Annotated in this window: 42 protein-coding genes, 1 tRNA gene and 2 pseudogenes; 16 read left to right on the top strand and 29 right to left on the bottom strand. The window is 71.0% G+C overall.

What is annotated here, in order from left to right; all coding sequences use genetic code 11:
• Positions 1-165 precede the first annotated feature (165 nt).
• A complete protein-coding gene (locus ABZ406_RS29190; protein ID WP_357768470.1) occupies positions 166-774 on the bottom strand; it encodes a VTT domain-containing protein in 609 nt (202 codons plus the stop codon).
• A gap of 100 nt (positions 775-874) precedes the next feature.
• The gene (locus ABZ406_RS29195; protein WP_357768472.1) at positions 875-1,558 is read right to left on the bottom strand and encodes a 50S ribosomal protein L11 methyltransferase; all 684 of its coding nucleotides are present in this window, start codon (positions 1,556-1,558) and stop codon (positions 875-877) included.
• Between the two features lie 193 nt (positions 1,559-1,751).
• Between ABZ406_RS29195 and ABZ406_RS29200 the strand changes: the two genes are divergently transcribed.
• Entirely contained in the window at positions 1,752-1,955 is a 204-nt protein-coding gene (locus ABZ406_RS29200; RefSeq protein ID WP_007462771.1) for a cold-shock protein, read from the top strand.
• Between the two features lie 49 nt (positions 1,956-2,004).
• Here the strand turns inward: ABZ406_RS29200 and ABZ406_RS29205 are convergent, their stop codons facing one another.
• The 5 genes from ABZ406_RS29205 to ABZ406_RS29225 form a co-directional block, all read right to left on the bottom strand.
• The gene (locus ABZ406_RS29205; RefSeq protein ID WP_357768474.1) at positions 2,005-3,285 is read right to left on the bottom strand and encodes an MFS transporter; all 1,281 of its coding nucleotides are present in this window, start codon (positions 3,283-3,285) and stop codon (positions 2,005-2,007) included.
• Entirely contained in the window at positions 3,282-3,857 is a 576-nt protein-coding gene (locus ABZ406_RS29210; protein WP_357768476.1) for a helix-turn-helix domain-containing protein, read from the bottom strand. Before ABZ406_RS29210 ends, ABZ406_RS29205 begins: the two co-directional genes overlap by 4 nt.
• 107 nt (positions 3,858-3,964) lie before the next feature.
• Positions 3,965-4,840 carry a hypothetical protein gene (locus ABZ406_RS29215; RefSeq protein WP_357768478.1) on the bottom strand — a complete coding sequence of 292 codons (876 nt, stop codon included), beginning with the start codon at positions 4,838-4,840 and terminating at the stop codon, positions 3,965-3,967.
• A gap of 158 nt (positions 4,841-4,998) precedes the next feature.
• Entirely contained in the window at positions 4,999-6,678 is a 1,680-nt protein-coding gene (locus ABZ406_RS29220) for a CocE/NonD family hydrolase (protein WP_357768480.1), read from the bottom strand.
• Between the two features lie 3 nt (positions 6,679-6,681).
• Positions 6,682-7,197, bottom strand: coding sequence for a MarR family transcriptional regulator (locus ABZ406_RS29225; RefSeq protein WP_357768482.1), 516 nt, complete (start codon positions 7,195-7,197; stop codon positions 6,682-6,684).
• 123 nt (positions 7,198-7,320) lie between these two features.
• Here ABZ406_RS29225 and ABZ406_RS29230 point away from each other — a divergent pair, with 123 nt between their 5' ends.
• Entirely contained in the window at positions 7,321-9,447 is a 2,127-nt protein-coding gene (locus tag ABZ406_RS29230; protein WP_357768484.1) for an efflux RND transporter permease subunit, read from the top strand.
• 45 nt (positions 9,448-9,492) lie between these two features.
• Here ABZ406_RS29230 and ABZ406_RS29235 read toward each other — a convergent pair whose 3' ends face one another.
• Positions 9,493-10,368, bottom strand: a complete 876-nt coding sequence (locus ABZ406_RS29235; RefSeq protein ID WP_357768486.1) for a transglycosylase SLT domain-containing protein — start codon at positions 10,366-10,368, stop codon at positions 9,493-9,495.
• A gap of 35 nt (positions 10,369-10,403) precedes the next feature.
• Positions 10,404-11,825, bottom strand: coding sequence for a DedA family protein (locus ABZ406_RS29240; protein WP_357768488.1), 1,422 nt, complete (start codon positions 11,823-11,825; stop codon positions 10,404-10,406).
• A gap of 133 nt (positions 11,826-11,958) precedes the next feature.
• Here ABZ406_RS29240 and typA point away from each other — a divergent pair, with 133 nt between their 5' ends.
• From typA to ABZ406_RS29255, 3 genes are all read left to right on the top strand, one after another.
• Positions 11,959-13,827 (top strand): translational GTPase TypA, encoded by a 1,869-nt coding sequence (typA, locus tag ABZ406_RS29245; protein ID WP_357768491.1) that lies wholly within the window; start codon positions 11,959-11,961, stop codon positions 13,825-13,827.
• 114 nt (positions 13,828-13,941) lie between these two features.
• The gene (locus tag ABZ406_RS29250) at positions 13,942-14,793 is read left to right on the top strand and encodes a serine hydrolase (protein WP_357768493.1); all 852 of its coding nucleotides are present in this window, start codon (positions 13,942-13,944) and stop codon (positions 14,791-14,793) included.
• 77 nt (positions 14,794-14,870) lie between these two features.
• Entirely contained in the window at positions 14,871-15,572 is a 702-nt protein-coding gene (locus ABZ406_RS29255; protein ID WP_357768495.1) for a lysoplasmalogenase, read from the top strand.
• On the opposite strand, the gene ABZ406_RS29260 is transcribed toward ABZ406_RS29255, so the two are convergent.
• A complete protein-coding gene (locus ABZ406_RS29260; RefSeq protein ID WP_357768497.1) occupies positions 15,541-16,338 on the bottom strand; it encodes a tyrosine-protein phosphatase in 798 nt (265 codons plus the stop codon). The two genes, ABZ406_RS29255 and ABZ406_RS29260, sit on opposite strands and share 32 nt — an antisense overlap.
• Positions 16,339-16,382: 44 nt before the next feature.
• Between ABZ406_RS29260 and ABZ406_RS29265 the strand changes: the two genes are divergently transcribed.
• Both ABZ406_RS29265 and ABZ406_RS29270 read left to right on the top strand, forming a co-directional pair.
• Positions 16,383-17,480, top strand: coding sequence for a dipeptide epimerase (locus ABZ406_RS29265; protein WP_357768499.1), 1,098 nt, complete (start codon positions 16,383-16,385; stop codon positions 17,478-17,480).
• A complete protein-coding gene (locus tag ABZ406_RS29270) occupies positions 17,480-18,496 on the top strand; it encodes an NlpC/P60 family protein (RefSeq protein ID WP_357768501.1) in 1,017 nt (338 codons plus the stop codon). The genes ABZ406_RS29265 and ABZ406_RS29270 overlap by 1 nt, the downstream gene beginning before the upstream one ends.
• 4 nt (positions 18,497-18,500) lie before the next feature.
• Here the strand turns inward: ABZ406_RS29270 and ABZ406_RS29275 are convergent, their stop codons facing one another.
• The 3 genes from ABZ406_RS29275 to pnuC all read right to left on the bottom strand — a co-directional run bounded on the left by ABZ406_RS29275 (position 18,501) and on the right by pnuC (position 21,587).
• Positions 18,501-19,499, bottom strand: a complete 999-nt coding sequence (locus tag ABZ406_RS29275; protein WP_357768503.1) for a TerC family protein — start codon at positions 19,497-19,499, stop codon at positions 18,501-18,503.
• Between the two features lie 307 nt (positions 19,500-19,806).
• Positions 19,807-20,934 carry an AAA family ATPase gene (locus ABZ406_RS29280; protein WP_357768505.1) on the bottom strand — a complete coding sequence of 376 codons (1,128 nt, stop codon included), beginning with the start codon at positions 20,932-20,934 and terminating at the stop codon, positions 19,807-19,809.
• On the bottom strand, positions 20,931-21,587 hold the full coding sequence (pnuC, locus tag ABZ406_RS29285) for a nicotinamide riboside transporter PnuC (RefSeq protein WP_357768507.1): 657 nt from the start codon (positions 21,585-21,587) through the stop codon (positions 20,931-20,933). The genes ABZ406_RS29280 and pnuC overlap by 4 nt, the downstream gene beginning before the upstream one ends.
• Before the next feature lie 81 nt (positions 21,588-21,668).
• On the opposite strand from pnuC, the gene ABZ406_RS29290 reads away from it, so the two are divergent.
• On the top strand, positions 21,669-21,962 hold the full coding sequence (locus ABZ406_RS29290) for an antibiotic biosynthesis monooxygenase family protein (protein ID WP_357768509.1): 294 nt from the start codon (positions 21,669-21,671) through the stop codon (positions 21,960-21,962).
• A gap of 122 nt (positions 21,963-22,084) precedes the next feature.
• Here ABZ406_RS29290 and ABZ406_RS29295 read toward each other — a convergent pair whose 3' ends face one another.
• The 4 genes from ABZ406_RS29295 to uvrB all read right to left on the bottom strand — a co-directional run bounded on the left by ABZ406_RS29295 (position 22,085) and on the right by uvrB (position 26,623).
• Entirely contained in the window at positions 22,085-22,942 is an 858-nt protein-coding gene (locus ABZ406_RS29295) for a helix-turn-helix transcriptional regulator (RefSeq protein ID WP_357768511.1), read from the bottom strand.
• 196 nt (positions 22,943-23,138) lie between these two features.
• Entirely contained in the window at positions 23,139-23,507 is a 369-nt protein-coding gene (locus tag ABZ406_RS29300; RefSeq protein ID WP_357768513.1) for a VOC family protein, read from the bottom strand.
• 115 nt (positions 23,508-23,622) lie between these two features.
• The gene (locus tag ABZ406_RS29305; RefSeq protein WP_357768515.1) at positions 23,623-24,432 is read right to left on the bottom strand and encodes an AraC family transcriptional regulator; all 810 of its coding nucleotides are present in this window, start codon (positions 24,430-24,432) and stop codon (positions 23,623-23,625) included.
• Between the two features lie 82 nt (positions 24,433-24,514).
• Positions 24,515-26,623 carry an excinuclease ABC subunit UvrB gene (gene uvrB / locus ABZ406_RS29310; RefSeq protein ID WP_357768518.1) on the bottom strand — a complete coding sequence of 703 codons (2,109 nt, stop codon included), beginning with the start codon at positions 26,621-26,623 and terminating at the stop codon, positions 24,515-24,517.
• A 299-nt stretch (positions 26,624-26,922) separates the two neighbouring features.
• On the opposite strand from uvrB, the gene ABZ406_RS29315 reads away from it, so the two are divergent.
• On the top strand, positions 26,923-28,548 hold the full coding sequence (locus ABZ406_RS29315; protein WP_357768520.1) for a hypothetical protein: 1,626 nt from the start codon (positions 26,923-26,925) through the stop codon (positions 28,546-28,548).
• A gap of 2 nt (positions 28,549-28,550) precedes the next feature.
• On the opposite strand, the gene coaE is transcribed toward ABZ406_RS29315, so the two are convergent.
• Both coaE and rpsA read right to left on the bottom strand, forming a co-directional pair.
• Positions 28,551-29,732 carry a dephospho-CoA kinase gene (coaE, locus tag ABZ406_RS29320; RefSeq protein WP_357768522.1) on the bottom strand — a complete coding sequence of 394 codons (1,182 nt, stop codon included), beginning with the start codon at positions 29,730-29,732 and terminating at the stop codon, positions 28,551-28,553.
• A gap of 173 nt (positions 29,733-29,905) precedes the next feature.
• Positions 29,906-31,417: a 30S ribosomal protein S1 gene (gene rpsA, locus ABZ406_RS29325; RefSeq protein ID WP_357768524.1), complete on the bottom strand. Its 1,512-nt coding sequence runs from the start codon at positions 31,415-31,417 to the stop codon at positions 29,906-29,908.
• Positions 31,418-31,912: 495 nt separating this feature from the next.
• Between rpsA and ABZ406_RS29330 the strand changes: the two genes are divergently transcribed.
• The 3 genes from ABZ406_RS29330 to ABZ406_RS29340 all read left to right on the top strand — a co-directional run bounded on the left by ABZ406_RS29330 (position 31,913) and on the right by ABZ406_RS29340 (position 33,342).
• A complete protein-coding gene (locus ABZ406_RS29330; RefSeq protein ID WP_357768526.1) occupies positions 31,913-32,719 on the top strand; it encodes a class I SAM-dependent methyltransferase in 807 nt (268 codons plus the stop codon).
• A gap of 70 nt (positions 32,720-32,789) precedes the next feature.
• On the top strand, positions 32,790-33,008 hold the full coding sequence (locus ABZ406_RS29335) for a DUF2945 domain-containing protein (protein ID WP_357768528.1): 219 nt from the start codon (positions 32,790-32,792) through the stop codon (positions 33,006-33,008).
• Positions 32,995-33,342, top strand: coding sequence for a DUF3140 domain-containing protein (locus tag ABZ406_RS29340; RefSeq protein WP_357768530.1), 348 nt, complete (start codon positions 32,995-32,997; stop codon positions 33,340-33,342). The genes ABZ406_RS29335 and ABZ406_RS29340 overlap by 14 nt, the downstream gene beginning before the upstream one ends.
• Before the next feature lie 686 nt (positions 33,343-34,028).
• Here ABZ406_RS29340 and polA read toward each other — a convergent pair.
• The 8 genes from polA to ABZ406_RS29380 all read right to left on the bottom strand — a co-directional run bounded on the left by polA (position 34,029) and on the right by ABZ406_RS29380 (position 44,089).
• Positions 34,029-36,728, bottom strand: coding sequence for a DNA polymerase I (gene polA / locus ABZ406_RS29345; protein ID WP_357768532.1), 2,700 nt, complete (start codon positions 36,726-36,728; stop codon positions 34,029-34,031).
• A 127-nt stretch (positions 36,729-36,855) separates the two neighbouring features.
• Positions 36,856-37,569, bottom strand: coding sequence for an ABC transporter ATP-binding protein (locus ABZ406_RS29350; protein ID WP_357768534.1), 714 nt, complete (start codon positions 37,567-37,569; stop codon positions 36,856-36,858).
• Entirely contained in the window at positions 37,556-38,497 is a 942-nt protein-coding gene (locus ABZ406_RS29355; RefSeq protein WP_357768536.1) for an ABC transporter ATP-binding protein, read from the bottom strand. The genes ABZ406_RS29350 and ABZ406_RS29355 overlap by 14 nt, the downstream gene beginning before the upstream one ends.
• Entirely contained in the window at positions 38,490-39,647 is a 1,158-nt protein-coding gene (locus ABZ406_RS29360) for a branched-chain amino acid ABC transporter permease (protein WP_357768538.1), read from the bottom strand. The genes ABZ406_RS29355 and ABZ406_RS29360 overlap by 8 nt, the downstream gene beginning before the upstream one ends.
• Positions 39,644-40,627 carry a branched-chain amino acid ABC transporter permease gene (locus ABZ406_RS29365; RefSeq protein ID WP_357768540.1) on the bottom strand — a complete coding sequence of 328 codons (984 nt, stop codon included), beginning with the start codon at positions 40,625-40,627 and terminating at the stop codon, positions 39,644-39,646. Before ABZ406_RS29365 ends, ABZ406_RS29360 begins: the two co-directional genes overlap by 4 nt.
• 66 nt (positions 40,628-40,693) lie before the next feature.
• Entirely contained in the window at positions 40,694-41,845 is a 1,152-nt protein-coding gene (locus tag ABZ406_RS29370) for a branched-chain amino acid ABC transporter substrate-binding protein (protein WP_357768542.1), read from the bottom strand.
• A 366-nt stretch (positions 41,846-42,211) separates the two neighbouring features.
• Positions 42,212-43,399, bottom strand: coding sequence for a hypothetical protein (locus ABZ406_RS29375; protein ID WP_357768544.1), 1,188 nt, complete (start codon positions 43,397-43,399; stop codon positions 42,212-42,214).
• Positions 43,400-43,465: 66 nt separating this feature from the next.
• Positions 43,466-44,089 (bottom strand): response regulator, encoded by a 624-nt coding sequence (locus tag ABZ406_RS29380; RefSeq protein WP_130402813.1) that lies wholly within the window; start codon positions 44,087-44,089, stop codon positions 43,466-43,468.
• Between the two features lie 83 nt (positions 44,090-44,172).
• Here ABZ406_RS29380 and ABZ406_RS29385 point away from each other — a divergent pair.
• Together ABZ406_RS29385 and ABZ406_RS29390 are read left to right on the top strand one after the other, a co-directional pair.
• A tRNA-Leu gene (locus ABZ406_RS29385) sits at positions 44,173-44,255 on the top strand.
• Between the two features lie 358 nt (positions 44,256-44,613).
• Positions 44,614-45,036, top strand: coding sequence for a hypothetical protein (locus tag ABZ406_RS29390; protein ID WP_357768546.1), 423 nt, complete (start codon positions 44,614-44,616; stop codon positions 45,034-45,036).
• A gap of 8 nt (positions 45,037-45,044) precedes the next feature.
• Here ABZ406_RS29390 and ABZ406_RS29395 read toward each other — a convergent pair whose 3' ends face one another.
• A complete protein-coding gene (locus tag ABZ406_RS29395; protein ID WP_357768550.1) occupies positions 45,045-45,263 on the bottom strand; it encodes an alpha/beta hydrolase in 219 nt (72 codons plus the stop codon).
• A pseudogene (locus ABZ406_RS29400) lies at positions 45,223-45,810 on the bottom strand (alpha/beta fold hydrolase); the annotation flags it as partial. The pseudogene ABZ406_RS29400 and the gene ABZ406_RS29395, both read right to left, overlap by 41 nt.
• 69 nt (positions 45,811-45,879) lie before the next feature.
• Between ABZ406_RS29400 and ABZ406_RS29405 the strand changes: the two are divergent.
• Together ABZ406_RS29405 and ABZ406_RS29410 are read left to right on the top strand one after the other, a co-directional pair.
• Entirely contained in the window at positions 45,880-46,530 is a 651-nt protein-coding gene (locus ABZ406_RS29405) for an NAD-dependent epimerase/dehydratase family protein (RefSeq protein WP_357768548.1), read from the top strand.
• 16 nt (positions 46,531-46,546) lie between these two features.
• Positions 46,547-46,657, top strand: a pseudogene (locus ABZ406_RS29410) (Lrp/AsnC ligand binding domain-containing protein); the annotation flags it as partial.

The raw sequence follows: 46,657 nt of genomic DNA on the forward strand, positions 1-46,657 counted from the left end.
CCCGCCGTGCCCGGCGCAGGGATCAAGCTTGACCGCCCGGAGCCGGGCACGGCGGGCCCCCGCCCCACCACCGCAACCCCCGCTCAACCATGACCGCCCGGAGCCGGGCACGGCGGGCCCCCACCCGCCGCAACCCGGCCCCAGCGTCCCCCCGGAGAGAAAAGCTCAGCCGACGACGGTAAACAACCGCCGCCGTGCCCCCAGCAACGCGACGGAAGCCAGCACCAGCCCGACCCCCATCGTGACCACGAGTGGGCTGGGGTCGCCCGGCAGCAGCCCGGCCACCGACCGTGACGCGGTGCCCAGGGCGAGGTAGAGACCGGCCCAGGCGGCCGCGCCGATCGTCGCGCAGCCGAGGAATCGGCGGTACGACATCCGCAGCCCACCGGCGGCCAGTGGCAGCAACGCGTTGAAGACCGGCAGGAACGGCGCGACGACGATCATCCGGCCGCCACCGCGGCGCAGGATGCCCTCCGCCGCCGCCCAGCGGGTCTCGCCGATCCACCCTCCGACGCGGCTGTGGCGCAGTCGGTCGGAGTAGCGACGGCCGATCAGGAAGCTCATCGACCAGCCGGCCAGGCAGCCGACGAGCACGGCGGTGAAGGTGGCCAGCCCGGTGCTCGGGCGGCCGACGCCGACGGCGGCGAGGATCGCGACGTCGCCGGGGATGAGAACACCCAACAGGGGTACGGCGTCGAAGAGCATGACGAGCCCGAGCGCACCCATCAGCAGCAGAACCGGTAGTTCTCCGATCTGGGCCAGCCATTGCGTCATGCGTCGACGCTATGGCCGACACGCCGGTGGGGACATCGGGTCGTGACCCCCAGTGACCCCTGGTATCCGCCTCGGGGTCGCCCCTGAGTCGGGTGTCGGCTCAGGCGGGACGCAGCACCTGCACGCGGCGGAGCGACGAGTCGACAGACGGTTCGGTGGTGGGCACCGGGTAGTCGGCCAGCACGCTCAGGCGGTCCGTCGGTAGGTGACCGCGGCCGGGGTCGCCGACGAGCACGTCGGCACCCGAGGCGGCGGCCCGCTGGAGGAAGGGCAGCATCCGGTCGGCCATCGTGCGGTCGTAGAAGACGTCCCCGGCGACCACCAGGTCGACCTTCGCGTCTGCGCTGTCGAGCAGGTCGTCCCCGGTGGCGTCGACGGCGACATCGTTGGCGCGGGCGTTGAGGGCGACGGCGGCGACGGCGTACGGGTCGATGTCGTTGGCGATGACCTCGGCGGCGCCGGCGAGCGCTGCGGCGATGGCCACCAGCCCGGATCCGGCGGCGAGGTCGAGCACCCGGCGGCCGGCGGCCAGCTCCGGGTGGTCCAGGAGGTGGCGGGCCAGGGCCTGCCCGCCGGCCCAGGCGGACGCCCAGTAGGGCGCCGGCAGCGCGTGCCCGGCGGCGGCTTCCATCCGGGCCCACCAGACGATCGCGTCCTCGGCCAGGTACAGCCGCACCTCGGGGACGAACGGGGTGGGCATCAACCGAAGCCGGTCCAGACCGGCGCCGGGTGCGTTAATCTCGCGTTCCAGCTCGGTCAGTGCGTCGGCTGCGGCATCCCTCATCGGCGCAAGCATGCCCCAGCGGCGGTTGATCGGGGCGGGTTTCACATGCCGCCGCGCAGAGTTCACCCGAGTTCAGTAAAAGACCTACGGCACTTCGGCCAGCGGATCGGGGTTTTGCCCGTTACTGTCGAACAGGTACGGGCGATCATCGGCCAGAGGCCGAGGGTCAGCCGCTTTGAACAGGGAGAGACGCATGGCAACCGGCACGGTTAAGTGGTTCAACTCGGAAAAGGGCTTCGGCTTCATCGAGCAGGACGGTGGAGGGCCGGACGTGTTCGTCCACTACTCCGCCATCGCCTCGAGCGGCTACCGGGAGCTCAACGAGGGCCAGAAGGTCGAGTTCGAGGTGACCCAGGGGCAGAAGGGTCCGCAGGCGGACAACGTCCGCCCGATGTAGCTCCGTGCCGGTGACGGCGGTCGGTTCTCCGGCCGCCGTCGCAGCGCACTCAAGACGCCACCGGGGCGGCGGGCAGGTCCCGCCGCCTCCGGATTGGCCCAACGAACAAAATCAACGGGGTGAGCGCCAGCCAGGCGGTCATCCCGATGATTGCCGTTCCGACTCCGTAGCGTGCGCCGATCGCTCCGGCCAGCACGGCGGCCAGCGGGATCGTGCCGTAGTTGAGCAAATGCATGCTCACCGTCACCCGGCCCAGCAGGTGGTGCGGCGTGTAGGTCTGCCGGAAGGCACCCTTGACCACGTTGCCGATGGCCACCCCCAGGCCGATCAGCAGACCGCCGAGGGCCGGCCAGGCCAGCCCGACGCCGGGTGCGGCGAGGGGGATGAGCAGCGCGGGCGGGCCGGTGAGCGCCCCCGCGACGAGCAGTGCCCGTGCGGTGCCGCAGCGCCGGGCCACAGTGGTGGCCAGCAGCGCTCCGATGATCCCACCGGCGCTCATCACGCCGACGAGCCCGCCCACCAGGCCCGGTTCGAGACGCAGGTCACGCACCAGGAAGACCACCAGGACGGCCTGGTAGCCGGTCAACCCGATGTTGCTGGCCGCGCCGAAGACGGTGAGCACCCGCAGGTACGGGTCCCGGACGACGAAGCGCAGCCCCTCGGTGATGTCCCGGCGCAGCGATCGGGACGGCTCCGAGCGGCGTACGCGTGGTTCGCGGGTGCGGATGCGCAGCAGCAGCACCGCGGAGACCAGGAACGTGAGCGCGTCCAGGAGCAGCGCGGCGACGGCACCGGTGAGCTGGGCGATCAGACCGGCGAGGCCGGGGCCGACGACGTAGCTCACGGTCTGGGTCGCCTGGAGTTTGGCGTTGCCCTCGGGCAGTTGCCCCGGGCGCAGCAGGACCGGCAGGTAGACCTGGTCGGCGGTTTCGAAGAAGACCCGCGCGGCCCCGGCGCTGAGGGCGACCAGCAGCAGTTGCGCGACGGTGAGGCGGCCCAGCAGGGCAACCAGCGGCACGCTGAGGAAGGCCACCGCGCAGAGCAGGTCGCAGAGCACCATCACCGGTCGGCGGGGTAGGCGGTCGACCCACGCGCCGGCCGGCAGACCGATCAGCAACCAGGGCAGCCAGGCGGCGGCGGTGAGGACCGCCACCTGGAAGGTGCCGGCGTCGAGAACGGCGACCGCGACCAGGGGCAGCGCGACGGTGGTGACGTTGCTGCCGACGCTGCTGACCGCCTGGCCTGCCCAGAGCAGTCGGAAGTCGCGGTGGCGCAGCAGCCCGCCGGTCGGCCGGACGTCGGTGGGATCGTCGCGGGTGACGCTGGTCACGGTCGGGCCGGTACGCCGTGCACGAACACGAAGACCGGCCTGCGCTCGGCGTCGTCGTCGGGTGACTCCCGGTCGGCCCAGCGCGCGAGAAGGTCGATCATCTCGTGGCTCAGCTCGGCCAGTTCCTCGGGTGTGAGGCGAAGCCAGTGGTCGGTGGAGAACGGCGCGTCGTTCCAGGTGGCCTGGGTGCTCTCGTCGGCGGCGTGCCAGGCCCGGGCGAGGGAGACGTGCCGGTCGAGGTTGAGCGAGGTGGCGGCGTCGGCGACCGCCCGGGAGGCCGGGTCGGCGTCGAAGTCGGTGTTGGACCAGCGCAGCCCTCGGGTGACCAGGCGCCACCACCGCTCGCGCCGGTCCCGGGCCAGTTCGGGCGCCTCGGTGACCAGGTCCGCGGCGGCGAGGACCTTGAGGTGGTGGCTGACGTTCGCGGGGGCCTGGTCGGTGCGCTCGGCGAGCATGCCGACGGTGGAGGGCCCGTGGACCTTGAACACGTCCATCAGCCGCCGGCGCAGGGGGTGGGACATGGCGGCCAGCACTCGGGAGTCGGTGACCTGGCGTACGTCGGGGCTGTCCATTCCGACAGCCTGACATCCGCAACAACTGTTGCGCAACACTTGTTGCCCAACAGTCGTTGCGGATTGCGTCAAGAGGGGCGGCCCGGCGGCTGAGAGCCGCCCCTCGCTCAGGCGACGAGCCGGCGGGCCAACTCGTCGGCCACCTGCTTGGCGATCGTGGGCGGGATCGCGGCCGCGATCTCCTCCGGCGTCAGCCCGGCCAGCACGCCCTGGATGATCGCCTCCTCGTCGGTGAAGTCCCGCTTGGACAACTCGGTCAGCGCGGCCTGCAGGGCGGTCACCTGCAGGGCGAGCGACCTGAGGGTCGGGTGGGCCGGCTTGTAGTTCGGCACCGTGGCGTCCTCACCCATCGCCATCCGGGTGTAGATCTGCCCGACCGGGTTGCGACCGTCCAGCACGGTCAGGTTCTTGTGGACGGTGGCGAGCCAGTTGTGCTCTTCGGGGGTCATGTCGTCGTCCTCCAGGAGTCCGATGGAGCTGAGGTAGCGGCGGAACAGGGGCCGCTGGTCGCGACCCGCCTTCGTGGCGTCGCGGAAGAAGCTGAAGTGGGTGTGCCAGCGGTGTGAGCTGTCACCAGTGGTGCGCTTGCCGAGACGGTCCCACCGCTTCACGGTGGTGCCGTCGGGGCTGTAGATGATCTCCCGGATGTCCCGGGTGTCGGCCGCGTTGGCCGCGCACTGCGCGACACACCAGACCGAGAAGCTGGCCAGGGTGTTGGTACGGCCGCCGGATCGGACCTCGAACCCACCGACGTCCAGCGCCGCCGCGTCCAGGGTCAGCCCGGCCCGGTCCCTGGGCGACTCGACCACCGAGTAGTCGTTGACGACCACCCGGTCTGATCCACAGTGGTAGCCGCCCCGGTGGGCCGAGTCGCCGACGATGCCGACCTCGCCCGGGTCCAGGTCGTCCGGGCCGGGGGCGTTGTCGAGGTGGGTGAGGAGCAGATTTCGGACGGCCAGAAGATTGGCCGGGGCCCGGGTCATGGGGTCCCCCTTTCGGAGAGGTGGGGACCGGGCACGACGTCACACCGCGTACGCGGTGCTGGGCTTTGGGCGGGCCCGGTCTACTGGTGCACGGCGCCGGGCGTTGACTCCACCATAGCCCGCGTTTTGGACAAACGCCCAGCTCAGGATGGGTTTGTTCAGATTGGAGGTTGCGCCGGGGCAGAGTGGACGATCGGCAGCAGCAGCGCCGAGGGGTGGGCCGGGTCGTGCAGGACCTGCCGCCAACCAGCACGCAGCGTCACCGCCGCGCCGAGAGGTTCACCGGTGCCGGGGTTGCGGGCCCACCGCGGATGGGCGCCACCGGAGACCTGCACCCGCAGGCGGTGCCCGGCGGCGAACCGGTACGCGGTCGGCCAGAGCGGCACCGGAATCCGCAGCGCCCCGGTTGGATCGGCCGGGAAGCGTTCGGGGGTGACCCGCACCAGGCCGTCGCACACGTTCCACGAGCGACCCCGGCGGTCCACGTCGCACAGTCGAACGAAGACGTCCAGGTACGCCAGCTCGCTGCGGACGTGGATCTCGGCGCGGACCGGACCGATCACCTCGACCGGCCCGGTCAGCGGCGCACTGGTGTAGGTGAGCACGTCGGAGCGGGCCTCGACGCTCCGGTTGTCCACCGGGCCGGCCCGCTTTGCGACGAGCAGTGGCCCACCCAGTGACGGGGTCGGGTCGACGGGGTCGTAGCGGAACTCGTCCGGCGGTGCCGCGACAGGTGGGCGGGCCGCCAGGCCACCACCTGATTGCAGGTGCCAGGCGGTCTCGACCGCCGGTGGGGGCCAGTCCGGCAGGTCCCGCCAGCCCTCGCCGGCACCGCTGACGTACAGGCGGACGGGCGACGCGGCGGACCGTGCCCGTTGACGCGGTCGAGGCGCGGCCGGCAGGTGTTCGTCGAGCCAGGCCAGCCCCTCGCGCAGCGCGGCGGCGAACAGTCCCGGGCTGCCGTGCGTCCAGGGGCCGATCACCAGGCGCGACGGTGTGCCGGCGGCGCGCAGCACGGCGTGGTCGTCGAGCTGGGCGGGCAGGAAGATGTCGTGCCAACCGGTAACCATGACCACCGGCGCCCGCACCTGGGCGACCCGGTCGGCGAAGACCCGGGTCCGCCAGTACGCGGCCTGCGGGGTGTGGTGGCGCAGCCACTCCTGGAAGAACGGGATGGTCACCCCGGTGGCCACCCGGTCGGCGTCGGCCAGTGGGAGGTGCCCCAGCGCGGCGGACAGCCGAGGCTGGCCACGTTTGAGTTCCCACTGCCGGGCCAGCCACGGCACGGTCTGCGCGTGCAGCAGCTCTGCCCAGGTCAGCACGGTGTCCAGGGCGAACGACTCCCCCGCGTACGTCGAGTCCCGGGTGGCCGACGCGGTCACCACCGCGACCATCGCCCGCAGCTCGTCACCGGCGTCGGCGGCCAGCGCCCACTGCGCGAAGCCCTGGTAGCTGACCCCGAACATGCCCAGTTCCCCGGACCACCACTGTTGGCGACGCAGCCAGTCCAGGGTGTCCACGCCGTCGTCCCGCTCGTGCACCAGCGGGGCGAAGGTCCCACCGGAGCCGCCGGTGCCCCGGCACGACTGGATCACCGCGTGCCGACCCCGGGCGGCGAGCAACCGGCCGAGCAGCCGCAGCGGCCCACCGCGCCCGTAGGGGGTGCGGATCAATACGGTCGGCGCGCCTTCGGCGGCGGGGGCGTAGTGGTCGGTGCGCAGCACCACGCCGTCCCGGGCCCGTACCGCCAGTTCACGGGTGACCCGTACCGGGCCGGGGCGGGTCGGTGGCAGGCGCAGCGCGGCGCCGGCGAGGCGGGACACGAGTCGGTCCGGCACCGTTCAGCCCGTCGGTCGGCGGGGTGACTCCGGCCGGGCGGCGCGCACCACGTCGCGGTGCCCCCGCAGCGACTCGCTCATCTCCGCCATGAACCGGTGCACCACCTCCAGCTCGTCCTCGCCGAAGCGGGCCATCACCGCGTCGGTGCGGGCGCCCAGCGGTTGGAAGAACTCCATCGCCAGGGCGGCACCCTGGTCGGCGTAGTGCAGCAGCACCTTGCGGCGGTCGGCGGTGTCCCGGTCACGGCGGATGTGCCCGGCGCGTTCCAGCCTGTCGATCAGGGCCGTGACCGAGCCGGAGGAGAGGTGGAGCTGTTCGCCGAGGCGGCCGGGAGTGATCGGGTCACCGAGGAGTTCGGCGTCCATCACCGCGATCAACGCCTGCAGGTCGGTCGGGTTGAGGCCGTGCTGGCTGGCGAAGGCGTGGCCGACCTGCTGGGCGTCCGACGCATACCGCCGGAGGTTGTTGGTGATCTCCGCGACCAGCTGCTCGCGGCGCGTGTCGCGCCGTCGGTACATGCCGTGAGTCGCCACCTCGCGCCGCTCTTCCCGTCGTCGGTTCCTCGGGTTGCAGCATAGAGCAGCGCTGGATAATCTCGGCCATCAAGATACTCGGCTTCCGAAAGACCTTGGGGTCATCTGATGTCTGTGTTCACCAGAGTCGCCCGTGGCCGCCTGGCCGCCTGGCTCACCGTGGCCGCCGCGATCGTCGTGGGCGCCGCCGTCTTCGGAACGCCCCAGCCGGACAACCCGGCGCCGGTCTCCGCCACCGGCCTGTCCGTGCAGTGGCAGTCGACCCAGGTGCAGCGTCTCCAGGACCAACTGCCGTCGCGCGACGTGCAGCCGGCCATCGTGGTGGTCACCCGGGGCGACGGCGGCGCGCTGAGCGAAGCCGACCGGGCCACCGTCGGCGCTCGCGCCGCCGACCTGCGCCGCTTCGCGGTGGGCGAGCAGGTCAGCCCCGCCCAGGTCTCCCCGGACGGCACTGTGGCCCTCGTCGCCGTGCCGCTGGACACCGCCGGCGGGCAGGAGGTCGTCACCGACAGGGTGACCGAGCTGCGCGCCGCCCTGGCGGACCTGCCCGACGGGCTGACCGCCGAGGTGACCGGCGCCCCGGCCTTCACCGCCGACCTCTCGTCGGTGTTCGACGGCGCCGACGTCACACTGCTCGCGGTGACGGCCGCCGTGGTCGCGCTGCTCCTGCTGATCACCTACCGCAGCCCGTTCCTGTGGATCGTGCCGCTGGTCGTGGTCGCCGCCACCGAGCAGCTCACCCTGCGCGCGGTGGACGTCATCGTGCCGGGCGTCGGAATCAACCTCCAGCAGGGTCAGGTCACCGGCATCGCCAGCGTGCTCGTCTTCGGCGCCGCCACCGACTACGCACTGCTGCTCATCGCCCGCTACCGGGAGGAGTTGCGCCGCGAGGAGGACCGGTTCGCGGCGATGCGCGCCGCGCTGCGCCGCACCGCGGAGCCCATCCTGGCCAGCGGCGGCACCGTCGTGCTCGGCGTCCTCACCCTGCTGCTCAGCGAGCAGGAAACCAACCGCGCGCTGGCCGTGGCCTGCGCCACGGGCGTGGTCTTCGCCATGCTCTCGGCCCTGTTCGTGCTCCCCGCAGTGCTCGTGCTCTTCGGTCGCGGCCTGTTCTGGCCATTCGTACCGCGCGTGGGTGGGCCGGTCCGCGAGGGTCGCCTCTGGGGTCGACTCGGCGCGGCCGTACAACGACGCCCGGTGGTGGTCGCCACGCTGGCCACCCTGCTGCTCGGCGGCCTGGCACTGGGTGGGCTGGGCATCCGCACCGGCCTGTCCGAAACCGAACAGTTCCGGGCCCAGCCCGAGGCGGTCACCGGGGCACAGACCCTGGCGCGGGCCTTCCCGGCCGGCAGCACCCAACCCGTCGCCGTGATCACCACCCCGGCGGCGGTACGGGCCGTCACCGACGCCGCCACCGCGGTACCCGGTGTCGCCTCGGCGCGCCCCGGCGACGCCGGCACGACCGTCGCCCAGATCGACGTGGTCCTCGACGCCGAACCCGGCACCACCGCCTCGGATCGGGCGATCGAGGCGCTGCGGGCGGCCGTCGCCGCCGTGCCCGACTCCGCGCCGCCGGCCACCGCCGGCGCCGACGCCCCGTCCGGGGCGATCGTCGGTGGCTCCGTGGCCGCCACCTACGACTCCGACGAGGCGAACGACAGGGACCTACGCCTCATCCTGCCGATCATCCTGCTTCTGGTCGGCGGCGTGCTCGTGCTCCTGCTGCGCGGCCTTCTCGCGCCGCTGCTGCTGGTCCTCACCGTCATCGCGTCGTTCTTCGCCAGCCTCGGCGCGGCCTGGCTGCTCTTCGACCACGTGCTGGACTTCCCCGCCCTGGACAGCGGGGTGCTGCTGCTCGCGTTCGTGTTCCTGGTGGCGCTCGGGGTCGACTACAACATCTTCCTGGTCACCCGGGCCCGGGAGGACGCCCGCAGCGCCGGCACCCGCGACGGGATGCTCTCCGCCCTCCGGGTCACCGGCGGTGTGATCACCAGCGCCGGAGTGCTGCTCGCCGCGGTCTTCGCCGTGCTCGGCGTGCTGCCACTGATCACCCTGACCCAGATCGGCATCATCGTCTGCATCGGTGTGCTGCTCGACACCCTGCTGGTCCGCACGGTCCTGGTGCCGGCGCTGGCGTTCCTGCTCGGCGACCGTTTCTGGTGGCCCGGCCGGATCACCAGCGAACGAGCGCCGGCCACCGAGCGCTCGCCCGAGCCGGCCGCCGCGCGCGACTGACCGACTCGTCGGGGCCGTGGCCAGTCCGGCACGGCCCCGACGAGGTCAGTACGCCAGGCAGACGCACTCGGTCATCAGCGCCCGCACGTTGCGCACGTACGACGGGTTCGGGATGGCCAGCGGCCGGCCCTCCCGCGCCACCGCGCCGTGCCCGACGTTGTACGCGGCGATCACCGCGTTGAGCAGGCAAGAATTCAGCTCACTGGTGCACAGTGCCGGGTCGAGGCGGAAGTCTGACTCGAAGTACATGTCGCCGATGTACTTCGTCGCCCAGGCCAGGTACGTGGCGCCGAGATAGGCGTTGTCCCGGTAGGAGTCGATCTCGTAGCTCTTTTCGAACCGCTGGTTCATCCAGGTAGCGGTGTCCGGCATCACCTGCAACAACCCGACCCCGCCGTCGCAGGCGTAGATGTTGGACTGCCACCCGCTCTCCTGCCAGGCGGTGGCCTTGAGCAGTGTGAGTGGGATGGTGATGTCCGGTGCCGAGACCGGCCAGTAGGTGCGGTCGGCAGCATCGGTGAGCGCCGCCTTCACCTCGGCCCGGGTCGCCTGGCTGCCCTTGTAGGTCGGCTTGCAGGAGCTCGGTGCCGGCTTCGGTGGCGCCGGCGGCACCTCGGTCTCGGTGGGCGGCTTCGCCACCGCGCGCGGCTTCGGCGCCGCGCTGGTCGGCTTCTTCGTCGGCTTCGGTGTCGGGGTCGCGCGACGACTCGGCGCGGAACCCATCGCCTCCACGGCGCTCAGCGACGGGCTCGGCTGCCCACCGACCTCGTCGGACGGGGCGTCCGTCGGCCCGTCGGTGACGACGACCGGGGCGGCCGGCCCCGACGGGCTCTGCCCCTCGCCGGCGCAGCCGACCAGCGCGCTCGTCAGGAGGAGCCCGGCGAGCACAGCGGCACCCAGGCGAACAGACCGTCGGACCATTGCCGTTGCCTCCCCCGTGTGACAGTCGTCGCACCCTAACAAGGTTCGACGGGCCGGCGTTGCCCCTGCGACGGTGGCCGGGGGGCCTCGTCCACCGAGGGTTGACCGTTGCCGACCGCCCGGTCCCGGGTCGCCCAGGCAACCATGAACACCACTGTCCAGAGCACCCCGAGCAGCACCGCGGCAGCGGTCCCGCTCGCCGTTTCCAGCCCCAGGTAGAGCCGCGCGCCGCCGATCCCGAGCACCCCCGCCGCGGCGGCGGTCCAGGCGGCCACGGCCACCGGCCAGTGGGCGCTGCGCGACACCAGCCAGGCCAGGGTGCAGAAGCTCGCCGCGACCACGGCGTTCTGGGTCGAGAGTGCGGCCACCTCACCGCCGCCCGGAGCGGTCCCGTTCGGGCTGGTCAGCTCGGCCACCACCGCCAGCACCACCAACGGCACGAACGCGCCCACGGTGCCGACCACGCTGAGCAGGTCGGCCCGCCAGGGTCGGTTGCGCCACGCCAGCACCGCCGCCACCAGCGCCACCAACAGGATCAACACCGACCCGCGTACCACCGACACCACGACGAGCGTGGCGTCGGCGGCGTCCGGGGTACGCCGGTCGGCGAACCACCCCGCGACGGCGCCGTCCAGCGCGGCCAGCCCACTGTTGCGCACCGCCACCGCGAGCAGAGCGGCGATGGCGAGCCCGGCGGCGAACAGCAACAGCAGCCCGGCGGCCAGATTGAGCAACAGCGTCCAGGCCGGGCCGATCCGCACTGCCACCAGGAAGAACAGCACCCCGTAGCGGGCGGTGAGCCACCGCACCGGGGGCAACGCGCCGGCCCGCGACAGCAGCGCGCGCACCGGGTCGGGATTCCGACCCAGCCAGCGGCCGACGAGCACCACCCCCACCATGCCGGCCAGCAGCAGGAACGCCACCCCGGTGGCCCGGCCGAGCAGCCGCGAGACCGTGTCGTACGACTCACCGGCGAGGTGACCGAGCAGCACCGAGCCGCCCACCCAGGTCACCACCCCGGCCAGGTTCCACAGGGCGAACCGCCGGTACGGCATGCCTGCCGCACCGGCCAGCCGGGGCACCAGGGTGCGGGCGAAAGCCACCCACCGGGCGGCGAACACCCCGCGCCCACCGAGACGGGCGAGCATGGCGTCGGCGCGGGCCCACCGCTGCGGCCCGACGCGGTGACCCAGCCCGGCGCGCAGCCGGGAGCCGTACCGCCGTCCGGCGCGAAAGGCCAGCCCATCGCCGAGGACCGCCGCGACGATCATCGCGAGCAGCGCCGGCCCGAGCCGCAAGGTACCGTTGTAGGTGAGGAAGCCGACCAGCAGCAGGGTAGCCTCACCCGGCACGAGCAGGCCGAAGATCACCGCGGTCTCGCCCGCCACGATCAGCGCGGCGACCAGGTAGATCCACAGGGTGGGCAGACCCTGCACCCAGGTCAGCAGGTCGTGCACTCAGGCCCCCGGGACACGGGAGCCAGCATGCCAGCCGCGGGAACCACCGGCACAGCGGTTTCACCATAGATCAGGGGCACCTGGGGGTGACCCCGACGCAGCCTGCGCGAGCGCAGGCGGAAGGATAGAGGGTATGCAGCTTCGCACCGACCTCCGCAACGTCGCCATCATCGCTCACGTCGACCACGGTAAGACCACCCTGGTCGACGCCATGCTGCGGCAGGCCGGGGCGTACGGCGCCCGGGGCGAGAACACCGAGCGGGTGATGGACTCCGGGGACCTGGAGCGGGAAAAGGGCATCACGATCCTGGCCAAGAACACCGGCGTGCGCTACCTGCCGGCGGACGGCTCCGACCCGGTCACCATCAACATCATCGACACCCCCGGTCACGCCGACTTCGGCGGTGAGGTCGAGCGCGGCCTGACCATGGTCGACGGTGTGGTGCTGCTCGTCGACGCCAGCGAGGGCCCGCTGCCGCAGACCCGCTTCGTGCTGCGCAAGGCGCTGCGGGCCCGGATGCCGATCATCCTGGTGATCAACAAGGTGGACCGTCCGGACGCCCGGATCAAGGAGGTCGTGGACGACACCTACGAGCTCTTCCTCGACCTCGACGCCGACGAGGAGCAGATCGACTTCCCGATCGTCTACGCCTGCGCCCGCGACGGCATCGCCTCGCTGACCCAGCCCGCCGACGGCTCGGTGCCCGACGACAGCACCTCCCTGGAGCCGCTGTTCCGCGCTCTGCTGGACACCATCCCGGCCCCCGCGTACGAGGACGGCGCCCCGTTGCAGGCGCACGTCACCAACCTCGACGCGTCGCCGTTCCTCGGCCGCCTGGCGCTGTGCCGGGTGCGGCAGGGCACCATCAACAAGGGCCAGACGGTGACCTGGTGCCGCACCGACGGCAGCACCCAGCGGGTCCGCATCTCCGAGATGCTGATGACCGAGGGCCTGGAGCGTAAGCCGGCCGAGACCGCCGGCCCGGGCGACATCATCGCCGTCGCCGGCATCCCGGAGATCATGATCGGTGAGACCCTCGCCGACGCGGAGAACCCGGTGGCGCTGCCGCTGATCACCGTCGACGAGCCGGCCATCTCGATGACCATCGGCACCAACACCTCGCCGCTCGTCGGCCGGCTCAAGGGCTCCAAGGTCACCGCCCGGATGGTCAAGGACCGGCTCGACAAGGAACTGGTCGGCAACGTGTCGCTGCGGGTCCTGCCGACCGAGCGGCCGGACGCCTGGGAGGTGCAGGGTCGCGGCGAGCTGGCGCTGGCCATCCTGGTCGAGCAGATGCGCCGGGAGAGCTACGAGCTGACCGTCGGCAAGCCGCAGGTCGTCACCAAGGAGATCGACGGCAAGACCTGCGAGCCGGTCGAGCGGCTGACCATCGACGCCCCGGAGGAGTACCTGGGCGCGATCACCCAGCTCCTCGCCACCCGCAAGGGTCGGATGGAGCAGCTTGTCAACCACGGCACCGGCTGGATCCGGATGGAGTGGCTGGTTCCGGCGCGCGGCCTGATCGGCTTCCGCACCGAGTTCCTCACCGACACCCGGGGCACCGGCATCCTGCACCACGTCTTCGAGTCGTACGAGCCGTGGTTCGGCGAGCTGCGCACCCGCAACAACGGCTCGCTCGTCGCCGACCGGGCCGGCGCGGTCACCGCCTTCGCGATGACCAATCTGCAGGAGCGCGGTCAGCTCTTCGTCGAACCGACCACCGAGGTGTACGAGGGCATGATCGTCGGGGAGAACTCCCGCTCGGACGACATGGACGTCAACATCACCAAGGAGAAGAAGCTCACCAACATGCGGCAGTCAACCTCCGACGAGACCGAGAAGCTGGTCCCGCCGCGCAAGCTCACCCTGGAGCAGGCGCTGGAGTTCTGCCGCGAGGACGAGTGCGTCGAGGTCACCCCGGCCACGGTGCGCATCCGCAAGGTGGTGCTCGACCAGCAGCTGCGGGGCCGGGCCACCGCCCGCCGCAAGCACGCCGGCTGACCCCACCAGCACCCGACACCGGGCGCGTCGGCCGCTTGCGGCCGGCGCGCCCGTTCGCTGTCCCCCGACGGGTACGCGGGGCCCGCCCCCGGGTGATCCGCTACGGTCACCGGCATGACCTGGGATGATCTCGACGCCCACCTGGACCGGGTGCCCGGCACCGTCTCGGCGTACGTGGGGCGGCTCGACGCGCCGCCCACCTGGACCCGGCACGCGCACGCCGCCCACTACGCCGCGAGCACCATGAAGGTGGCGGTGCTCGCCGCGTTGCACCGCGCCGCCGAGGCCGGCACCCTGGACCTGGACGCCCCGGTTCCGGTCGTCAACGACTTCGACTCCGCCCAGCCCGGCGCACCCCGCTTCGCCTGCGCGCGGCCCTACGACAACGACGACGCGGTCTGGGACCGCATCGGCGGCACCGCGACGCTGCGTTGGCTGGCCGACCGGATGATCGTTCGGTCCAGCAACCTCGCCACCAACCTCGTTCTCGGCCACGTCGGGCTGCCCGCGGTCGCCGAGGTCTGGGCGCTCGGCGGCGCCCGCACCAGCGTCACCGGCCGCGGCATCGAGGACTTCGCCGCCCGCGAGGCCGGCATCACCAACACCGTCACCGCCGCCGACCTGGCCGCCCTGCTCGACGCCCTGGCCACCGGGGCCGAGACACCCGGCCCGCTCGCCTCGCCGTCGGCCTGCCGCACCATGCTCGACGTCCTGCTCGCCCAGGAACACCGCGAGGACCTCGCCGCAGGCCTGCCCGAGGGCACCCGCATCGCGCACAAGAACGGCTGGGTACGCGGCGTCCGCCACGGTGCCGGCGTGGTGCTGCCCGACGACGCCCCGCCGTACCTGATCGCCGTCTGCACCACCACCGACCTGGCCGGGGGCGACGACCAGGTGGAGGACGACGCCTGCCTGCTGCTCGCGCACATCTCGGCACAGGTCTGGGCGGCCCGCCACCAGCTCTGACCCGACGGCCGCAACGGCCAGGCCTGGCATCCACCGACGCCGGCTAGGCTGCTCGCACCCCCACCCCGGAGCCGCCGATGCCCCGCAGTCGCACAGTGCTGATCGCCTTCCTCATCGTGACGGCCGCGAACCTGCTGGCCAACGCCACCGGCAACGGCCTGGCGTTCCTGCTCACCAAACCGCTGCTGATGCCGCTGCTGGCCGCGTACCTCTGGCGGGTCAGCGCCGAACGCGCGGCCCGACCAGACCGGTTGATGCTCGCCGCGCTGGCCTTCGCCACCGGCGGCGACATCGCCTTGATGATCGATAGCATCTACTGGTTCATCGCGGGCATGGCCTGCTTCCTCGGCACACACCTCTGCTACGTCGCGGCCTTCACCCGACACGGCGCCGCTGCCGCGTTGCGTCGCCCGCCGCTGGTCGCCGTTCCCCTGGGGTACGCGCTGCTGACCGTCGCCGCGCTGGCCTGGATGTGGGCGGGGCTCACCGACGTCGGGTTGGCCGTACCGGTGGCCGGCTACGCGATCGCGCTGGCCACCATGGCCAGCACCGCCACCACCCAGGGCTGGCGGGTCGGTCTCGGCGCCGCGCTGTTTCTCGGCTCCGACCTGCTGATCGCCGCCGGGGTGGCCGAGGTGGCCCAGCCGACCGGAGCGCCGGTACTGGTCATGGCGACCTACGCCGCCGGTCAGGCACTGATCGTCACCGGTTGGGTCGCCCGCGCCGGCACCCCGCCCGCCGCACCCGTCACTCCAGCAGTTGCGCCCGCAGCGCCCTGACATCGGCGTCGGTGAGCCCCAACCCGTCACGCAGGTACGCGTCGAACGAGCCGTGCACCCGACGCACCTCGGCGTAACCGGCGTCGAGGTACTCGGCGCGGACCTCCAGCACGGGCAGCACCGCGTCGACGTCCAGCTCGGGACTCCGCCGTCGCATCGCCTCGACGATCACCGCCCGCAGACTCTCGGTCAGCTCGTTGTTGCGCAGGTAGTCGGCGCGGATCGCCGCCTCGTCCACCCCGAGCGCCGTCAACAGGATGACGGTCAGCCAACCGGTGCGGTCCTTGCCGGCCGAGCAGTGGTAGACGAGCGGGAGGTTCTCCGGCTGGGCCGCCAGCCGCACCGCCTCGGCGAAACCCGCCCGCGCCGACCCACCCGTGACGAACCAGCGGTAGATCGCCGCCATCGCTCCCGCTGTGCCCTGCCGGGCCAGCTCCGCGTACGCGTCCAGGTCGTGGCCGAGCAGCACCGCCGAGACGTACGTGAAGACCGGGTGCTCCGGGTCGTGCACCGGCAGTCGCACCACCCGTGGCTGACCGGCGAAGCGGTCCTCCGGGGCGACAGCGATCTCCGCCGGGGCGCGCAGATCGACCACGCACGCCGGGCCGAGCTTCGCCAGCACCGGTAGGTCCTCGTCGGTCAGCCGACCCAGCGCCGGAGTACGGATCAACTGGCCGACGCGGACCCGCCGCCCGCCCGCGCCGACGAGCCCACCCAGGTCGCGCGCGTTCGGTGCACCCACCAGATCCCAGTCCTGCCCGCTCATTCGGTCTCCCCTCACGCGGTGAACCTCCGTATAGGGTGCCCTACATGACGATCTCGGCGGTACGCACCCACCGGGTTTCCGCCCCCTTACACACCCCGTTCGTCACCGCGCTCCGCCGTACCACCACTGTGGACACCCTGGTCGTCGAACTCGTCGACGGCGACGGCCGGTCCGGCTTCGGCGAGGCGCCCCAGGTCTGGCAGGTCACCGGCGCGTCGGCCGCCGGCGCGCACGCGTGCGTCCACGAGGTGCTCGGCCCGCAACTGATCGGCCGTGACCCGGACGACCTGGTGACCCGGTGCACCGAGGTGCAGCGGGCGGTGGTCGGCAACGAGGCGGCGAAGGCGGCGGTGGACGTCGCCCTGCACGACCTCGCCGCGCGGCGGCTGGGCGTACCACTGGTGCGGTTGCTCGGGGGAACCACGCTGCGGGTCCCGACGGACGTGACGCTGGCGGCGGGCGATGCGGTGGACCTGGCGACCGCGGCGCGGCAGCGGCAGGCCGACGGCTTCGGCGTGCTCAAGTTGAAGGTCGGCACCGACGCGGCAGGTGACCTGGACCGGGTGCGGGCGGTGCGGTCGGCGGTCGGTCCGGGCACCCGGATCCGGTTGGACGCCAACCAGGGCTGGACGCCCCGGGAGGCGGTCCGGGTGATTCGCGGCATCGAGGACGCCGGGCTCGACGTGGAACTCGTCGAGCAGCCGGTGTCCCGCTGGGACCTGGACGGGCTGGCCTGGGTGAGCGACCGGGTGTCAGTGCCGATCCTGGCCGACGAGTCGGTCTTCGGGGTCCGTGACCTGGTGGAGGTGATTCGCCGCCGGGCGGCCGATCTGGTGAACGTCAAGCTGGCCAAGTGCGGCGGACTGCATCCGGCCCGCACTCTGCTCGACCTGGCCACCGCCCACGGGCTGGGCACTGTGGTCGGCTCGATGATGGAGAGCCAGGTCGGCATCGGGGCGGCGGCGAGCCTGGTCGCCGCGTACGGCACGACAGCTGTCGCCGACCTGGACGCCGCCTGGTGGCTGGCCTGGTCACCGGTGCAGGGCGGCATCCGCTACGACGGGGCGAGCGTGGTGTTGCCGGACGCCCCTGGCCTGGGAATCTCCGGAATCACTGAAGCAAAAGTGCAGACTCGTGGTTGATGAGTGTCGGTTTCTTTCATAAGGTCTGCCTGGACAGCCGACACGATCTGGGGGTTGACGTGGAGCTGCAACCGGGCCGTGAGGCCGTCGTCCGGGTAGCCGTGGCGACGCTGTGGGCCGCCCCCGAAGCGGTCCGTCCGGTCGACTGCCCAGCACTGACCACCGGTGTCGACATCCCGACCTGGATCTCCGGACTGGACACCGACCAGCAGGTCGGCGACTGCGTGCTGAGTCAACTTCTGCTCGGCGAACGGGTCCTCGTCAGCGAACTCCGCCCGGACGGCTGGGCCCGGGTGGTCGCCGTCGAACAACCAGCCGCCAAGCTGGACCCGCGCGGCTATCCCGGCTGGTTGCCCGCCGAGCAGCTGACCGCCGCCGACCCGACCCACCCCGGCACCGAACGTCCGCTGGTGGTGGACGCCACAGTCACCGGGCTGCACGCCGCGCCGAACGGGCCGGTGGAGTTGCCAGGCGTCGTCGTCGGCACCCGCCTCGTCCCGACCGGCCCCGCAAAGGACGGGTGGCGGCCGGTGCACGTCCCCGGTCGCACGACGCCGCTCTGGCTCCCCGACGGGCACCTGGTCCCGGCGTCGGCCGCCTCGCCGACGCCGGAGGAGGCGCTCGCTGTCGCCCAGCGACTGCTTGACGTGGTCTACATCTGGGGCGGCCTCTCCGCGCACGGCATCGACTGCTCCGGGCTGGTGCACCTGGCCTGGCGGCGCTTCGGGGTGCTGCTGCCCCGCGACGCCGACGACCAGGCAGTGGCCACCACCCCGCTGCCGTTGGGCGAGGAACGCCCGGGCGACCTGTACTTCTTCGCCCGACCCGGCCGCAAGATCCACCACATCGGCATCGTCACCGCCACGCCCGGCGACGGCGGCCAGCGCCGGATGCTGCACGCCTGCTACCGGCGGCGGCGGGTCATCGAGGAGCCGCTACCGGCCGACCGCACCGCCACGCTCGTGGGCGCCCACCGGGTCGCACCGGCCGGAAGCGTGTCCGCTCCCGGCCGGTGACCCGTCAGCCTCGGGCGTCGGTCAACTCGCGACGCCGGTCCCGGGAGGACTTGATCAGGCTGGCGGCGGTGGCGACGCCCAGGGTGCCGATGATGACGAGCAGCGACAACCAGATCGGAATGTGCGGCGCCCAACCGACGTGCTCGCCACCGTTGATGAACGGCAGGTTGTTGTCGGCAAGCGCCTCCAGCACCAGCTTGACCCCGATGAAGCCGAGCACGACGGCCAGGCCGTAGCTCAGGTAGATCAGCCGGTCGAGCAGGCCACCGAGCAGGAAGTAGAGCTGCCGGAGGCCCATCAACGCGAAGACGTTCGCGGTGAAGACCAGGTACGGCTCCTGGGTGATGCCGAAGATCGCCGGGATCGAGTCCAGAGCGAAGATCAGGTCGGTGGTGCCGATCGCGATCATCACGATCAGCATCGGGGTGAACAACCGCCGCCCGGCCACCTGGGTGGTGAGCTTCGCGCCGTCGTACTCCTTCGAGATCGGCAGCGCCTTGCGGCTCCACCGGATCAGCACGTTCTCGGAGAACTCGTCCTCGTTCGGCTCGCCCTGCCGGGCCAGGTTCACCGCCGTGTAGATCAGGAACGCGCCGAAGATGTAGAAGACCCAGGAGAACTGCGTGATCAGCGCGGCGCCCGCGGCGATGAACCCGCCGCGCATCACCAGCGCCAGCACGATGCCGACGAGCAGCACCTTCTGCTGGTACTGCCGGGGCACCCCGAAGCGAGCCATGATGATCACGAAGACGAAGAGATTGTCCACCGAGAGGCTGTACTCGGTGAGCCAGCCGGTGTAGAACTGGCCGGCCGAACTGGCCCCGGAGGTCAACCAGACCCCCGCGCCGAAGAGCAGTGCGAGACCGACGTAGAAGGCGACCCAGAGGCTCGACTCCCGCACACTCGGCTCGTGCGGACGCCGACCGATGATCAACAGGTCGACCAGCAGGACCGCAGTCAGTGCGACAAGCGTCCCCGCCCACACCAATCCGGACACGTCCAACGTTCATTCCTCCGGCAGACACGCGGCGTCGGGCACACCGTACGCCCCTGCGGGAGCCGGCGTGCCGCTGTCGCTCACTCTGGTGACTGTCGGAGGTCTCTTCCGCCGTCACCCCCGAAGGGGCGGCGACCTACGGGGCCGGGTCGGGTCACCGTGGTTCCGGCTATCGACCGTGCTGACGACTCCGTTGCGGGGGAATACTCCCCTCCTCGGTGACCATTGTTGCCCACCACGCCCCGTGATCACACCTCGGGCACCCGGTGTCGCTCACCACCCGGTTTGCGTGGCACACACCGCCTAGAGCTTCCTAGGAGGCTAGTGTGAGTCGGGGGGCGGCGATCGGGTCGGTGAGCGACCAGCCGGCGGCGAGCAGGTCGTCGCAGGCCCGCACCGCCCGGGCCAACCGCTCGGTCGGCGAGCCGGTCAGCTCCACCACCGGCACCCCGGAGCCCGCCAACTCGGCCCGGAACCGCTCGGTCATCCAGGCCCGCAGGTGCTCACCGTCGCGCAACCCGTCATCGGTGAACGGCACCCCGCGGTGATCAGTCAGCAGATACAGCGCCGGCCTGCGGGCCGCCGCCCGCACCTCCGGCGATGCACCACCCAGGTAGCGCTCCTCCCACACCGCCGTCGCCCGTGCGTCGGTGTCGCAGACCAGCAGCGGCCCACTCGTCCGGGCCGCCGCGTCCTCGGCCGCCTGCTGCTCGCGGACCACCTCGCGGAAGTCGTCGGAGTCCCAGGTCACGTCGAAGACGGTCGCCTCCGGCCGGCGTTCCCGCAACCGGGTCAGCTTGCGAGCGGTCAACTCCCGGCCGTACTCCGGCACCCAGGACGTGCCATAGTGCCCGGCGAGCGCCGCCGCCATCGTCGTGGTCCCCGTCGACTCGGCCCCGACCACCACCACCCGCCGAACGAACCACGCCCGCACCGGTGGGCTCAGCCACCGCCAGTGACCCGCCGGGTCCGCGCGCACCGCCGTCCCGGACACCGGCACCGTCCGCCGATCCGGATCCACCGACACGGGTACGGCGTCGAAGCGCCGCGCCAACTCGGCCCCGTACGCCTCGGAGGAGAAGACCGCGTCCACCGACCTTGGGCCGACCGCGGCACGGAACACCGCGCAGTGCGCGTCCCAGACAGCCGGATCGGCGTAGTCCACCGGGAGGTCGTCGTACCGGCCGACGAAACGGACCCAGGGAGTGTCCACGTGCACCTCCCGCAACCAGTCGAGACGCAGCGGAAGCGCAATGGACTCCCGACGCGAGGGCGCCACGACGACAGTCACCTCCGCGCAACGGGCGGCGGCGGCAGCGATCAAGGCGTGGTGCCCGGCGTGCGGTGGGTAGAACTTCCCCACCACCATCCCGTGCCCGAACTCCGGAGAACGCCCCGGCCGGCGTGCGGTCGGCAGGTGCCCCGGCCGGTCGGCGCTCATGCACTGACCGGGGCCGGGCTGGGCGGGACCGGCGTCGGCCCGGCGGCCTGACGCAGGTCGGCCCGCCAGGCCCGCAACCCGAGCACGCACAGGGCGAGGAAGACCAGATACAGAACGGCCGTCAGGTGCAGTCCCTTGTACGCGTACAACGGAATGTAGATCAGGTCGGCGACGATCCAGAGCCACCAACTCTCCACCCGCTTGCGGGTCTGCCCGTACGTGGCCAGCAGCGACAGCGCGGTGGTCAACGCGTCCGGCAGCGGCACCGTCGAGTCGGTGGCCCGGTCCAGCAGCACCCAGAGCACGCCGGTGAGCAGCACCCCGGCGGCGGCCAGCGCCAGCCACTCCCGCCGCCCCGTCCGGCTCACCGTCAGCCGGCTGCGCTGCTCGCCACCGAACAGCCAGTGCCACCAGCCGTAGCAGCCGAGCGCCACGTAGACGACCTGAAGCCCCGCGTCGGCGTACAACCCGGCGGTCCAGAACAGCAGCATGAGCAGCAGCACGTTGGCGATGCCGATCGGCCAGTTGGCGATCTTCTGCCGGGCCACCAGCCACACGTTGAGCACGCCTGTCGCGAACCCCAGCAACTCTGCCCAGGTGGTGCCCGTACCCGCCACCCGGAACGCGGTGCCGGTGAGCCAGTCGATGATCACGAGGCCACCCTAGGTGCGGAGCCGGCACCGCGACAGACCCCGCGACACCTACCGTCGGCGGAGTCATGGGAGGCTGTCGACATGGTGCTTGAAGTCGCGCTCATCGACGTACTTCCCGGACACGAGGACGCGTTCGCCGAGGCGTACGCCGAGGGTCACCCGGTGCTCGCCGGGGCGACCGGCTGCCGGTCGGTGCGGATGACCCGAGGGATCGAGTCACCGACCCGGTTCGTGCTGCTCGTCGAATGGGACTCGGTCGAGGCGCACGAGGAGAACTTCCGGGCCACCGAGCGGTTCGAGCAGTGGCGGGCGCTGATCGGGCCGCACTTCGCGGGACCGCCGGTTGTCGAACACTTCCTCGACGTGCCGGCGTGATCCGAGCTGTCGTACCCCGCGGTTATCGTGCCGGGCGCACGCGCCGGCTGCCGGTCCCGACGGGCTCGGGGGCGCCGGGCCCGGTTGCCGCGCGGCGCCTCGAACGTCGGCGCCCGCTGCCGTTACTCGCCGACGCGGCGGGCCAGCACGGTGACCGTCTCCTCCGGTGACAACGCCGCGGCCAGCAGCGCCGCGGTCATCCGTTCGTAGCGGTCGACGTCGAGCACGGTGGCCAGTCGGACGTCCGTGGTCAACGCCTCGAGCATCACCGTGCGCGGGTCCGCCGGGTCGGGAAAGGCATAGCAGGAGTACGGCGTGAGCGGGTGCAGCCCGCCACCGGCCGCTCCACGGGGCAACAGCCGCACCGTGACGTGGGACAGCCCGGTCACGGCGACCAGATGACGCAACTGTTCACGCCAGACCTCCAGCGGCAGGTCACCCGCGTCGCAGACGGCCTCGGCGAGCACCGCCGTGTAGCGCGGCGGATAGGCCCGCCGCAGCACCTCCTGCCGCAGCGCCCGGGCCCGCACCTCGGCCTCCACATCGACCTCCGGCGTGAGCTGCGCGCCGGCCGCGACCAGCACCCGGGCGTACGCGGGCGTCTGCAGCAACCCCGGCACCACCGACGGCTGGTACTCCACGATGTCGGCGGCGCCCGCCTCCAACTCGGCGTAGGTGCGCTGCCGTTCGCTCATCTCGCCGAGCGTCTTCCACCAGCCCCGACTGGTCGCCGCGTCCCGGGCGATGACGATCAGCGCCTCGCGGGCGGGCGTGGGCACCTTGTAGACGTCCAGCAGATCGAGCACGTCGGCGAGGTCCGGGCGACTCTGGCCCAGCTCGATGCGGGACAGCTTCGACGTCGAGGCCCAGCCCAACCGGTCGCAGACCTGTTCCAGGGTCAGCGACTCGCGCCGACGGAGTTGGCGCAATTCTGCGCCGAGACGTGCACGTCGAATAACAGGACTTGTTGGCAGCGGCATCCCGGCCTCCCCACCGAGGGAGACTACGCAGGACGATCACCCAGTGCAATAGCGCGCTCGCACACCGCAATCAGGGCATTCGGCGCCGCCGACCGGTCGAGCCAACCCACACGTGCCGTTTCCGCAGGTCAGCTGTGGTTACGGCAGACGAAATCCGCCCCGGATGAGCCACCGCTTGCGGCCGGTCCGGTTCGGCTCACGGCCGGTAGGTACCGAAGGACCAGACGTTGCCGGCCAGATCGCGGGCCGCGTAGTCACGGGAGCCGTAGTCGGTGTCGAACGGCTCGCGGGTGATCTCGGCGCCCGCCGCGCGGGCCTGGGCGCAGTGCGCGTCGACGTCCGGTACGGCCACGTAGACCGACCAGTCGTCGTCGGCCGGCCGGGGCGGGGTGTCGGCCCGGCCACCCAGCATGATCATGCCGGTGTCGAGGGCCAGTTCGGCGTGCGCCACCGAGCCGTCCGGCGCCTCGTGCACGGCATGCACCTGGAAACCGAAGGCGGCGCCGAGCCAGTCGATCGCGGCGCGGGGATCGGGGTAACGGAAGATCGGATAGATGGTTCGCATGACCCGATTCTGCGGCCGGCGGCGCCGACCTGGATTGGACGAATGTGACCTCGGCCGCCCCGCACAGCCGAACACGACCACCGTCGCCGGCGCGACAGCGGTCAGCCGGCCCTCGTCACCGCGCGGCGAGCAGCGCGGCCGGCGTCGCACCCGCGAACTGGTGGAAGTCCCGGATCAGGTGAGACTGGTCGTAGTAGCCACAGCCCGCCGCCACAGCGGCCCAGTCGACGCCTCGCCCGGCCGCGCCGACCTGGGTCGACGCCGCGTGTGCCTGCTGGAAACGCAACAGCCGGGCGGCCATCTTGGGCGGCAGCCCGACGTCCTGCCGGAACCGGGACGCGAGGTGCCTCCGGCTCCAGCCCAACTCGTCGGCGAGCACACCGACGCTCCCCCGCCCAGCACTGGCGACGAGCCGCCGCCACGCCCAGTCGAGCCGTGGGTCCACCGGTGGGGACGCCGCCAGCCGGGCGGCGAGCACCCTGTCGAGCAGGGCGAACCGTGCCGGCCAGCCGGGGGCCTCGGCGAGCCGGCCGCGCAGCCGATCCAGCCACCGGCCCGGGAACTGCCCGACGTCGACGGCCCGGTTGGTCAACTCGCTCAACGGCAGGCCGAGGAGCCGACGGGCGGTCAGCGGGGCGAGCAGCAACTCGACGCCCTCCCCTACACCCACGGTCCGCGTGGTGCACCAACTGTCGAAGGTGCCGGCCACGAACGAGTCGACAGCGGTGATGCCGCGCTCCGCGCTGCGCGGGTCGGTCACGTCCAGTGGAGCGCCCCAACCCAGGATCAGCACCACGAAGACGCCCGCCGACTGCCGACGAACCAGTGGCACGGCCGCCCGTTCCCGGTAGCCCACGTACCTGTCGACGAACGGCAGCAGGCTGGCGTCGGGCAGCCCGAGGACCATCTCGCCGATCGGCGTCACCGTCGCCAACAGTCCCCGCCCTTCGCGTGCCCCGGTCGGCCCGGCCCGAGCGGGGCGCCGGGCCCGGCCGACCGTCTGGCCGTCACTTCACCCCGGCGGCGTCCATGCCGCGGAGCTCCTTCTTCAGGTCGGAGACCTCGTCGCGGATCCGGGCCGCCAACTCGAACTGAAGCTCGCGGGCGGCGGCCAACATCTGGTCGTTGAGTTCCTGGATGAGCTGGGCGAGGTCGGCGCGGGCCATCCCCTCCCGCGAGGTGGTGCCGGCGGCGACTCGGCTGCGGCTGCGGGTCTCCTTGACCGGCGCCTTGCCCCGGGACAGCTGACGCACCGCGCCCCCCACCCGGGAATTCTCGGTGTCCTCCGCCTCGCGGTAGATGTCGTCCAGGATGTCGTGGATCTTCTTGCGCAGCGGCTCCGGGCTGATGCCGTGCGCCTCGTTGTGCGCGATCTGCTTGGCCCGCCGCCGATCGGTCTCGTCGATCGCCGCCGCCATCGACGGAGTGATCTTGTCGGCGTACATGTGCACCTGACCGGAGACGTTACGGGCGGCCCGCCCGATGGTCTGGATCAACGACCGACCGCTGCGGAGGAAGCCCTCCTTGTCGGCGTCGAGAATCGCCACCAGCGACACCTCGGGCAGGTCCAGACCCTCGCGGAGCAGGTTGATGCCGACGAGCACGTCGTAGTCGCCCTTGCGCAGCTCACGCAGCAGCTCCACCCGGCGCAACGTGTCGACCTCCGAGTGCAGGTAGCGCACCCGGATGCCGTTCTCCAGGAGGTAGTCGGACAGGTCCTCGGCCATCTTCTTGGTCAACGTGGTGACCAGCACGCGCTCGTCCCGGTCGGTCCGCAACTTGATCTCGTGCATCAGGTCGTCGATCTGGCCCTTGGTCGGCTTGATCACGACCTGCGGGTCGACCAGACCGGTGGGTCGGATCACCTGCTCGACGAACTCACCCTGGGCCTGCTCCATCTCCCAGGTGCCGGGGGTCGCGGACAGGTAGACCATCTGGCCAACCCGCTCCAGGAACTCGTCGAAGCGCAACGGCCGGTTGTCGGCCGCGCTGGGCAGCCGGAAGCCGTGGTCGATGAGCATGCGCTTACGCGACGCGTCGCCCTCGTACATGCCGCCGATCTGCGGGATCGTCACGTGCGACTCGTCGACCACGGTGAGGAAGTCGTCGGGGAAGTAGTCGAGCAGAGCGTGCGGCGGACTGCCGGGCAGCCGCCCGTCCATGTGCATCGAGTAGTTCTCGATGCCGGAGCAGAAGCCCACCTGCCGCATCATCTCGATGTCGTAGGTGGTGCGCATCCGCAGCCGTTGCGCCTCCAACAGCTTGCCCTGCCGCTCCAGCTCGGCCAGCCGCTCGGCCAACTCGACCTCGATGTCGCGGATCGCCCGTTCCATCCGCTCCGGACCGGCCGCGTAGTGCGTCGCCGGGAAGATCACCAACTGGTCGACCTCACGGACCACGTCACCTGTCAACGGGTTGAGGTAGTAGAGCTTCTCCACCTCGTCACCGAACAGCTCGATGCGGATCGCCAGTTCCTCGTACGCCGGGATGATCTCCAGCGTGTCGCCGCGGACCCGGAAGGTGCCCCGCTGGAAGGCCATGTCGTTGCGGGTGTACTGGATGTCGACGAGCCGGCGCAGCAACTGGTCGCGGTCGAACTCCTGCCCGGTCTGCATGCGGACCGCCCGGTTGAGGTATTCCTCCGGGGTGCCCAGGCCGTAGATCGCCGAGACGGTCGCCACCACGATCACGTCGCGGCGGGTGAGCAGCGACATCGTCGCCGAGTGCCGCAGTCGCTCCACCTCCTCGTTGATCGAGGAGTCCTTCTCGATGTAGGTGTCGGTCTGCGGAATGTACGCCTCGGGCTGGTAGTAGTCGTAGTACGACACGAAGTATTCGACGGCGTTGTGCGGCAGCAGCTCACTGAACTCCTTGGCCAGCTGCGCGCAGAGCGTCTTGTTCGGGGCGAGCACCAGGGTGGGGCGTTGCAGCCGCTCGATCAGCCACGCCGTGGTGGCGCTCTTGCCGGTGCCGGTCGCGCCGAGCAGCACCGTGTTGCGGTCTCCGCGTCGAACCCGACGCTCAAGGTCGTCGATGGCCGCCGGTTGGTCGCCAGCCGGCTGAAACTCACTGACGACCTGGAAGCGGCTGTCCAGCCGGGGAATGTCGAGCGCCATGTCGTCAACGGTACGCCGGAGGTCCGACAGGAACGGCCGTCACGCCAGGTACGTGATCAGCTTCAATATTTCCATTGTGTGGCCCATGTCACCGGGACTACCCTCTTCATGTAGGCCGCTCGCGGCGGCCGACCGGGCCGGTGGCCAGGCCAACATCACGGCCGGTCACCCCCGGCACTGCGGTCGCTGCACCCGGCTCGTCCGGCGTGCGCACCCGTGTGGTCGCGCTCGAGGCGCAGACCGGCCGCCGCGAGCGCCCCTGCTCGTCACCCCGGTGCCTCCCCGCCCGTTTCACAGCCGTGGACACCTCTGCGACCCCGGCCCCCGACGCCGCCCGCACCGGCACGCCCCGGCCCAACGACCCGAGGACCGGCAACCCCGCCGGCCTCGGCGGCGGCCCGGCCAGCGGCAACGGCAGCGGGCGGCACCGCACCGGCTCGGCCGGCGACACCCCGGAGGCCCCCGACAGCACCGACACCCCCGGCCCGACCTCGGCCGGACATCGTCGGCGTACGGTGCTGCTCCTGCTCGGTCTGACGGCGGTGACGTCCGCGACGGCCCTGGTGCTCGGGCTGCTGAGCTGGGCGCCCGACCCACCCGAGCCGGCCCGGCCGGTGACGGTGGCGGAGGACGAGCGGCTGGCCGCCGTGCGGGTAACCAACCTGCGGGACCTGCGCGCCGGCGTACGCGTCACGGCCGGCACCGGCGCCACCCGCATCGAGCTGGCGGGCTGGGTGGACTGGTCGCGGTCGCTGCTCTACCTCGACGTGGGCGGGCCGGGCGCGGGCGCCGAGCGCGGGCTGTTGCAGAAGAGCGGCCCGGTGCTGGTGATCCGGCCCGATCCGGCGGCGGTGCCCACGCCCGCCGCGCCACCACTGGTGGCCCCGGAGGACCGGTGGCGGTTGCACCGACTGGTGCCCGGTGCGCAGCTGGCACCGGTGCTGGACCTGCTGCTCAACCTCGCCGCCGACCGCCCGGACGCCACGAGCCGGGCGGCGGCGTCACCCGCCGCGCGCTGGGTGGCCCGGGAGACAGTGCCAGCCGGCCCGGTGGACGTCATCCAGGCGTCACTGCCCAGTGGCACGCCGGCCGCCGGCACGGCCAGCCCCGCGATGCCCGGCACGGACGGACAGACCCGGTACTGGCTCGACCAGGACGCCCGGCTGCACAAACTGGTCACCCGGCTGCCCGGCGCCGGCCCGGTCACGATGATCTTCAACCGGGCGGACCGGCCGACACTGCGGCCGGTGGACGCACTCGGCGGCCGACCCGGTCTGCCCCGCACGCTCACCGACGCCGAGCAGCGTCGGCTCGACCGGCTGCCGGCTCGGCTCCGCGCCCAGGGTGGAGCCACTCTGACGCTCACCGCGCCGATGGGCATTGACACGAACCTGCGGGGCGCCGGCTGGTTGAGCTGGACCGCGCGTACCGCGTACCTCGCGGTGGCCGACCTGGGCGTGCCCGATCGCCGAACCCTGCTGCGACGCGACGCCGCAGGCCTGGCCCGGGTCGACCTGCCGACGGTCGAGGCCGGCGGCGGCACCGCGGAGGCGCCGGCCCGACCGCCGCTGCCGCCCCCCGCCGGGGCCTGGCGGGTCTCCCGGCCCGGCCGCGACGACCTGGCAGTCCTTGTCGACGCCGCGGTGACCGCCGGATCGGTCGGACACCGTGGCACGGCCGTTCGGGTACGCGAGGACGTCGCCGCCGGTCGGACCGTGGACGTCATCGAGTCGGGTCCGGCGGACGCGCGGCTGCGCTACTGGATCGACCGGGACGGGTCGCTCCGCCGGCTCGAGGTACGGACCGACGGCGGCGCCTGGGCCCACCTGGACCTCCACCCCGCCGTCGTACCCCGACTGGCCGCCAACCCTCGGCCGGCCACCCCTCGACGGTCAGCGCCGGCCCGTCGGCCCGGTGTCCGCTGACGTCAGGGGCGCCAGCCGGTCTGCGTGGCCCACTGCTCGGCCCGCAGGTACTCCTCGTCGAACCACGGGTTGCCGGCGGTGCCGGAATCGCCGAACTCCGGCGCCGCGTCAACCAGATCCCGCTTGAACATCAGGTACGCGGCCCGCTGATCCGGGTCGGCGCGCAGGTGGTCGCGCATCAACAGCGCGTACCGCCAGCCCGGCGAATCCACGAGCCGCACGTGCAGACGAACCGGGCGGGCCGGGTCGGCGCTGCCGTGCAGCCGCTTCTCCCACTGGCCCCGGCTGGCCGGGCGCGGGTCGTCCCACCACTGCCCCGGCACCCGTGGGAACCCGGCGGCGGCCAGCCGATCGGCCAACGGCCCGTCCGCGTCGGCGAGGCTGGCGACAGCCACCTGCACGTCGATGACGTCCTGGGCGGCCAGGCCGGGCACCGCCGTCGAACCGATGTGATCGACCCGGAGGGCGTCCGCACCGAGCGCGTGCCGGATCCGGGCGGCCAGCCGCGCGTACTGCTCCAGCCAGCTCGCGTCGGCCCCGGCCGACTCGGTGGGCGCCGGCGGCACCACCCTCCGCTGGCGCAGGTTGTCCTCGTACGGCACCAGCCGCTGCTGCCAGAGCAGGTCGACGGCGTCGTGCAGGGCCGCCAGACCTCCGTCGTTCGTCAGCACCACGTCCGCCGCCGCCCGGCGACGAGCGTCGTCGGCCTGGGCGGCCATCCTCCGCTCGGCCTCCGCGCGACCCATTCCCCGGTCGCGGGCCAGCCGCTCCAGTCGGGTCGCCACGGCCGTCTGCACCACGACCACCAGGTGGTACGTCGGCGCGAGCCCCACCTCGACCAGCAGCGGTACGTCGTTGACGACTATCGCGTCGGGTGCCGCCGCCGCGACCAGCTCCGCGGTACGGGCCCGGACCCGGGGGTGGGTGATCTCCTCCAGCCGACGCCGGGCGGTCTCGTCGGCGAAGACCACCGCCCCCAGTGCGGCACGGTCCAGCGCGCCCTCGGCGTCCACCACCGCGTCGGAGAACGCGGCCACGATCTCGGCCAGCCCGTCCGTACCCGGCGCCACCACCTCCCGGGCCACCCGGTCGGCGTCGACGAGCACCGCGCCCCGTTCGACGAGCCGCGCGGCCACCGCGCTCTTGCCCGACCCGATCCCGCCCGTCAACCCCACCTTCAGCACCCGACCAGTCAACCGGATCGAGGAGCCCGCCGCCAAACCCACCCACTGCCGGCGCACACCGCGCCGACTCGCCCCCGGGGCAGGCCAGGCGGCGGCCTTCGACGGGTACGGCGAAGGCCCCGCCCCCAGCGATCCGGAGATCGCGGGAACGGGGCCTGTCGTCGTTCAGCGGGTCACTTACCGCCGGCGAGCTTCTCCCGCAGTGCGGCGAGCGCCTCGTCGGTGGCCAGCGTGCCGGCCGGCTCCTCGGCCTGCCGGCTCGGGGCCGGGCTGGACGAAGAGGTGGTGCCACCGCCACCGCCGCCGCCAGCGGCCGGAACGGCCGGAGTCGGGTTGGCGGCAGCCTCGGCGTCGGCAGCCCGAGAGGTCTGCACCTGCTTGGTGTGGGCCTCCCAGCGCACACGAGCCTCGGCGTACTGGTTCTCCCAGGTCTCGCGCTGCTTGTCGTACCCCTCGAGCCACTCACCCGTCTCCGGGTCGAAGCCCTCGGGGTAGATGTAGTTGCCCTCGGTGTCGTACGTCGCGGCCATGCCGTAGAGGGTCGGGTCGAAGTGCTCCTCGCCCTCGACGAAGCCCTCGTTGGCCTGCTTGAGCGACAGCGAGATCCGGCGGCGCTCGAGGTCGATGTCGATGACCTTGACCATGACCTCGGAGCCGACCTGGACGACCTGCTCCGGGATCTCCACGTGGCGCTCGGCCAGCTCGGAGATGTGGACCAGGCCCTCGATGCCGTCGTCCACGCGGACGAACGCACCGAACGGCACCAGCTTGGTGACCTTACCCGGCACGATCTGCTGGATCGCGTGGGTGCGGGCGAACTGCCGCCACGGGTCTTCCTGGGTCGCCTTCAGCGACAGCGAGACCCGCTCGCGGTCCAGGTCGACGTCCAGGACCTCGACCTCGACCTCCTGGCCGACCTCGACGACCTCGGACGGGTGGTCGATGTGCTTCCAGGACAGCTCGGAGACGTGCACCAGACCGTCGACGCCGCCCAGGTCCACGAAGGCGCCGAAGTTGACGATCGAGGACACGACGCCCTTGCGGACCTGGCCCTTCTGCAGCTTGTTGAGGAACTCGGTGCGCACCTCGGACTGCGTCTGCTCCAGCCAGGCCCGGCGGGACAGGACCACGTTGTTGCGGTTCTTGTCCAGCTCGATGATCTTGGCCTCGAGCTCCCGCCCGACGTACGGCTGCAGGTCGCGCACACGACGCATCTCGACCAGGGACGCGGGCAGGAAGCCGCGCAGCCCGATGTCGAGGATGAGGCCGCCCTTGACCACCTCGATGACCGAACCGCGGACGACGCCGTCCTCGTCCTTGATCTTCTCGATCGTGCCCCAGGCCCGCTCGTACTGTGCCCGCTTCTTGGAGAGGATCAGACGACCCTCCTTGTCCTCCTTCTGGAGGACCAGGGCCTCGATGTGGTCGCCAACCGTCACAACCTCGGCGGGGTCCACGTCGTGCTTGATCGACAACTCACGAGAGGGGATGACACCCTCGGTCTTGTAGCCGATGTCGAGCAGGACCTCGTCCCGATCGACCTTGACGACGGTGCCTTCGACAATGTCGCCGTCGTTGAAGTACTTGATGGTCTCGTCGATCGCGGCGAGGAAAGCCTCCTCGGAACCGAGATCGTCGTGGGTGACCCGGGTGGCGCTCGAGGGGGCCTCGATGCTGCTCGTCATGTGGGCGGTTGCTCCGGTCGGTGGGTTGTCACAGCAGGCTGGTGTGTCGCAGTGACCTGTTCGCGCCAGCGGATCCGCCGCCGGGCACACCGAACGATCGCCTAGTGAGATCATGATGTGGCTCCGACGACCGCGTACCTGCTCCCTGCCGAGGCAACGCGATCCGCGAGCGCATCGTCTAGCCTACCGTGCGCATTACCACAGCGTGCAAGCCCTCCCGGGTTCTCTTCGTGCCATGAGCTGCGAAAGCCGAACAATCGCCCGGAAAAGTCCCCTGCTGTCTCCTGCGTCACAGCAGCCCCGCCGGCCCCGTCAGCAGCACACCCGCACGCCGCGCTCGATCCACCCGGCCTCCTGGGCATCGGCGTGTCCCGCCGATCCGGACACCACGTCGTGCACCCATAGCGAGTCAATCAAGGCCGCCCCGCGTGGGGTACCCCAGATCGTGGACGCGTCGCGGCACCCACCGGAGTGGCTGGGCCATAGCGTGGGCGCGTGGATGACGACAGCCGGGTTACCCGGCGCCGGGTGGGTGACGCCGAGGCCCGGCGCGCCAACCGTGGCTGGTGGGACACCGACGCCGACGACTACCAGGCCGAGCACGGCACGTTCCTCGGCGACGTGGACTTCGTGTGGTGCCCCGAGGGCCTCCGCGAGGCCGACGCCCGGCTGCTCGGCGACGTCTCGGGGCGACGGGTGCTCGAGGTGGGCGCCGGGGCCGCGGCCGCCGCCCGCTGGCTCGCCACCCAGGGCGCCCAGCCGGTCGCCTTCGACCTGTCCGCAGGCATGCTGCGGCACGCTGCCGAGGCCGCCGACCGCACCGGGGTACGCGTCCCGCTGGTGCAGGCCGACGCGCTCGCCCTGCCGTTCGCCGACCGCTCGTTCGACGTCGCCTGCACCGCGTTCGGCGCGATCCCGTTCGTGGACGACTCGGCGGCGCTGCTCGCCGAGGTGCACCGGGTACTGCGCCCGGGCGGCCGGTGGGTGTTCTCGGTGACCCACCCGATGCGGTGGATCTTCCTCGACGACCCCGGTGAGGGCGGCCTGACGGCGACGCACTCGTACTTCGACCGCTCCCCCTACGTGGAGCAGGACGACAGCGGTGTGGCCACCTACGTCGAGCAACACCGCACCCTCGGCGACCGGATCCGCGAACTGGTCGGCGCCGGGTTCCGGCTGCTGGACCTGGTGGAGCCGGAGTGGCCGGAGGGACACGAGGGGATCTGGGGGCAGTGGAGCCCGCTGCGCGGACGGCTCTTCCCCGGCACCGCCATCTTCGTCACCGAGAAACCCGCAGGGTGAGCGCATGTCGCCGGTCGCCGCGCTCACCCGGTAGCCGTTTCGCCCCGGCCTGGTCGGGTAGCCGAGGACCATGGCCGAACAGAGATTCCACCAGGGCGACCATGTCTCCTGGTCGGCCCACGGCAACCGCGCGTACGGCGTGGTGCAGGGCACGATCACCGAGCGGACGCGGATCCGCGGACGGGCTGTGAACGCGGCCCCCGACGACCCGCAGTACCGGGTCCGCAGTGACGGCACGGGCCGCGACGTGGCCCACCGCCCCGAGGCGCTGCGTCATGAGCAGAAGTGACGATGGCCGGGACACCTACCGGGAGTTCACCGAAGCGGTGAACATGAAGCCCGGTGAGCTGTCCACATGGCTGGAAACCGACGAGTCCAAGCAGGTCGGCTGGCACAAGGGCGGACACGCCGGTGGTGGCGAGTCGGTCGGGCACGAGTCCGGCCGGAAGATCATCAACCTGCTCCGTCGTAAACGCGGCGACCTGTCCGAGGGCGACTACAAGCACATGCGCAAGGTGGTCGGCTACGTACGCCGGCACATGGCGCAGCGCCCCTCCGGCAACGTCCGCGACACCAAGTGGCGCTGGTCCCTGATGAACTGGGGCCACGACCCGCTGAAGTAGGCGGACTGCTCCACAGGCTCACCACCACGATCACCGGAGGTGCCGTACTCGCCGTACGGGCACCGAGGCCCCCCAACCGCCCCGTCGACTGCCAAGATCGTGCTCGATCCATGATGGAGGGCCTCCCCGACACACGCACACCACTACATCCTGGTTCGAGCACGATGTTGGCAGTCGCAGGCGTCCGAACCCCTGCCCCGGCGTCTCACGGGCGGGGTACGTCGTCAAGATCCGCGCAACATCAGGGATGTTGCTGTCTCACGCGCGCCGGAGGCAGCAACATCAGGCAAGTTGCAGCGATCTTCGCGCAGGGCGCAGGGCGCGGGGCGCAGGGCGCGGGGCGCAGGGCGCGGGGCGCAGGGCGCGGGGCGCAGGGCGCGGGGCGCAGGGCGCGGGGCGCAGGGCGCAGGGCGCAGGGCCTGGTGAGCAACGCGGCGCGGGGCCGGGTGAATGCAGCGCGGCGCGCAGGACCGGGCGAACGCAACGCGGCACGCAGGACGAGTCAACGCGGCGCGGCGCGCAGGACCGGGCGAACGGAGCACGGCTCCCGGGCCGGGTGAACGCGGCGCGCAGGGCCGGGTGGATGCTCGGCTCGATCTTTCCCGCACCCGCTCAGGCCCAGGTCGCGACCAGGGCGACCAGGTCAGGGGTTCCGGGGCAGCCACCTACAACAACCAGCCAGACGATCAGTGATCTGCGCTGTTCCAGTCCCGGCCCAACCCCACGGACACCTCCAACGGCACCGACAGCGGGTGAGCCCCACCCATCTCCCGCCGGACCAGCGCCTCCAACGCCTCCCGCTCACCCGGAGCGACCTCGAAGACCAGCTCGTCGTGCACCTGCAGCAGCATCCGTGAACGCAGCCCGGCCTCGCCGAGCGCGGTGTCGACGTGCAGCATCGCGACCTTGATGATGTCGGCGGCGGAGCCCTGGATGGGGGCGTTGAGCGCCATCCGCTCGGCGATGTCGCGGCGTTGCCGGTTGTCGCTCACCAGGTCGGGCAGGTAGCGGCGTCGGCCGAGGATGGTGGAGGTGTAGCCGTCCTGGCGGGCCCGGGCGACGACATGCTGGAGGTAGTCGCGCACCCCGCCGAAACCGGCGAAGTAGTTCTCCATCAGCCCGCGCGCCTCTTCGGTGCTGATGCTGAGCTGTTGGGACAGACCGAAGGCGCTGAGCCCGTACGCCAGGCCGTAGTTCATGGCCTTGATCTTGCGGCGCTGGTCGGGGGTGACGTCGTCGAGTGCCACGCCGAAGACCGACGAGGCGGTCGCGGCGTGGAAGTCGGCGCCGGAGTTGAACGCGTCGATGAGCGCGTCGTCCGAGCTGAGGTGCGCCATGATGCGCATCTCGATCTGGCTGTAGTCGGCGGTGAGCAGGGACTCGTAGCCCTCCCCCACGACGAAGGCCCGCCGGATCCGACGGCCCTCCTCGGTGCGGATCGGGATGTTCTGCAGGTTGGGCTCGGTGGAGGAGAGCCGACCGGTGGCCGCCACCGTCTGGTTGAAGGTGGTGTGGATCCGGCCGTCGTCGGAGACCGACTTGAGCAGCCCGTCGACAGTCGACTTGAGTTTCGCCACGTCCCGGTGACGCAGCAGGTGGGCAAGCACCGGGTGCGGCTGCTGCGCGTAGAGCCACTGCAGGGCGTCGGCGTCGGTGGTGTAACCCGTCTTGATCTTCTTGGTCTTCGGCAGGCCCAGCTCGGTGAAGAGGATCTCCTGCAACTGCTTGGGCGAGCCGAGGTTGAACTCCCGGCCCACCGCCTCGTACGCGCCCTGCGCGGCGGCCTTCACCTCGGCGGCGAAGTGGGCCTCCAGCTCGGACAGATAGACGGTGTCGGCGGCGATGCCGGTGCTCTCCATGGTGGCCAGCACCCGCATCAACGGCAGTTCCACGCCGGCCATCAGCCGGGCGGACTGCTCGCCGTCGCGGGACAGCTCGGCGTCGATCGCGTCGGCCAGGTCGAGGGTGGCGCGGGCCTGGAGCATCAGGTTCTGCTCGACCACGCTTTCGTCGCCGAGGCCGTCGAGGGTGAGCTGGCCGGACTCCGGGACGTCCACCCGCAGCTCGCGGTGCAGGTAGCGCAGCGCCAGGTCGGTCAGGTCGTAGGACCGCTGGTCGGGGCGGGCCAGGTACGCGGCGATCTGGGTGTCGCGGACGATGCCGGCGAGCTGCCAGCCGTGTGCGGCGCACGCCAGCACGGCCGGCTTGCTGTCGTGCAGCACCTTGGGGCGCTGCGCATCGGCCAGCCAGGTGGCCACGGCGCCCTCGTCGGTCGGGTCGAGCTGCGCCGGGTCGACCCAGGCGGCCGCGCCGCCGGCGGTGGCCAGCGCGAGACCGGTGATCGAGGCGGTGTGCCGGCGGTTGACACCGGTGTCGAGTTTGACCGCCAACCCGACCGGGGTGCCGGTGGGGGCGTGCGTGGTCAGCCACCCGGCGAGCGCGCCGGGCTCGGTGAGCACCTCGCCGGTGAGGTCGAAGCCCGACTCGGCCTCCGGCTCGACCGCCTCCAGGTACTGGTAGAGACGGTCGCGCAGGATGCGGAACTCCAGGGTGTCGAAGACCTGGTGCACGGCCTCCCGGTCCCACCCCGTCCAGCGGGTGTCCTCCGGGCGCAGCGGCAGCTCCAGGTCGGAGACGAGGCAGTTGAGCTCGTAGTTGCGGATCACGTCGGCGAGCCGCTCCCGCAGGCTGTCGCCGGCCTTGCCCTTGATCTCGTCGGCCCGGGCGATCACGCCCTCCACGCCGCCGTACGTGATGATCCACTTGGCGGCGGTCTTGGGGCCGACGCCCGGGACGCCGGGCAGGTTGTCACTCGTCTCGCCGACGAGTGCGGCGAGGTCCCGGTACTGCTGGGGTGGAACGCCGTACTTCGCCTCGATCGCCGCCGGGTCCATCCGGGCGAGGTCGGAGACGCCCTTGCGCGGGTAGAGGACGGTGATCTGGTCGTCGACGAGTTGGAACGCGTCGCGGTCGCCGCTGCTGATCAGCACCGACATGCCCTGGTCGCGAGCCTGGCTGGCCAGCGTGGCGATGACGTCGTCGGCCTCGAAGCCCTCCTTCTCCACCACCGGGATCTGCAGCGCGGCCAGGACCTCCTTGACCAGGCTGACCTGGCCTTTGAAGTCGGTGGGGGTCTCGCTGCGGCCGGCCTTGTACTCCGCGTACCTGTCGGTGCGGAAGGACCGGCGGGAGACGTCGAAGGCGACCACGATGTGGGTGGGCTGCTCGTCGCGCAGCACGTTGATCAGCATCGAGGTGAAGCCGTACACCGCGTTTGTCGGCTGCCCCGTCGTGGTGGAGAAGTTTTCCACGGGCAGGGCGAAGAAGGCCCGGTATGCCATGGAATGTCCGTCGACGAGAAGCAGGCGTGGTGTCGTAGCTGTCACGGCAGCGACTCTAGTCCGTCGCACCGACATCCCTGGCCCGCGGCACGGGGGTGCCGCGACGCCCCCGCCGAACGGCGACGGCCGGCCACCCCCGGGAGGGGACGACCGGCCGCCAACTCGAAGTGGCTCAGGCCACGCCGAGGTACGCCTCCTTGACCGACGGATCGTGCAGAAGTTCCTGACCGGTCCCTTCCTTCACGATCCGACCGGTCTCCAGCACGTAGCCGCGGTGTGCCCGCGACAGCGCCTGCTGGGCGTTCTGCTCCACCAGCAGGATGGTGGTGCCCTGCTGGTTGATCTCGGTGATGATGTCGAAGATCTGCCGGATCACCAGCGGGGCCAGCCCCATCGACGGCTCGTCGAGCAGCAGCAGCTTCGGTCGGCTCATCAGCGCCCGACCGACAGCGAGCATCTGCTGCTCACCGCCGGAGAGCGTGCCACCGGCCTGCTTGCGCCGCTCGGCCAACCGCGGGAAGAGGGTGAGCACCCGTTCCAGGTCGGCGGCGATGCCGGCGGAGTCCCGCCGGGTGTACGCCCCCATGTCCAGGTTCTCCATGACCGTCATACCCGGGAAGATCTGCCGCCCCTCGGGCGACTGACACAGACCCCGGACCACCCGCAGGTCGGCACGGAGCTTGCTGATGTCCTCGCCGTTGAAGGTGATCCTGCCCTCGGCCAGCGACCGGGTTCCGGAGATGGCCCGCATCGTGGTGGTCTTGCCGGCGCCGTTCGCGCCGATCAGGGCCACCACCTCACCCTCGTTGACGTAGAGGCTGATCCCGTGCAACGCCTCGATCCGGCCGTACGCGACGGCGACGTTCTCCAGCTCAAGCAGCGTCATCGGCGGGCTCCCCCAGGTACGCGGCGATCACCTTCGGATCGCGGCTGACCTCCGCGGGCGCACCCTCGGCGATCTTGCGGCCGAACTCCAGCACCACGATCCGGTCGGTGACACCCATGACCAGGCGCATGTCGTGCTCGATGAGCAGCACGGTCAGGCCCATGGCACGGATGTTGCGAATCAGGGTGAGGAGCTCCTCCTTCTCCGCCGGGTTGAAGCCGGCGGCCGGCTCGTCCAGGCAGATCAGCTTCGGCTCGGTGGCCAACGCGCGGGCGATCTCCAACCGACGCTGGTAGCCGTACGGAAGGTTGCGCGCCTCGTCGTTGGCCCGGTCGGCGATCCCGACGAAGCGGAGCAGCTCGAGAGCCTTGTTCTCGGCCGCCCGCTCCTCCAGGATGTGCCGGGACAGGCCGAAGATCTTGGCAGCCGACAGGCGCACCTGCTGCCAGGTCCGGACGATCCCGGACGCGGCGGTGACCTGCGGCAGCTCCTCCGGCTTGGGCCGCACCCGGTAGAGCCGGAACAGCGCACCGGGGACGCTCGTCTTGTGCCGGGAGTCCGTCCCGACCATGACGTTCTCGAGCGCCGTCATCTCCGGGAAGAGCCGGATGTTCTGGAACGTCCGGGAGATGCCCAGTTGGCTGATCTGGTGCGGCTTGCGACCCGTGACCTTCTGACCCCGGAACCGGACCGCGCCGGAGGTCGGCTTGTAGACCCCCGTCATCACGTTGAAGCTGGTGGTCTTGCCGGCACCGTTCGGCCCGATGAGGCCGAGGATCTCGCCCTCGTAGATCTGAAAATTGATCTTGTCGAGGGCGACCACACCGCCGAAGCGGAGCGTGACGTCGTCGACTTCGAGCAGTACCGTCCGGGGCCCCGCCTGCGTCGGGATCTTCGGCGTGGTGGTGCTTGTGGACTGGTCAGACATGAGCGGGCGCCTCCTCTGCCTCTGCCGCGCGGTCCTTCAACTCGCGGGCACGCCGCCGGCTCGGGACCAGGCCCTGCGGACGCAGGATCATCACCAACACCATGGCCAGACCGAAGACCAACCACCGGTAGTCGGCGAAGTCGCGGAACCGCTCCGGCAGGTACGCCAGCAGCACCGCGCCGAGCGAAACGCCGATCATGTTGCCGGAACCACCGACCACCACCATCGCCACGAACAGGATGGACAGGTTCGCGTTGAACTGGGTCGGGTCGATGAACGCGTTCCGGCTGCCGAACAGGAAGCCGGACAGGCCACCGAGCGCCGCACCGATCGCGAACGCCCAGAGCTTGAACTTGAACGGGTACACGCCCATCACCGCGGCAGCGTCCTCGTCCTCCCGAACGGCCAACCACGCCCGGCCGACCCGGCTGTGCTCCAGCCGACGAACCAGGAACACCATGATCAGCACGAACGTGATCGCCAACCAGTACCAGGGCTTCGCGTCGATCAGACCGAAGACCTTGTTGTCCGGCGACGGCGCACCCTCCGGACCGGGGATGGCCGAGATACCGACCGGGCCGTTGGTCAGCCCGGTGGCGTTCCGGGCCACGATGCGGATGATCTCGCCGAAGCCCAGCGTCACGATGGCGAGGTAGTCACCGCGCAGCCGCAGCGTCGGCCAGCCCAGCAGCACCCCGGAGATCATCGTCAGCACGATCGCGATGAACAGGCAGATCGCCCAGGTCACCGCCCAGGTCGGCGGCAGGTTGAACTCCTGCTGGATCCACTTCACCACGGGCGAGTTCACCGAGCCGAACAGCGCAACGCTGTACGCCCCGATGGCGAAGAAGCCGATGTAGCCCAGGTCGAGCAGGCCGGCGAGACCGACCACCACGTTCAGGCCGATGGCGACCAGCACGTAGATGGCACAGACGAAGAGCACACCCGCCCAGTTGTTACCGCCCGCGATCGAGTCGGTACGCAGCCAGGTAAGGCCCGGAACACCGAGCAGTGGCAGGTAGTAGAGGATCGCCACGAAGGCGGCGAGGCCGAGGGCCTGCTGCCACTTCGTCAGCGCCCGCCAGCGGTCGCCGATGGCGGTCAGCATGCCGACCCGACGGCGGTCTGCGGTGCGAATCTTGTCGATCATGCGCGGGCCCTCCCGAGCGACTCACCCAACAGGCCGGTGGGCCGGAACATCAGCACCACGATCAGCACCACGAAGGCGATGACGTCCTCCCAGTTGGAGGCGAAGAGCGTGGCGCCGTAGACCTCGACGATGCCGAGGAAGAGGCCACCAAGCAGCGCGCCGCGAAGGTTGCCGATGCCGCCGAGCACCGCGGCGGTGAACGCCTTCAGGCCGAGCACGAAGCCGATGCTGTTCTGGGTGAAGCCGAACCGCATGCTCCACAACAGCGCCGCGGCGCCGGCCATGATGCCACCGAGCACGAAGATCAGCATGATCACGCGCTCCTGGTTGACGCCCATCAGCGCGGCGGTCTCCGGGTTCTGGGCCACCGCCCGCACGCCCCGGCCGTACCGGGTGCGGTTGATGAACCAGTCCAGCACCGCCATCATCGCCACGGCAGCCACGAAGACGATCAGTTGGATGTTCGTGATCGCGGTGTTGCCGATGGTGAACAGGGTCTCCTGCTGGATGATCGTCGGCATGCCGACGATCTGCCGGGGTCGGCCGAACACATCCGGCAGCACCCCGCCGAGCAGCTTGGGCAGCACCTGCCCGAACAGCTCCACGAAGACCAGCGACAGACCGATCGCGGTGATCAGGAAGATCAGCGGCGGCGCGTTCTTGCGCCGCAGCGGCCGGTACGCGATCCGCTCCAGCGCCAGCGCCGTACCGCCCGAGGCGGCTGCCGCGACGATGAGGCCCAGCACCAGCAACAGGATCGCCTGGCCGATGGGGGGGTTATTTTTCACCCCGAGCTGGTTCCAGAGGATCAGCACCGAGAAGGTGCCGACCATGAACACCTCGGAGTGCGCAAAGTTGATCAGGCGAAGGACGCCGTAGACGAGTGTGTAGCCAAGGGCGATCAGGGCGTAGATGGCGCCCTTGGAAAGGCCATCGACCGTGTGCTGGCCGAGATGACCGATCAGTTCATCGAAATGCACCGGGGGTCTCCTTGAATCGAGTGCGGCCGGGGTGAAACACCCCGGCCGCACTCCATTTCGTGGGCGTCAGCTGAGCTTGAGCTCCTGCAGCGCCTCGATGGCCTCGCCCTTGATCTGGTAGGCCCAGATGACGACCTTCGACGGGTCGACGTCGCCCTTGGAGTCGAACTTGATGTACTTCGACACACCCTGCTTGTCGTACGACTTCACGAACGCCAGGATGTCCGCGCGGCTCTTCTTGCCAGCCTTGAAGGCGTCCAGGTAGATCGTCGCGCCGTCGAAGCCCTCAGCGCCGTAGGAGCCCGGCGGGATGCCGTACTCCTTCTGGAAGTCGGCGGCGAAGGTGCCACCGGCCTTGTCGGCCGGGAGGCACGGGCAGGTGATGATGGCGCCCTCGGCGCCGCCGGAGGCACCCTTCGGGAACGCGGTGTCGTAGAGACCGTCCGGGCCGACGAACTTGGCCTGCACACCAGCGGCACGCATCTGCTTCACCAGCGGAGCGGCCTCACGGGTGTAACCGCCGTAGAAGACGAAGTCGGCCTGAGCGGACTTGATCTTGGAGATGGTGGCGTCGAACTGCGCCTGCCGCTCCTGGATCTTGTCCTTGTTGACCACCAGCGGGCCGAGCTGCTTGCCCAGCTCCTCGGTGATGCCCGCGCCGTACGCGCTGGCGTCATCGACCATGAAGACCTTCTTCGCGTTCTGGGTCTTCATGTAGCTGGCCACGGCGCCGGCCTGCGTGCCGTCGTTACCGACCACGCGGTAGAAGGACGTGTTGCCCTTCTGGGTCAGGTCCGTGCGGGTCGCCGACGGGCTGACCATCGCCAGGCCGGCGGCCTGGTAGATCGGCATCGTCGCGTCCGACTCACCGGAGAAGTGACCACCGATGACACCGAGGAACGAGTTGTCCCCGGCGATCTGGTTCGCGAACGGGGTCGCCACCGCAGGGTCACCCTGGGTGTCGAACTCCTGCATGGTGACCTTGCAGTCCGCGTTTGCCGCGTTGAACTGCTTCACGGCGAGCTTCGCGCCGTTCAGCGACGGGATCACCAGACCCGCGTTGTCGCCCGTGAACGCACCGAAGATCGCAATCTTGCCACCGCAGTCACCCGACGCGGTCCCACCTTCGCCGCCACCGGAATCCTGGCAACCAGCCGCAACCACCAGGGTCGCGGCGAGCGCCACGGTGCCCAGCGCCCGTACATAGCTTCGCCTCACGGCTTCAGACCTCCTCGAGATGCGGTAGCGGCTGACCCGAAGCGACGGCGACAGCAGCGAACCCGCAATTCCACCCACCCCGCAGGGAGACCCCCTGCGTTACGGCTCGTGATGGCGGAGCGTACCGACACGACATACCGTCCCGGAAGGCCTGAAGGCGGGGTCTGCGAAACCGTTACGAAGACGAGGGCAATCACGTCGATGTCCGTAACAGGTGAACCCGCCAGACGGTCCTTAAATCCCCGCCCGGTCACACTCCACCCGCACCGACCCGGACCGCACACACCTGACAAAAAGCCGACTGACCAGCGGAAACGTCCTCGTGGGTCAGGATCCCGGCAGGCGGCGTCGCCGCACCGCCGACGGTCAGGCACCCGGGCCGGGCGCCCACCACAACCCGGTGCGGGCGCCGTCGTCCGCCGCCAACCACCACCGGTCACCCACCGCCACCAGCGTCACGTCCCGATCAACACCCGCCGGAACATCGAGTGGCATCGTCGCCTCCCGCCACGACCCACCCCGATCGGTCGACACCCACACCGACTGCCGCGCCCCATCCGTCACCGCGGCGAAAAGGCTGCCCCCGGACGACACCAGCGACCCCACCCCGGGCACCCCGGCCCCGGCCCGCCGCCCGAACGACCCGACGGCCAGCCAACCCGCCGCCTCCTGCCGCCACACACCGAACGTCCCCCCGCGCAACCCGACCGCCACCGGCACACCCTCGACCAGCACGACCCGCTGCATCTCCTCGTACTCCGACCCGCCCGGCAACACGGTGCGCCGCCACGACCGCCCGTCCGGCGACGACCACGCCGCCGGGTCACGGTCGATCCGGCCAACCGGCAACAGACCACCCACCGCCAGCCACCCCGACGACGTCGCCACCGCGTCGAACGCCCAGGTCACCCCCACCGTGTCACTGGCCAGCTCCGGCGCGCCCTCGACCAGCTCGAACTCCGCCGCATCCGGCGAACCCACCCAGGACGCGGCACCCGCAGACCGGTTACCGACGATCAACCAACCCCGCGGACCCGCCGACAGTCGGGACACGTTCACCGCCGTCGGCCCGCCGTACGTCTCGAACGACGTCTGCACCTCGACCAACGCGCCACCGGCCACCTGCCGCCACGTGCTCACCCGCGGATAACCGTGCGCGCCACCGACCTTCGCGCCGATCAGCGCCACCCGACCATCGCGGCAGGCCGCCGACAGGAACACGTTCTGCCGCCCGTAGAAGGAATCCGGACGCACCGGCAGCACCGTCCACGTCGCACCGTCCACGCTGGTCCAGGCCGCCGGGCGGGTGCCACCTGCGGCATCCAGGACCCCACCGACCACGAACCACCGACCCGCGCACGACGCCGCGTCCCGCACCAGAAGACGACCCGGGCCACCCGGCGGCGCCGGCAACGTCAACGGCTGCCAGCCCGGCCGCAACACCGACGCGGCGGCCGTCGTCGGCCCCGCGCCGCTCCGCGCGGCCGGCCCGTCGCACCCGGCGAGCAGCAGCACGAAGAGGCCGAACACCGTGATCACCCGTCGGACGGACACCAGTCGATGCTAACCACCGGACCCCGCACACGGTGACCCCGCGCAGCCCGGTGTCACCACTGGCGCTCAGACTGTCGGCTGCTGCGACACCTCGCCGCCGGCGGTCTCCGCGAGGATCCGCTCGGCAACCTCTTTCATGGTCATCCGGTGGTCCATCGCGGTGCGCTGGATCCACTTGAACGCCTGCGGCTCGGTCATCCCGTACGTGGTCATCAGCGCACCCTTGGCGCGCTCCACCGACTTACGGATCTCCAGGCGGTCGGTCAGGCTCGCGACCTCCGCCTCCAGCGCCGCGACCTCCGAGTAGCGCGACAGCGCGATCTCCACCGCCGGGACCAGGTCGCTCTTCTGGAAAGGCTTCACGAGGTACGCCATCGCGCCCGCCGCCCGCGCCCGCTCCACCAGGTCGCGCTGGCTGAACGCGGTCAGGATGATCACCGGGGCGATCCGGGCACCGGCGATGCGCTCGGCGGCCGCCAGCCCGTCCATGATCGGCATCTTGATGTCGAGGATGACGAGATCGGGCTTCAACTCCTCGGCGAGGCGCACGGCTGTCTCACCGTCGCCGGCCTCCCCCACCACCTCGTAACCCTCTTCGACAAGCATCTCGGCGAGGTCCAGCCGGATCAGCGCCTCGTCCTCGGCGATCAGTACGCGCCTGCGCTCGGCATCCGTCGGCATCTCAGCCACCAGCCCTACCCCCACCATCGATCACTGCACGGCTACCACCCATGCTCCCGCATGAGAGTAGTCGGGTACAGTAGGCGCCACCCGCCGGGATGGTGGAACGGCATACACGGAAGTCTCAAACACTTCTGCCCGAAAGGGCTTGCGGGTTCGAATCCCGCTCCCGGCACTCTGTCATACAGCTGTTCGATGATGTGGAAGTGCATCCACCGCAGATGCGGGCACAGGCCCGCGCGCTCCGCGTTCGCGGATACAGCATTCATTCCGTAGCCCGAAAGCTCTCATTGCCGTACGCAACCGTCTGGCACTGGTGCGTCGATCGACCCGAACCTGTGCGGCGCGGCACGGAGCTGCGCTGCTTCCGATGTCGGACGGATGTCGACAATCCGACGGACCCCGCCGCGTACGCCTACCTGCTCGGTCTCTACCTGGGCGACGGCCACCTGGTGACGACGGCGCGTGTTCCGGTGTTGCGCATCTACTGTTCCGATGCGTGGCCCGGGCTGATCGAGGCGTGCGATGTGGCCATGCGAGCTGTGTTGGCCTCGAAGGTGCAACGGGTCCAGAAGCAGGGTTGCGTGGGCGTGCAGAGTTACGGCACCCACTGGCCGTGTCTGCTCCCGCAGCACGGCCCGGGTAAGAAGCACCAGCGACCGATCGTCCTGGCCGACTGGCAGCGACCGATCCTCGAACGGCACCCGGGTGATTTCCTGCGTGGGCTGTTCCACTCCGACGGCTGTCGGTTCGCCAACCGGGTGACAGTGCGCGGCAGGGCGTACGTCTACCCGCGCTACATGTTCGTCAACGAGTCGGCCGACATCATGCGGCTCTGCCAGTGGAGCCTCGACCTGCTCGGCGTGGCCTGGCGGATGAACCGACGCAACTGCCTGTCGGTGGCGCGACGCGACGCGGTCGCCACGCTGGACCGGCACGTCGGCCCCAAATCCTGACCTGGCGCTCAGGCGCGGGCGGCCATGGCTGGCGTGCCGATGAAGTCCATGATCGCCTTGTTGACCTCGTCGGCGTGCGTCCACGGGATGCCGTGCGGGGCGCCCTTGAGGGTGACGAGCTTGGCATTGGGCAGCATCGGGGCGAGCCGCTGGCCGGTGACCGGGTAGGGCAGCACCGCGTCCTGGTCGCCCTGGACGATGAGAATCGGCACGTCGATGCGAGGCACGTCGGCCCGGAAGTCGGTGGTGATGGCGTCGATGCACTGGTCCGTGGCGCTGGCGGAGGCGAGCCGCCCGATGGCCCAGTGCGCCTGGAACGCTTCCTCGCTGACCTGCTTGCCCTTGGTCTGGTCGTAGTTGAAGAAGCTTGACCCGCTCGGAGCCATACCTGCTGAGGTAGCGGGTCACCTCGCCGGTGCCCATGGATTGACCGGCGAGGATGGTGTCGCGCAGGTCCAGCTCCGTCATGAGGGTGTCGAGGTCGGCGGCCAAGGTGTCGTAGTCGTACCCGGTGTCCGGTTGGCCGGAGGCACCGAATCCCCGGCGATCGTAGGTGATCACCCGGTAGCCGGCGTTCAGCAGTGGGTTGGCCAGCTTCTCCATGGTGGCGCCGTTGAACGGGTAGCCGTGGATGAGCACGACCGGCTGGCCGGAGCCGTGGTCCTCGTAGTAGATGTCGATAGCGGTGTTGTTCTCGGTGCCCACGGTGATGAACGGCACGTTCGTCCCCCTGCCGGCTTGGTGGTGTCGGTCGGCGGGGCTTTCCCCAGCCATCGGGGGTCATGCCGATCGTGGGAGCCTGCGAGGACGCGAGTGGCAAGGTCGACGACAGGGGTGGATCTGATGCGGGTGGTTGTCTTCGGTGCGACCGGGATGGTCGGTCAGGGCGTGTTGCGCGAGTGTCTGCTCGCCGACGACGTGCGGGAGGTGGTGACCGTCGGCCGTCGGCCGACCGGCGTGCAGGATCCGAAGCTGCGGGAGATGACCGTCGCCGACGTGGGCGAGTTGGCCGCGGTGCGGGCCGAGTTGACCGGGGTCGACGCGTGTTTCTACTGCCTGGGGGTGTCGTCGTTGGGTCTGGACGAGGCGGCGTACACGCGGGTCAGCTTCGACTTCCCGGTGGCGGCGGCGCGGTTGTTCGCTGAGGTGAGTCCGCAGGTCACGTTCGTCTACGTCTCGGGTCAGGGGACCGACTCGTCGGGTCAGGGGCGGGTGATGTGGGCGCGGGTCAAGGGGCGTGCCGAGAACGCGATCATGGATCTGCTGCCCAACGGTTACGCGGCGCGGCCGGGGTTCATCCAGCCGACGTACGGGGCGGTCTCGAAGACGCGCTGGTACAGGGTGCTGTACGCGGCGACCAGTCCGCTGGTCCCGGCGTTGCGCCGGCTCTTCCCCAACCAGGTCACCACGACCGACGGGATCGGTCGGGCGATGCTGCGGGTGGCGCGGGAGGGCTCACCGACCCGGGTGCTGGGTAACCGCGAACTGCGCTGATCAGGCGATCGTGTCGAGGGCGGCGGTGGACGCGTTCCGGGCCCGGTCGGTGCGGTTGCCGGGGGTGGTGTCGGTGTTCCAGGTGGCCGGTGCGGAGGACTATGTGCTGCATGTGCGGGCGGCGTCC

It is taken from the genome of Micromonospora sp. NPDC005710 (genome assembly GCF_040630995.1).
Classification (GTDB): domain Bacteria; phylum Actinomycetota; class Actinomycetes; order Mycobacteriales; family Micromonosporaceae; genus Micromonospora.

Bases quoted from the DNA above. Each gene is read 5' to 3' on its own strand.
- ABZ406_RS29190 (WP_357768470.1), bottom strand. From the start codon at position 774: ATGACGCAATGGCTGGCCCAGATCGGAGAACTACCGGTTCTGCTGCTG.
- ABZ406_RS29195 (WP_357768472.1), bottom strand. From the start codon at position 1,558: ATGAGGGATGCCGCAGCCGACGCACTGACCGAGCTGGAACGCGAGATT.
- ABZ406_RS29200 (WP_007462771.1), top strand. From the start codon at position 1,752: ATGGCAACCGGCACGGTTAAGTGGTTCAACTCGGAAAAGGGCTTCGGC.
- ABZ406_RS29210 (WP_357768476.1), bottom strand. From the start codon at position 3,857: ATGGACAGCCCCGACGTACGCCAGGTCACCGACTCCCGAGTGCTGGCC.
- ABZ406_RS29215 (WP_357768478.1), bottom strand. From the start codon at position 4,840: ATGACCCGGGCCCCGGCCAATCTTCTGGCCGTCCGAAATCTGCTCCTC.
- ABZ406_RS29225 (WP_357768482.1), bottom strand. From the start codon at position 7,197: ATGTACCGACGGCGCGACACGCGCCGCGAGCAGCTGGTCGCGGAGATC.
- ABZ406_RS29230 (WP_357768484.1), top strand. From the start codon at position 7,321: ATGTCTGTGTTCACCAGAGTCGCCCGTGGCCGCCTGGCCGCCTGGCTC.
- ABZ406_RS29235 (WP_357768486.1), bottom strand. From the start codon at position 10,368: ATGGTCCGACGGTCTGTTCGCCTGGGTGCCGCTGTGCTCGCCGGGCTC.
- typA (WP_357768491.1), top strand. From the start codon at position 11,959: ATGCAGCTTCGCACCGACCTCCGCAACGTCGCCATCATCGCTCACGTC.
- ABZ406_RS29250 (WP_357768493.1), top strand. From the start codon at position 13,942: ATGACCTGGGATGATCTCGACGCCCACCTGGACCGGGTGCCCGGCACC.
- ABZ406_RS29255 (WP_357768495.1), top strand. From the start codon at position 14,871: ATGCCCCGCAGTCGCACAGTGCTGATCGCCTTCCTCATCGTGACGGCC.
- ABZ406_RS29260 (WP_357768497.1), bottom strand. From the start codon at position 16,338: ATGAGCGGGCAGGACTGGGATCTGGTGGGTGCACCGAACGCGCGCGAC.
- ABZ406_RS29265 (WP_357768499.1), top strand. From the start codon at position 16,383: ATGACGATCTCGGCGGTACGCACCCACCGGGTTTCCGCCCCCTTACAC.
- ABZ406_RS29270 (WP_357768501.1), top strand. From the start codon at position 17,480: ATGAGTGTCGGTTTCTTTCATAAGGTCTGCCTGGACAGCCGACACGAT.
- ABZ406_RS29280 (WP_357768505.1), bottom strand. From the start codon at position 20,934: ATGAGCGCCGACCGGCCGGGGCACCTGCCGACCGCACGCCGGCCGGGG.
- ABZ406_RS29290 (WP_357768509.1), top strand. From the start codon at position 21,669: ATGGTGCTTGAAGTCGCGCTCATCGACGTACTTCCCGGACACGAGGAC.
- ABZ406_RS29295 (WP_357768511.1), bottom strand. From the start codon at position 22,942: ATGCCGCTGCCAACAAGTCCTGTTATTCGACGTGCACGTCTCGGCGCA.
- ABZ406_RS29300 (WP_357768513.1), bottom strand. From the start codon at position 23,507: ATGCGAACCATCTATCCGATCTTCCGTTACCCCGATCCCCGCGCCGCG.
- uvrB (WP_357768518.1), bottom strand. From the start codon at position 26,623: ATGGCGCTCGACATTCCCCGGCTGGACAGCCGCTTCCAGGTCGTCAGT.
- rpsA (WP_357768524.1), bottom strand. From the start codon at position 31,417: ATGACGAGCAGCATCGAGGCCCCCTCGAGCGCCACCCGGGTCACCCAC.
- ABZ406_RS29335 (WP_357768528.1), top strand. From the start codon at position 32,790: ATGGCCGAACAGAGATTCCACCAGGGCGACCATGTCTCCTGGTCGGCC.
- ABZ406_RS29340 (WP_357768530.1), top strand. From the start codon at position 32,995: ATGAGCAGAAGTGACGATGGCCGGGACACCTACCGGGAGTTCACCGAA.
- ABZ406_RS29350 (WP_357768534.1), bottom strand. From the start codon at position 37,569: ATGACGCTGCTTGAGCTGGAGAACGTCGCCGTCGCGTACGGCCGGATC.
- ABZ406_RS29355 (WP_357768536.1), bottom strand. From the start codon at position 38,497: ATGTCTGACCAGTCCACAAGCACCACCACGCCGAAGATCCCGACGCAG.
- ABZ406_RS29360 (WP_357768538.1), bottom strand. From the start codon at position 39,647: ATGATCGACAAGATTCGCACCGCAGACCGCCGTCGGGTCGGCATGCTG.
- ABZ406_RS29390 (WP_357768546.1), top strand. From the start codon at position 44,614: ATGCGAGCTGTGTTGGCCTCGAAGGTGCAACGGGTCCAGAAGCAGGGT.
- ABZ406_RS29405 (WP_357768548.1), top strand. From the start codon at position 45,880: ATGCGGGTGGTTGTCTTCGGTGCGACCGGGATGGTCGGTCAGGGCGTG.